The sequence below is a fragment of the Streptomyces sp. NPDC047706 genome (genome assembly GCF_043204795.1).
Lineage (GTDB): Bacteria > Actinomycetota > Actinomycetes > Streptomycetales > Streptomycetaceae > Streptomyces.
In genome coordinates this window covers 1-57671 of sequence record NZ_JBIDCW010000004.1, presented here as the reverse complement: position 1 = coordinate 57671, position 57671 = coordinate 1, and the positions used below count along the sequence as shown (strand labels likewise).

44 protein-coding genes, 2 rRNA genes, 1 other RNA gene and 1 pseudogene are annotated in these 57671 nt (G+C 71.6%); 21 read left to right on the top strand and 27 right to left on the bottom strand.

Annotation, left to right across the window (positions count from 1 at the left end):
• Positions 1-93: 93 nt before the first annotated feature.
• Positions 94-270 (bottom strand): hypothetical protein, encoded by a 177-nt coding sequence (locus ACGF8A_RS05750; RefSeq protein WP_393104600.1) that lies wholly within the window; start codon positions 268-270, stop codon positions 94-96.
• Positions 271-359: 89 nt separating this feature from the next.
• Entirely contained in the window at positions 360-1325 is a 966-nt protein-coding gene (locus tag ACGF8A_RS05745) for a LysR family transcriptional regulator (protein WP_393104598.1), read from the bottom strand.
• Between the two features lie 83 nt (positions 1326-1408).
• Between ACGF8A_RS05745 and ACGF8A_RS05740 the strand changes: the two genes are divergently transcribed.
• The gene (locus ACGF8A_RS05740; RefSeq protein ID WP_393104596.1) at positions 1409-2650 is read left to right on the top strand and encodes an MFS transporter; all 1242 of its coding nucleotides are present in this window, start codon (positions 1409-1411) and stop codon (positions 2648-2650) included.
• Here the strand turns inward: ACGF8A_RS05740 and ACGF8A_RS05735 are convergent.
• From ACGF8A_RS05735 to ftsE, 6 genes are all read right to left on the bottom strand, one after another.
• Entirely contained in the window at positions 2617-3600 is a 984-nt protein-coding gene (locus tag ACGF8A_RS05735; protein ID WP_393104594.1) for an alpha/beta hydrolase family esterase, read from the bottom strand. The two genes, ACGF8A_RS05740 and ACGF8A_RS05735, sit on opposite strands and share 34 nt — an antisense overlap.
• A 107-nt stretch (positions 3601-3707) precedes the next feature.
• Positions 3708-4076: a transfer-messenger RNA gene (gene ssrA / locus ACGF8A_RS05730) on the bottom strand.
• Between the two features lie 114 nt (positions 4077-4190).
• Positions 4191-4670 (bottom strand): SsrA-binding protein SmpB, encoded by a 480-nt coding sequence (gene smpB / locus ACGF8A_RS05725; protein ID WP_393104592.1) that lies wholly within the window; start codon positions 4668-4670, stop codon positions 4191-4193.
• A gap of 60 nt (positions 4671-4730) precedes the next feature.
• Entirely contained in the window at positions 4731-5894 is a 1164-nt protein-coding gene (locus tag ACGF8A_RS05720; RefSeq protein WP_393104590.1) for a S41 family peptidase, read from the bottom strand.
• A gap of 67 nt (positions 5895-5961) precedes the next feature.
• Positions 5962-6879, bottom strand: coding sequence for a permease-like cell division protein FtsX (gene ftsX, locus ACGF8A_RS05715; protein ID WP_393104588.1), 918 nt, complete (start codon positions 6877-6879; stop codon positions 5962-5964).
• A gap of 40 nt (positions 6880-6919) precedes the next feature.
• Positions 6920-7609 (bottom strand): cell division ATP-binding protein FtsE, encoded by a 690-nt coding sequence (gene ftsE, locus ACGF8A_RS05710; protein WP_189699163.1) that lies wholly within the window; start codon positions 7607-7609, stop codon positions 6920-6922.
• Positions 7610-7837: 228 nt separating this feature from the next.
• On the opposite strand from ftsE, the gene ACGF8A_RS05705 reads away from it, so the two are divergent.
• Entirely contained in the window at positions 7838-8029 is a 192-nt protein-coding gene (locus ACGF8A_RS05705; protein WP_393104585.1) for a hypothetical protein, read from the top strand.
• Positions 8030-8103: 74 nt separating this feature from the next.
• On the opposite strand, the gene ACGF8A_RS05700 is transcribed toward ACGF8A_RS05705, so the two are convergent.
• The 4 genes from ACGF8A_RS05700 to ACGF8A_RS05685 form a co-directional block, all read right to left on the bottom strand.
• Positions 8104-8697, bottom strand: a complete 594-nt coding sequence (locus ACGF8A_RS05700; protein WP_393104583.1) for an LPXTG cell wall anchor domain-containing protein — start codon at positions 8695-8697, stop codon at positions 8104-8106.
• 298 nt (positions 8698-8995) lie between these two features.
• Positions 8996-10102 (bottom strand): peptide chain release factor 2, encoded by a 1107-nt coding sequence (gene prfB, locus ACGF8A_RS05695; RefSeq protein WP_393104581.1) that lies wholly within the window; start codon positions 10100-10102, stop codon positions 8996-8998.
• A 121-nt stretch (positions 10103-10223) separates the two neighbouring features.
• Positions 10224-11459 carry a serine/threonine-protein kinase gene (locus ACGF8A_RS05690; protein WP_393104579.1) on the bottom strand — a complete coding sequence of 412 codons (1236 nt, stop codon included), beginning with the start codon at positions 11457-11459 and terminating at the stop codon, positions 10224-10226.
• A 101-nt stretch (positions 11460-11560) separates the two neighbouring features.
• On the bottom strand, positions 11561-13255 hold the full coding sequence (locus ACGF8A_RS05685) for a protein kinase (RefSeq protein WP_393104577.1): 1695 nt from the start codon (positions 13253-13255) through the stop codon (positions 11561-11563).
• Between the two features lie 376 nt (positions 13256-13631).
• On the opposite strand from ACGF8A_RS05685, the gene ACGF8A_RS05680 reads away from it, so the two are divergent.
• From ACGF8A_RS05680 to ACGF8A_RS05660, 5 genes and pseudogenes are all read left to right on the top strand, one after another.
• Entirely contained in the window at positions 13632-17327 is a 3696-nt protein-coding gene (locus ACGF8A_RS05680) for an FHA domain-containing protein (RefSeq protein ID WP_393105133.1), read from the top strand.
• A 151-nt stretch (positions 17328-17478) separates the two neighbouring features.
• Entirely contained in the window at positions 17479-18861 is a 1383-nt protein-coding gene (locus ACGF8A_RS05675) for an ABC transporter substrate-binding protein (protein WP_393104575.1), read from the top strand.
• A 7-nt stretch (positions 18862-18868) separates the two neighbouring features.
• The gene (locus tag ACGF8A_RS05670; protein ID WP_393104573.1) at positions 18869-20218 is read left to right on the top strand and encodes a carbohydrate ABC transporter permease; all 1350 of its coding nucleotides are present in this window, start codon (positions 18869-18871) and stop codon (positions 20216-20218) included.
• Positions 20215-21108 (top strand): carbohydrate ABC transporter permease, encoded by an 894-nt coding sequence (locus ACGF8A_RS05665; protein ID WP_393104571.1) that lies wholly within the window; start codon positions 20215-20217, stop codon positions 21106-21108. The genes ACGF8A_RS05670 and ACGF8A_RS05665 overlap by 4 nt, the downstream gene beginning before the upstream one ends.
• A gap of 597 nt (positions 21109-21705) precedes the next feature.
• Positions 21706-22752 (top strand): annotated as a pseudogene (locus ACGF8A_RS05660) (glycosyltransferase); the annotation flags it as partial.
• 33 nt (positions 22753-22785) lie between these two features.
• On the opposite strand, the gene ACGF8A_RS05655 reads toward ACGF8A_RS05660, so the two are convergent.
• A complete protein-coding gene (locus ACGF8A_RS05655) occupies positions 22786-23199 on the bottom strand; it encodes an organic hydroperoxide resistance protein (protein WP_393105131.1) in 414 nt (137 codons plus the stop codon).
• 121 nt (positions 23200-23320) lie between these two features.
• Here ACGF8A_RS05655 and ACGF8A_RS05650 point away from each other — a divergent pair, with 121 nt between their 5' ends.
• The 3 genes from ACGF8A_RS05650 to ACGF8A_RS05640 all read left to right on the top strand — a co-directional run bounded on the left by ACGF8A_RS05650 (position 23321) and on the right by ACGF8A_RS05640 (position 25860).
• Complete coding sequence (locus ACGF8A_RS05650) at positions 23321-23788, top strand: MarR family winged helix-turn-helix transcriptional regulator (protein WP_393104569.1); 468 nt, start codon at positions 23321-23323, stop codon at positions 23786-23788.
• Between the two features lie 147 nt (positions 23789-23935).
• Positions 23936-24928 carry a UDP-glucose 4-epimerase GalE gene (gene galE, locus ACGF8A_RS05645; RefSeq protein WP_393104567.1) on the top strand — a complete coding sequence of 331 codons (993 nt, stop codon included), beginning with the start codon at positions 23936-23938 and terminating at the stop codon, positions 24926-24928.
• Positions 24925-25860, top strand: coding sequence for an ADP-ribosylglycohydrolase family protein (locus ACGF8A_RS05640; protein ID WP_393104565.1), 936 nt, complete (start codon positions 24925-24927; stop codon positions 25858-25860). The genes galE and ACGF8A_RS05640 overlap by 4 nt, the downstream gene beginning before the upstream one ends.
• A 121-nt stretch (positions 25861-25981) precedes the next feature.
• Here the strand turns inward: ACGF8A_RS05640 and ACGF8A_RS05635 are convergent, their stop codons facing one another.
• Positions 25982-26608: a TetR/AcrR family transcriptional regulator gene (locus ACGF8A_RS05635; protein ID WP_393104563.1), complete on the bottom strand. Its 627-nt coding sequence runs from the start codon at positions 26606-26608 to the stop codon at positions 25982-25984.
• 187 nt (positions 26609-26795) lie between these two features.
• On the opposite strand from ACGF8A_RS05635, the gene ACGF8A_RS05630 reads away from it, so the two are divergent.
• Positions 26796-27725, top strand: a complete 930-nt coding sequence (locus ACGF8A_RS05630; RefSeq protein ID WP_393104561.1) for an ABC transporter permease — start codon at positions 26796-26798, stop codon at positions 27723-27725.
• Positions 27700-28575: an ABC transporter ATP-binding protein gene (locus ACGF8A_RS05625; protein WP_393105129.1), complete on the top strand. Its 876-nt coding sequence runs from the start codon at positions 27700-27702 to the stop codon at positions 28573-28575. The genes ACGF8A_RS05630 and ACGF8A_RS05625 overlap by 26 nt, the downstream gene beginning before the upstream one ends.
• Positions 28576-28644: 69 nt before the next feature.
• Here the strand turns inward: ACGF8A_RS05625 and ACGF8A_RS05620 are convergent, their stop codons facing one another.
• Complete coding sequence (locus ACGF8A_RS05620; RefSeq protein ID WP_393104559.1) at positions 28645-33570, bottom strand: NAD-glutamate dehydrogenase; 4926 nt, start codon at positions 33568-33570, stop codon at positions 28645-28647.
• Between the two features lie 618 nt (positions 33571-34188).
• Here ACGF8A_RS05620 and ACGF8A_RS05615 point away from each other — a divergent pair.
• Positions 34189-34755, top strand: coding sequence for a DJ-1/PfpI family protein (locus ACGF8A_RS05615; RefSeq protein ID WP_393104557.1), 567 nt, complete (start codon positions 34189-34191; stop codon positions 34753-34755).
• 117 nt (positions 34756-34872) lie between these two features.
• Here ACGF8A_RS05615 and ACGF8A_RS05610 read toward each other — a convergent pair whose 3' ends face one another.
• Both ACGF8A_RS05610 and ACGF8A_RS05605 read right to left on the bottom strand, forming a co-directional pair.
• Positions 34873-35538, bottom strand: coding sequence for an HAD family hydrolase (locus ACGF8A_RS05610; protein WP_393104554.1), 666 nt, complete (start codon positions 35536-35538; stop codon positions 34873-34875).
• Between the two features lie 175 nt (positions 35539-35713).
• Positions 35714-36229 (bottom strand): DUF6912 family protein, encoded by a 516-nt coding sequence (locus tag ACGF8A_RS05605; protein ID WP_393104552.1) that lies wholly within the window; start codon positions 36227-36229, stop codon positions 35714-35716.
• Positions 36230-36585: 356 nt separating this feature from the next.
• Between ACGF8A_RS05605 and ACGF8A_RS05600 the strand changes: the two genes are divergently transcribed.
• Positions 36586-37083, top strand: coding sequence for an Rv3235 family protein (locus ACGF8A_RS05600; protein WP_393104550.1), 498 nt, complete (start codon positions 36586-36588; stop codon positions 37081-37083).
• A 110-nt stretch (positions 37084-37193) separates the two neighbouring features.
• On the opposite strand, the gene secA is transcribed toward ACGF8A_RS05600, so the two are convergent.
• Entirely contained in the window at positions 37194-40004 is a 2811-nt protein-coding gene (secA, locus tag ACGF8A_RS05595; RefSeq protein ID WP_393104548.1) for a preprotein translocase subunit SecA, read from the bottom strand.
• 340 nt (positions 40005-40344) lie between these two features.
• Between secA and ACGF8A_RS05590 the strand changes: the two genes are divergently transcribed.
• Together ACGF8A_RS05590 and ACGF8A_RS05585 are read left to right on the top strand one after the other, a co-directional pair.
• A complete protein-coding gene (locus ACGF8A_RS05590; protein WP_393104545.1) occupies positions 40345-40923 on the top strand; it encodes a GNAT family N-acetyltransferase in 579 nt (192 codons plus the stop codon).
• 74 nt (positions 40924-40997) lie between these two features.
• The gene (locus ACGF8A_RS05585; RefSeq protein WP_393104543.1) at positions 40998-42194 is read left to right on the top strand and encodes a winged helix-turn-helix domain-containing protein; all 1197 of its coding nucleotides are present in this window, start codon (positions 40998-41000) and stop codon (positions 42192-42194) included.
• A 45-nt stretch (positions 42195-42239) separates the two neighbouring features.
• On the opposite strand, the gene ACGF8A_RS05580 is transcribed toward ACGF8A_RS05585, so the two are convergent.
• The 7 genes from ACGF8A_RS05580 to mtnA form a co-directional block, all read right to left on the bottom strand.
• Positions 42240-42986 (bottom strand): response regulator, encoded by a 747-nt coding sequence (locus ACGF8A_RS05580; protein ID WP_393104541.1) that lies wholly within the window; start codon positions 42984-42986, stop codon positions 42240-42242.
• A gap of 208 nt (positions 42987-43194) precedes the next feature.
• Positions 43195-43887, bottom strand: a complete 693-nt coding sequence (gene hpf / locus ACGF8A_RS05575; RefSeq protein ID WP_393105127.1) for a ribosome hibernation-promoting factor, HPF/YfiA family — start codon at positions 43885-43887, stop codon at positions 43195-43197.
• A 311-nt stretch (positions 43888-44198) separates the two neighbouring features.
• Positions 44199-45068, bottom strand: coding sequence for a ComF family protein (locus tag ACGF8A_RS05570; protein WP_393104539.1), 870 nt, complete (start codon positions 45066-45068; stop codon positions 44199-44201).
• Between the two features lie 451 nt (positions 45069-45519).
• The gene (locus tag ACGF8A_RS05565) at positions 45520-47358 is read right to left on the bottom strand and encodes an LpqB family beta-propeller domain-containing protein (RefSeq protein WP_393104537.1); all 1839 of its coding nucleotides are present in this window, start codon (positions 47356-47358) and stop codon (positions 45520-45522) included.
• Positions 47348-49417, bottom strand: coding sequence for an MtrAB system histidine kinase MtrB (gene mtrB / locus ACGF8A_RS05560; protein ID WP_393104535.1), 2070 nt, complete (start codon positions 49415-49417; stop codon positions 47348-47350). Before mtrB ends, ACGF8A_RS05565 begins: the two co-directional genes overlap by 11 nt.
• A 1-nt stretch (position 49418) precedes the next feature.
• Complete coding sequence (gene mtrA, locus ACGF8A_RS05555; RefSeq protein WP_187281934.1) at positions 49419-50108, bottom strand: two-component system response regulator MtrA; 690 nt, start codon at positions 50106-50108, stop codon at positions 49419-49421.
• A gap of 246 nt (positions 50109-50354) precedes the next feature.
• Entirely contained in the window at positions 50355-51494 is a 1140-nt protein-coding gene (gene mtnA / locus ACGF8A_RS05550; protein ID WP_393104532.1) for an S-methyl-5-thioribose-1-phosphate isomerase, read from the bottom strand.
• A gap of 140 nt (positions 51495-51634) precedes the next feature.
• Between mtnA and ACGF8A_RS05545 the strand changes: the two genes are divergently transcribed.
• From ACGF8A_RS05545 to ACGF8A_RS05525, 5 genes are read left to right on the top strand one after another with little or no spacing between them, the layout of a single operon-like run.
• A complete protein-coding gene (locus tag ACGF8A_RS05545) occupies positions 51635-52990 on the top strand; it encodes a glycerophosphoryl diester phosphodiesterase membrane domain-containing protein (protein ID WP_393104530.1) in 1356 nt (451 codons plus the stop codon).
• A gap of 4 nt (positions 52991-52994) precedes the next feature.
• Positions 52995-53807, top strand: coding sequence for a DUF4129 domain-containing protein (locus ACGF8A_RS05540; RefSeq protein ID WP_393104528.1), 813 nt, complete (start codon positions 52995-52997; stop codon positions 53805-53807).
• Positions 53804-54994: a DUF4350 domain-containing protein gene (locus ACGF8A_RS05535; RefSeq protein ID WP_393104526.1), complete on the top strand. Its 1191-nt coding sequence runs from the start codon at positions 53804-53806 to the stop codon at positions 54992-54994. The genes ACGF8A_RS05540 and ACGF8A_RS05535 overlap by 4 nt, the downstream gene beginning before the upstream one ends.
• Positions 54994-55983: an AAA family ATPase gene (locus ACGF8A_RS05530; protein ID WP_393105125.1), complete on the top strand. Its 990-nt coding sequence runs from the start codon at positions 54994-54996 to the stop codon at positions 55981-55983. The genes ACGF8A_RS05535 and ACGF8A_RS05530 overlap by 1 nt, the downstream gene beginning before the upstream one ends.
• A complete protein-coding gene (locus ACGF8A_RS05525; RefSeq protein ID WP_393104524.1) occupies positions 55983-57293 on the top strand; it encodes a DUF58 domain-containing protein in 1311 nt (436 codons plus the stop codon). The genes ACGF8A_RS05530 and ACGF8A_RS05525 overlap by 1 nt, the downstream gene beginning before the upstream one ends.
• Positions 57294-57395: 102 nt before the next feature.
• Here ACGF8A_RS05525 and rrf read toward each other — a convergent pair.
• Both rrf and ACGF8A_RS05515 read right to left on the bottom strand, forming a co-directional pair.
• Positions 57396-57512 (bottom strand): 5S ribosomal RNA (gene rrf, locus ACGF8A_RS05520).
• Positions 57513-57597: 85 nt separating this feature from the next.
• Positions 57598-57671, bottom strand: a 23S ribosomal RNA gene (locus ACGF8A_RS05515); the annotation flags it as partial.

Genomic DNA, 57671 nt, shown 5'->3' with positions numbered 1-57671 from the left:
ACCCGGCCGCAGGTACCGGAGCCGGCCGGCCGGGTCCCGGTGCGAACCGGGCGGCCTGAAGGCGGGCGGCGCACTCGGCGTCGCGGCGGCGGTTCACGCGAAGGCGCCGGCGAGGAGCGCCATGCAGGCGGCCCACATGATCCCGCCGGCGAGGAAGGCGCTGTCGCCCCCGGTCTTCACGCCGACGACCAGGCTGCCGACGGTGACGGCGAGCGCGGCCTGCCCCAGCCGCTGCCGCGCGGAGTGCCGGCGGGTGTCAGCGGCCTTCACGGCAGCGCCATCGGGCGGTCTTCACGGCAGCGCCATCGGGCGGTCTTTCACCACAGCACGACGCGGGCCCCCCGGGCCGGCGTCGCGCCTCAGGGCGCGCAGGCCCACCGGTCCGCCTCCGGCAGCCAGGCCCCCTCCGGCACCCGCGACCACCCCTGCTCCTGGCCCACCTCGCCGGCCGCCCGCCGCAGCGCCCCCAGTCCCGGATGCGTCAGCCCCTTCCGCCACACCAGCGACACCGGCGACAGGGGAACGGGGTCCACCAGCGGCCGTCGTACCGTGCCGGGCATGGCCGGGAAGTCCACCACGGCGAGTACCGGGCACCGTGTCCTGGCCATCACCCGCTGGAACTCCTCGTCCCCCACCGCCAGCGGCAGGGGCGCCGCGACCTCGATACCCCGCCCCTCGAACAGCCGCCGGGCGAGGTCGGTCCACTCCGGTGTCCGCGGATTCCCGGCCCCGGCGTACACGGTCTCCCCGGCCAGCGAGGCCAGCGGCACCTGCGCGTGGGACGCCAGCCGATGGTCCTGCGGCAGCACGACCGCCATCGGCTCGTACCGGACGATCCGGTGTTCCAGTTGCCTGCGCAACCCGGGGTCCAGCCCCGCGAACCGCCCGAACGACACGTCGATCCGCCCCGCCAGCAGCTCCCCCACCGCGCCCGTGAGCCCACTCTCGTAGCGGGCCATCAGCTCGCAGTCCGGGGCGAGTTCGCGGGCCCGGTGCAGAACCCGGCGCGGCGTGCCGAGGCCGGGTGAGTTCAGGTCGACGAGCAGGGGCCTGACCTGCCCGAACGCCGCGAGCAACGCCTCCTGCGCCGCGAGCACCTGGCGCGCGTGGGGCACCAGCCGCTCCCCGTCCGCCGTCAGCGTCACCTGCCGCGTGGTCCGGACGAACAGCTCGGTGCCCAACTCCCGCTCCAGCCGCCGCACATCCCGGCTCAGCGCCTGCTGGGCGACGTACAGCCGGGCCGCGGCGCGGGTGAAGTGCAGTTCCTCGGCGACCGTGACGAAGGCGCGCAGGAGACGGGGGTCGAGGTGGGCGGGTGCGGGCATGGCGGAAACTTACAACAGCGGTGCGTGAATCGGTGCGGAGAAGGTGTTGGACCCCTTGATCGGCCACGGGCGACCGTTGCCCCATGCCGCAACCGACCCTCACCCGCCGGCCCGGTCCCTACCGCCGCCTGTTCGCCCACCCCGGCACCCGTGCCTTCACACTGGGCAACCTGGTCGCCCGGCTCCCCATGGGCATGTTCGGTGTGAGCGCCGTCGTGATGATCGCCGGTTCCCGCGGCTCGTACGCCCTCGCCGGTGCCGTCACCGCGACCGGCCTCGCCGCGACCGCGCTGGTCGCCCCCTGGATCGCCCGCCTCGTCGACCGGTACGGCCAGGCCCGCGTCGCCGTTCCCGCCACCCTCACGGCGGCCCTGGGCAGCCTGGCCCTCGTCCTCTGCCTGCACCACGACGCCCCGGACTGGACCCTGTTCGCCGCCTACGCCGCCACCGCGACCACGCCCAACACCGGCGGCATGTCCCGCGCCCGCTGGGCCCACCTCCTCAAGGGCGACTCCGAGGCCCTGCACACCGCCAACTCCTTCGAGCAGGCCGCCGACGAGCTGTGCTTCATGCTGGGCCCGGTGCTCGCGGCCTTCCTCTGCGGGACGTTCTTCCCGGAGGCGGGCACGCTGACCGGGAGCGTCCTGCTGCTCACCGGCATGCTCCTGTTCACCGCCCAGCGCGCCACGGAACCGCCTGTCGCACCGCGCTCGAAGGCCCGCTCACCGCTGCGCTCCCCCGGCATGCCGGCGCTGCTCGCCGCCTTCCTGGCCACGGGCGCGGTGTTCGGCGCGACGGAGGTGGTGACGATCGCGTTCGCGGACGGCCAGGGCCATCGCACGGCGGCGGGTGTCCTGCTCGGACTCCAGGCGGCGGGCTCCTGCGCGGCGGGCCTGCTCTTCGGCACGCTGAAGCTCAAGGCACCGGCCGACCGCCGTCTCCCCTGGTGCATGGCCGCGATGGCGGCCCTGCTGGTCCTCCCGCTGCTGGCCGCCACCCTCGCCTCCTCCCTCCTCGTCCTCGCCCCCGCCCTGCTCGTCGCCGGGATGGCGACCGCACCGACGATGGTCACCGGCATGGCGCTCGTCCAGCAGCGCACCCCCGCCGACCGCCTCAACGAGGGCATGACCCTCGCCGTGACCGCCCTCCTCGCAGGCATCGCGGGCGGCAGCGCGCTCGGCGGCTGGACGGTGGAGCGGGCGTCGGCGGCCACCGGCTTCGGCATACCGGTCGCCGCCGCGGCTCTAGCCCTCCTCATCACGCTGCTCTCCCGCGTGGCGCGCGGTGTGTCTCAGCCGAGCCCCCAGGCGTGCCCCAGCCGGTAGGCGGCGCACAGGTTCACGTCGAGCATGTAGGCCCCAGCGGCCCCGCACTGCTCATCGCCGCTGCCGGGGTCGACGGGCTGCCCGTGCCCCATCCCCGTCAGCGCGTACGTCTCGACGACCGTGCGCCCGCCGGCGTCCCGGAAGACCTGGTGCGGATGGCCGGAGACCGAGTCGGTCACGTCGGCGGTCTGGTCGGTGCCGTGCACATCGGTCCACTGCTTCACGAGATCGGTCATGTTGACGGGCTTGACGGTGTAGTCGGCCGTGCCGTGCAGAACGGTGAGCACCGGCCAGGGCCCGCCGTACCCGGGCCGTGCGGCCCGCACCCGGTCGCCCCACTGCTTCGGGGTCTGCGTGGCTCCGACGTACATGCACACGTACGGCGACCCGGCGGCCTGCGCGCAACCGTGGGGCAGTCCCGCGACGACGCCGCCCGCGGCGAACTTCTCCGGGTAGGCGGCCATCATCACGGCGGTCATCGCCCCGCCCGCGGACAATCCGGTGACGTACACCCGCGCGCGGTCGCCGGAGACGTCGGCGAGCTGCCGGTCCACCATCTGGGCGAGGGAGGCGGCCTCGCCCTGGCCGCGGGCGATGTCGCCGGTCTGGAACCAGTTGAAGCAGGACGAGAGGTTGTTGGCGCTCTGCTGCTGCGGCAGCACGACGGAGAAGCCCCACCGGTCCGCGAGCTGCGTCCAGCCGCTCTGGGTGCCGTATCCGGAGGCGTTCTGCGTGCAGCCGTGCAGCGCGACGACGACGGGCCGCCCGGCGGGCAGTCCGTCGGGCACGTACCGGTACATCTTCAGCGCCCCGGGGTTGCTTCCGAACCCGGTGACCTCCTGGAGCGAGGCGGCCACCGCCCGCCCCGGCGTGAGGACGGCGGCGATCAGGGCGACCAGCAGGGTCACCAGGACTGCGATGCGAGGCTGTGCGGCTCTGGTCTGTGTCATGGGGAGGGACCGTAGAACCGTGAACGACCCCTCGATATGGAGCCGGACACCACAAAAACGACAAGGGCCCGGTGGTCGGACACCACCGGGCCCTTGTCACATGGAGATTGTGGAGATGGCGGGAATCGAACCCGCGTCCAACGGTGTGGAATCAGGGCTTCTCCGTGTGCAGTCCGCTGTGCTTTTCTCGGCCCCGGAGATCACGCGGACAAGTCTCCGACGGGCTCAGTCACTGTTTGGTTTCCCTCTTCACCCCGTGACCGGGATCAAGGTTTAGTCCCCTAGCTGATGCCAGGATCCGGGTCGGGAACAGCCCCGGGCTGACACTTCGCAAGTCGCTACTTAGGCAGCGAGGGCGAAGGAATCGCGCTTGGTGTTGGCGATTATTGGTTTCGGCCTGTGGTTTACGAGATCATGGCCGCTTCCTCGACACGCTTCCCCTGCTTCGACAGCCGCTGTCGAAACCGATCATCCCCATGTTGATTTTTCAACCCCTCCGCGGAGGGGGCGCGCACCCGCTGTGAGGTGCAGTGCCATCGTACGTGACCAACGCAGGTCGGTGCCAGCGGATTCCCGGGCCCCGGCGGGTCTCAGGCCCGCTGCCTGCGCCGCACCGCCGACATGGCGCGCTCGGCCTCACGGCGGTCCTGCTTCTCGCGCAGGGTCTGCCGCTTGTCGTACTCCTTCTTGCCCCTGGCCAGCGCGATCTCCACCTTGGCCCGGCCGTCCTTGAAGTACAGGGCGAGCGGCACGACGGTGTGACCCGTCTCTCCCGACTTGGACTCCAGCTTGTCGATCTCCTCGCGGTGCAGGAGCAGCTTGCGCTTGCGCCGGGCACTGTGGTTGGTCCAGGTGCCCTGGCTGTACTCCGGCACGTGCACGTTGTACAGCCACGCCTCGTTCCCGTCCATCTGGACGAAGCCGTCGACCAGCGAGGCGCGGCCCTGGCGCAGCGACTTCACCTCGGTGCCCGTGAGGACCAGACCGGCCTCGTAGGTGTCGAGGATGTGGTAGTCGTGCCGCGCCTTCTTGTTCTGCGCGATCAGCTTGCGCCCTTTTTCCTTAGCCATAGTGCCGACCATTTTCGCACCACGAAGGGGGTGTGAGGGAAGCCGATTATCGCCGGGAGGCTACCGGCCCAGCCCGGCGAGCACGGTCCGCGCCCGTTCCAGGGCCCGCTCGCCGGCCTCCAGGTCGGGGGTGATGCCGCGGCCGTCGACCCCGCGGCCGGAGGGGGTGCGGTAGTGGCCGACGGTCAGTTCGGCGACGGAGCCGTCCGGCAGCCGGCTGGGCATCTGGACCGAGCCCTTGCCGAAGGTGCGGGAGCCCACGACGACCGCGCGACCGCGGTCCTGCAGAGCGCCGGTGAGCAGCTCGGCCGCGCTCATCGTCGCGCCGTCGACGAGCGCGACCAGGGGTCTGGCGGTGTCGCCACCGGACTCGGCGTGCAGGGCGAGCTGCTCGCGGTCGATGTCGTAGGTGGCGACCAGGCCGCCGTCGAGGAAGGCGGAGGCCGCGGTGACGGCCTCGGCGACCAGGCCGCCCGTGTTGCCGCGCAGGTCGAGGACGACCCCGGAGGCGGCCGGGGCCCGCCGTACGGCCTCCCGGACCACCTTCCCGGAACCCTTGGTGAAGGCGGCGATCCTGATCACGGTGGTGCCGTCGCCGAGTGTGCGCACCGTCACTGAGTCGGTGGACAGCCGGGCCCGGCGCAGGGTCTCGGTCCACGCGCGTGTGCCGCGCTCCATCCCGAGCCGGACGGTCGTACCGGCGTCCGCGTCGGTGGCGTCGCCGCGCAGCAAGGAGACGACCTCGGTGACCGGACGCCCGTCGACCTTCCGTCCGTCGACGCTGCCCAGCCGGTCCCCGGCGCGGATCCCGGCCCGGGCCGCGGGCGAACCGGCGGCCACCGCCGTCACCTCGATACGTCCGTCCCGCTCACGGCGGGCGGACAGGCCGACACCGGTGTACTCGCCGTCGAGGGCCTCCTGGAACTCCTCGTACTCGCCCCGGGAGTAGACGGCGTCCCAGCGGTTGCCGCTGCGGCTCACGGCGCGTTGCGCCGCCTCGATGGGGGACTTGCCCTCGGCCATGGCCTCGGCGGCGGCGCGCGCGACCTCCTGCTGGCTGCCGACGGGGGCCGCGGAGGGCGTCGTACCGGATGCGGCACCGGGCTCGTCGCCCGGCAGCGAGCCGGTGGCGGCACCGGCGACGAGCACGCTCGCGAACACCAACGTCAGGGCGGCCCCGCGGCCGTAGCGGCGGGGCTGACAGAACAGGCCACGACCTGACATGCCGGTGAGTCTAGGACAACGCGAAGGGCCGTACGGTCGGTTGACCGTACGGCCCTCTTGGCATGCGTCACACCTTCAGGTACTTGCGCAACGCGAAGAAGGCGGCCAACGCGGGCATCAGCAGGCTGGTCGCGAGGATGAGCGGCAGCTTCGTCAGAACGGCGTCCCAGCCGATGAAGTTGATCAGGTTCAGCTTCTCGGACAGGGCCAGGCCGTGGTCGATGATGAAGTACCGCCCGAGCAACAGGAAGCCGCACGCGAGCGTGCCGCCGATGAGTCCGGCGACCGCGGCCTCCATGATGAACGGCGCCTGGATGTAGAAGCCCGAGGCGCCGACCAGGCGCATGATGCCGGTCTCGCGCCGCCGGCTGAACGCCGAGACGCGAACGGTGTTGACGATCAGCATCAGCGCCACCACCAGCATCAGTGCCATCACCGCGCGCGCGGCCCAGTTCATGCCGTTCAGCAGCTCGAAGAGGTTGTCCAGGATGCCCTTCTGGTCCTGCACGGACTGCACGCCGTCGCGCCCGTTGAAGGCGGTCGCGATGACCTGGTACTTCTCCGGGTCGGCCAGCTTGATGCGGTACGACTCCTGCATCTGGTCCGGCGTGAGCGAGCTGGCCAGCGGGGAGTCGCCGAACTGCTCCTTGTAGTGCTTGTACGCCTGGTCCTGCGACTCGTACGTCACCGTGTCGACGACCGACATCTTCTTGAGATCGGTGAGGACCTGCTCCTTCTGGTCCTCGGTGACCGCGCCCTTGGCGCAGTTGGGGTCCGACTCTGCGTCGCTCTTGTTGCAGAGGAAGATCGAGACGTTGACCTTGTCGTACCAGTAGCCCTTCATGGTGTTCACCTGGTCGCTCATCAGCAGCGAACCGCCGAACAGGGCCAGGGACAGGGCGACCGAGACGATGACCGCGAAGGTCATCGTCAGATTGCGGCGGAGACCGACACCGATCTCCGACAGAACGAACTGGGCGCGCATGGCGTCTGCTTCAAGCCTTTCCGTGGATCTCGCTGCTGTCTCAGTGCTGGTAGCCGTAGACGCCGCGGGCCTGGTCGCGGACGAGGCGGCCCTTCTCCAGCTCGATGACGCGCTTGCGCATCTGGTCCACGATGTTCTGGTCGTGCGTGGCCATCACCACGGTGGTGCCCGTCCGGTTGATCCGGTCGAGCAGCTTCATGATGCCGACGGAGGTCTGCGGGTCGAGGTTGCCGGTGGGCTCGTCGGCGATCAGCAGCTTGGGCCGGTTGACGAAGGCCCGCGCGATGGCGACGCGCTGCTGCTCACCGCCGGACAGCTCGCCCGGCATCCGGTCCTCCTTGCCGCCGAGCCCGACCAGTTCGAGCACCTGCGGCACGGACTTGCGGATCTCGCCGCGCGACTTGCCGATGACCTCCTGCGCGAAGGCGACGTTCTCACCGACGGTCTTGTTCGGCAGCAGCCGGAAGTCCTGGAAGACCGTCCCCAACTGGCGCCGCATCTGCGGCACCTTCCAGTTGGAGAGGCGCGCGAGGTCCTTGCCCAGAACGTGCACCTGACCGTGGCTGCACCGCTCCTCGCGGAGGATCAGCCGCAGGAAGGTGGACTTTCCGGAGCCGGAGGACCCCACAAGAAAGACGAACTCACCCTTTTCCACCTCAAGGGAGACATCCCTGAGGGCGGGACGGGTCTGCTTGGGGTAGACCTTGGACACGTTGTCGAATCGGATCACGGATGCACCACGGGTCGCCGGGGGTAGATGTGCGTGACCATACGCGAAGCGGGTACGCAAGCGCAGGCACAGGTTGCGATTGAGCAAGGCTTGTGCACTTTTGTCCACCCCGACGTTCTGAGAGCGCCCGCGCCCTTTCCGGAGGAACCTGGCACAGTGGAGGGGGAACGTTTGCGTTCCCCCGGGCGTTGTAGGCATGAACCGGTACCGGTGCAAGGAGGCGAGCACATGACGTACGACCGACTGGTGTGCGCGAACTGTGCCGCGCCCGTGAACGAGGGCCGCTGCCCCGTGTGCCGGGCCAACCGCCAGCGGCTGCAGCAGGAGAACCCCTTCGCGGCCCTCAACCCCATGACCCTGATCGCCCTGCTGGTCATGCTGATCGCGGCGGTCGCGCTCCTCGCGCACCAGACCGCGTAGCGCGCGCGGAGAGTACGCCGAAGGGCCCGGAGCGGTTGCTCCGGGCCCTTCGGCGATCACGCTCGGCCACCGCGTCAGGCGGCGGCACCGCCACGGCCGCCCACCAGACGCGGCAGCACACGGAAGCCGACACCGCCGGCGATCATCGTCGCGGCGCCGATCAGCAGGAACGTGGTCTGCGCGGCACCCGTCTCGGCGAGCTCGTCGCCGCCGCCCTGGGCGGAGGTGTCGGCCGCCGGGATCTCCGAGCCGGTGTCCGTCAGGGACGAGGAACCCTCGTCCTGCGGGGAGGTGCCACCGTCGGTGTCGGTGTTGTCCTCGTCACCGGTGCCGGGGGCGGTGGTCTCGTCGTCCGAGGGGTCCTCGGTGGGCCCCTCGGGCTCGGTGGGCTCCTCCGGCTCCGTGGGCTCCTGGGTCGGGTCGGTCGGCTCACCCGTCGGAACGGTCGGCTCACCCGTCGGAAGGGTGGGCTCACCGGTCGGGATCGTCGGTTCACCGGTCGGGATGGTGGGCTCCGGGCTCGGCGAGCGCTCCTCGCACAGGAGGCCCACGAAGCAGCCGTCGCCCTCGGTGGCGGAAGCGGCACCCGCTGCGGTCAGCGAGGCACCGGCCGCGATCACGGCGCCGGCCGCGAGGCGCGCGACACGTATGCGCGTCTTGTTGGTCATGTGTTTGCTACCCCCAGTAGCTGATCGTCATTAGGCGGCGCTCGGGGCCGTGATCGACGGGGGTGGCTGATGCGATGAAGCCCCCCGGTTCACATGCGCCCCAGAGATACGCATGCCACGCTTCACCCTTCCCATTTTTCAAAGCAACGTCAAGGTCGTTGCGTACGCGATGTCCAGGTACGGGTTCTTTGCCAGGCGTTGAAGCGTGTGAGTGTGATGTAAAACCCAGACATCCAGGCATGGAAAAGGCAACTGCCGCCTCTGCGGCGGCAGTTGCCTTGTCGACAAAACGCTTCTCTTACTTCTCCTGCTGCTTGCGCCAGCGAATTCCGGCCTCCAGGAACCCGTCGATCTCACCGTTGAACACGGCCTCCGGGTTGCCGACTTCGTGCTCGGTGCGCAGGTCCTTGACCATCTGGTACGGGTGCAGGACGTACGAACGCATCTGGTTGCCCCAGGAGTTGCCGCCGTCGCCCTTGAGGGCGTCCATCCTGGCCTGCTCCTCCTGGCGGCGCCGCTCCAGCAGCTTGGCCTGGAGGACGTTCATGGCGGTGGCCTTGTTCTGGATCTGCGAGCGCTCGTTCTGGCAGGAGACGACGATGCCGGTCGGGATGTGCGTGATACGCACGGCGGAGTCGGTCGTGTTGACGCCCTGGCCGCCGGGGCCGGAGGACCGGTAGACGTCGATGCGCAGCTCCGACTCGTCGATCTCGACGTGGTCGGACTGCTCGACGACGGGGAGCACCTCGACACCGGCGAAGGAGGTCTGCCGGCGCCCCTGGTTGTCGAAGGGCGAGATGCGCACCAGGCGGTGCGTGCCCTGTTCGACGGAGAGGGTGCCGTAGGCGTACGGCACCTGCACCGCGAAGGTGGTGGACTTGATGCCCGCCTCCTCCGCGTACGAGGTCTCGTAGACCTCGGTCTTGTAGCCGTGCTGCTCGGCCCAGCGCAGGTACATCCGCTGGAGGCGCTCGGCGAAGTCGGCGGCGTCGACGCCACCGGCCTCGGCGCGGATGTTCACGAGCGCTTCCCGGGAGTCGTACTCACCGCTGAGAAGCGTCCGCACCTCCATCTCGTCCAGTGCCTTGCGGACGGCGGCGAGCTCGGACTCCGCCTCGGAGCGGGTGTCCGGGTCGTCCTCCTCCTCGGCCATCTCGAACAGCACCGCGAGATCGTCGATCCGCCCGCGCAGCGCCTCCGCCTTCCTGACCTCGGCCTGGAGGTGGGAGAGCTTGCTGGTGATCTTCTGCGCCTCGTCCGGGTTGTCCCAGAGGGACGGCGCGGCCGCCTGCTCCTCGAGCACGGCGATGTCTGCCCTCATCCTGTCGAGGTCCAGGACGGCCTCGATCGACTCCATGGTCGAGGAGAGGGACTTGAGCTCTTCGGATACATCGACGACTGCCACGCTCCCAGCGTAACGGCTCCGCCGGGAAGCCAGTGCCGGTGGCGCAGGGCCCCGGCGCACCGGGCGCCGGCGCGTGCCTCGCGCGGGGCTCCGCCCCCGGGCCCCCGCTTCGGCGCTCGCCTCAGGGAGACGCCGGGGCCGTGTTGTTCAGGTCGGGCGGGGTCGTGCCGGCCTCCTCCTGCGACGTCGCGAGCCACGCGCCGGTGCCCGCGGCCGCGGCCAGGGCGACCGCCGCACCGGCCAGGATCAGGCGGCGGCGCCGGGTGGTGGAGCGGTGCCGGGCCGAGCCGGGGCGGGGGGCGCCCGCGGTGCGGGGGGCACGGGCGGTGCCGCGCGCGCCGCCTGCCAGCTCGTCGGGGGCCGGGACCCTCATCGACGTATGGGTGTCACGGTTGGAGTCGGTTTTCGCGCCGGGGACCAGCGGGACCGCGCCCCTGCGGACCCCTGCCGAAGGCTGCGGCTGCCCCCACGACGGCGGCTCGGCGGGCTCCTCGGGCTCCGTGTCCGGTTCGTCCACGTCGAGCGGCGGCATCCCGCGCAGTAGCGGGAGCTGCTCCCGCAGCCGTGCGGCCAGCTCGGACGCCCGCAGCCGCGACGCCGGCGCCTTCGCCAGGCACTGCACCAGCAGCTGCCACAGCTCCTCAGGAATGCCGGGCAGGGGTACGACGGTCTCGGTGACATGGCGGCGCAGGACCGCGCCCGGGTGGCCGCCGCCGAAGGGGGTGAAGCCGGCCAGCAGCTCGTAGAGCACGGTCGCGAGCGCGTAGATGTCCACCGAGGCCCGGGGCGGGAGGCCCTCCACGATCTCCGGCGCCAGATAGTCCGGCGTGCCGATGATCTTCGTGGCCCTGGTCCGGCGCGGGGAGTCGATCAGTTTGGCGATGCCGAAGTCCGTCAGCAGCGCGCGGTGCGAACCGCCGGGGCCGAGCGGGCCCTGCATGTCCAGCAGGACGTTCTCCGGCTTCACGTCCCGGTGCACGACCCCCGCCGCGTGTGCCGCCGCCAGCCCCTCCGCGACGTCCGCCGCGATCGCGACCGCCGCCTCGGGCGCCAGCCGCCGCTCCCGGTCCAGCCGGGTGCGCAGGTCCGTGCCCCGGACCAGGTCCATGACGAGCGCGAGATCGTTGCCGTCCACGACCAGGTCGCGGACGGAGACGACGTTCGGGTGCTCGAGGCCGAGCAGGGCGGTCCGCTCCTGGACGAAGCGCCCGACGAGCTCCTGGTCGGAGGCGAGATCCTCACGCAGCAGCTTGACGGCGACGGGCCCCTCGGGTCCCTCGCCCAGCCACACCGTGCCGGCGCTGCCCCGCCCCAGGATCTGGTGTGCGGTGTACCGGCTGCCGATCTTCCGTGCCAAGGCTGCTCCTACAGACGCGTGTTGTCGCTAAAACTACGCGTCCGGGGAGGCAACCTTCACCGCGGAGGCGGAAATCACCCGCCAGGTGTCGACAAAACAACTCACCCGCTACTGGGTGGACGTACCGGAGCCTCCGGTGCCCCGGAGCCACCGAGGTCCCCGATCCACTCGGTGACCGTGCTGAACCAGTCCGTGAGCTGGTCCCAGTAGCTCTTGCCGGTGCCGATCCACTCCTGCAGCGGGCTCAGTTCCCAGATCAGCCAGCCGGCCACGAACAGGATGAGAATGGTGAACAGACATCCCTTCAGGCAGCCGAGTCCCGGGATCCGCATCGGATTGGCGCTGCGCTGCCGCGGCTGCCTCGGCTCGCGCACCGGCCTCTGGGGCTCGGGCGTGGGCGGCGGGGCGTACCGCTGCGGCTGCGGGCGCTGCGGGGCGTACTGCTGCGGCTGCTGTTGCTGTTGCTGTTGCTGCGGGTAGCCGTAGCCCGGCGGCGGCCCCTGCGGGGGGCGCTGCTGCTGGCGCTGCTGAGCCCGCGGCTGCTGCTGCGGGCGGGCGACCTGCCGCTGCGGGCGGCGGCGCAGCGGGTCCTCGTCGGGGTCGAGGTACTGGACCTGCGTCTGCTCGTTGCGGTCGCGCGCGGCGCGCAGCTGGCTCTGCCAGGGGTGCGGCTGCTCGGGCTGCTGCCCGTGCGGCAGCACCTGGGTCGGGTCGGCACCTGCGGGACCGGTGTTCGGCAGGACGGCGGTGGGGTCGGCGGCGCCCGCCGGGCCCCCGGTGTGCGGCAGCACACTGGTCGCCGCGTTCGGGTCGTACCCGGGCGTGCCGTGCGGCAGCACCTGCGTCGGGTCGGCCGCTCCGGGCGTACCGGGTACGGTCGCCGGAGCCGGGTCGGGCGCGAGGAGCGCGGCGACGCCCTCGGCGGCGGCGATCTGCGCGGAGTTCGCGTGCACGCCGACGCCCTCGGCGACGACCCTCAGCCCGCGCGCGAGGTTCTCGGCGCTGGGCCGCTCCGCGGGGTTCTTGCGCAGACAGCGCTCGATGACCGTCCACAGCGGTTCGGGAACGGTGGAGGGGCGGCGGGGCTCGGCGCTCAGGTGCTGGTGCAGGACCTCCAGGGCCGAGCTGCCGGAGAACGGCGGCCGGCCGGTGACCAGCTCGTACAGCAGGATGCCGGCGCCGTAGATGTCGACGGCGGAGGTCTGCGGGCGGCCCTCGGCGGACTCCGGCGCGACGTACGCGGGCGTGCCCACGAACTCGTGGGTGCGGGTCAGGCCGGGCGAGTCCGCGAGGCGGGCGATGCCGAAGTCGGTCAGCATCGGGTGCATCTGGCCGCCGTCCTGCTTGAGCAGCACGTTCGCCGGCTTGAGGTCGCGGTGCACGACGCCGTCGGCGTGGCTGGCGGCCAGCGCGTCGGCGATCTGCGCCGTGAGCAGCGCGGCGGCGACGGGCGTGAGGGGGCCGTTCTCGCGCAGGTAGCGGTGCAGGTCGGGACCGTTGACGAGGTCCATGACCAGGGCCAGCAGATCGCCCTCCACGACCAGGTCACGGACCCGCACGATGTTCGGATGCGTCAGGCGGAGCAGCACGGACCGCTCGCGCAGGAACCGCATCACGATGTCGGGGTCGCTCGCGAGCTCCTCCTTGAGGACCTTGATCGCGACGGTCTCACCGGGCTGCCCGGGCACGGCCGCCTCGGCCCCTGCCGTCTCCCGCTGGCGGGCTCGCCAGACGGTGCCCGTGGCGCCGCGCCCCAGCGGCTCCTCAAGGAGGTACTTGCTCCCTACCGGCCGCACGTCATGGCTCCCTGCTGCTTGCTTGCATGGTCCGACCCACTGTAGTGCCGCGATGGGCGGGGGCGGGCGGTCGTCCGCTGTGCTTACCGCCTACTTGTTACTGCACGCGTTCGGTACTGGTTCCCGCACGCGTTCGAAGGAAGGACGCTCGCCTGTGTCCTGTGGTTGCCGGAAGCGGACGTGACCGATCTCAACCGATCGCCGGTGCCGCCCTGGGCAGGCACTTTTACGGGCAGAGCCGACCAATCAAGATCACCTTTTCCGGAGCGGCGGGCGCGTTGTCAGTGGCAGGTGCGAGGATGCGTGCAGTACTGGCCGACGTGCTCGTGTGGGGTGGGGGACCTCCGCGCCCGTGCAGAAGGGACCGCTGACGGCGATGCAGATCCGGCTGACCGTCGTAGACCCGCTGGGCCCGCCCGCCCCCGAGCTCTCGGCCTCGCCGGAGCAGGGGGGACCACCGGCGCCGCGCGGCCGGGGAACGGCCCGCGACGTGCTGGTCACGGCGCCCGCCGGCACGGCCCTGTCCGCGGTGGCCTCGGGGCTCGCCGCGGCGGCCTGCGGCGACGTCCCGTCGGGGCCCGTGGTGCTGTACGCCGGTGCGGAGCGCCTCGATGCGCAGCGCTGCACCCTGGGCGAGCCCCCGCTGCTCGACGGCGCGGTGCTGTCCGTGGGCGGCCCGGCGGCCCCGGAGCCCCATCCCGAGCTGGAGGACGCCCCGGCCCGCCTCGACGTGATCGCCGGGCCGGACGCCGGCGGCGTCCATCTGCTGCACGGCGGCGAGATCCGCGTCGGCCGCTCCGCGGAGGCCGACGTCCCGCTCGACGACCCCGATGTCTCCCGCGTCCACTGCGCGGTGACCCTGAGCGCGGACGGCCGGGTCTCGGTCACCGACCTCGAATCCACCAACGGCACGACGCTCGACGGCACCCGGGTGGGCAGCCGTCCGGTGCGCTTCACACCCGGGGCGCTCCTGCGGATCGGGGAGTCCACGCTGCGGCTGGCACCGCCCGGAGGGCCGGGCCGGCGGGTGGGGACCACGCCCGACGGGGAGGGATGCGTGCGGGTCGGGACGAGCGACGGGCCGTCCCCGGCCGGAGCCGCCGGGGTGCCGGCAGGCGGGCCGTCCGCGAGCACCGGGCATGCCTACGGGGCTGCCGGGGGCTGGGGCGTCCCGGGGGGCGGCCCGGCCGGCGTGCGGGGCGCCGCACCGCAGGACCGAGGGGCCGGTGCACCGGGCACGGCTCACGACCTGACTCCCGCGGACCGGGACGCACAACCGGCAGGGACCCCGTCCCCCCACGAACCGCGCCCCGGGGCGCCCGGCCCCGAGCCCCGGGCCAGGGAGCACTCGCCCGTGGCGGCGCCCCTCGTGCCCGAGCAGGGCAAGGCGCCCCGCGTCGAGAGCCGCGACGCCGGTCCGCAGCACCCGGGCCCCGGCCCCGCCGCACCCTGCGGTGACGGGACGCACGGCGGACGGCTCGGCGCCGACCTGCCCGACGCCCCCGCCGGCACCGGTGGCACGGGCCACCGCAAAGGCACGCCGCTGCGCGGCACCGACGTACCGCAGGGGGTGCGCAGGCGCGGTGGGCTCACGGCGTGGGCGCGGCGGCTGGCCGGCGGGCGCGGCGCCGAGCAGGAGCCGGCCGGGCAGGAGGCGTACGGCGACGAGCAGGCCGGCGGCGCCGTGCACTCACCCGTGCGTGCCGACGCCAAGGAGATCTGGCCGGACCCGGCCGCCCTGCTGCTGACAGCGCTGGGTCCCGGTCCCCGGCTGTGGGAGCGCGGGCCGGGTCACCCCGAGGCGCTCACCGTGCGGCTCGGTACGGCCGACCGGGCGGCGCCGGACGGTTCGGGGCTGCTGCCCGCCGTGCCGGTCACCGCCGATCTGCGTGAGGCCGGTGCCCTGGGTCTGGCCGGTCCGCGGCCCCGCCTGGCCGGTCTCGCGCGCGCGGTGGTGGCACAACTCGCCGCGCTGCACTCCCCCGACGTCCTGGAAATCGTCCTGATCAGCACGGACCGCGCCCGCCCTCTGGAGGAGCGCACCGCCGAGTGGTCCTGGCTCGGCTGGCTCCCGCATCTGCGCCCGGCCCACGGCCAGGACTGCCGCCTGCTCCTCGCCCACGACCGCGAACAGGCCGCGGCCCGCACCGACGAGCTCCTGCGCCGCCTGGACGACCACCTCATGGAGCGGGGCGGCGCCACCGCGAAGGCCGGCGCGTCCATGGGCGCACGGCACCCCGAAGACGGCGGGATGCCGGACCCCGCCCCGGCCGCCGCGCCCCGCCGCCCGTCCTGGGCCCGCCCCGACGACTCGCCGGCCGGCTCCGCGGACCCGGCCGGCTTCCCCGGCCCCTTCACCGTCCTCGTCGTCGACGGCGACCCCGGTGGCGCCGGTCTCCGCGAGGCGGTGGCACGGCTGGCCCTGGACGGCCCGCGCGCCGGCATCCATGTCGTCTGCCTCGCCGAGACCGCCTCCGCTTCCCCTGCCTCCCCGGTCGCCGAGACCTTCGAGGCCGCCTGCGCCTCGGCCCCGGCGTTCCGTGAGTGCGGGGCCGTCGCCCTGCTCAGCGGCGATGTGGCGACCGCGCTCCGCCTGCTCCGCATCGCCCGAGCGGGAACCGGAACCGGAGCAGGGACCGGAACCGGAGCAAGAACTGGAACCGAAACAGGGACCGGGACCGGGACCGGGGCCGGGGCCGGAACCCCAGCCGGGTCGCGGTCCGGGTCCGGAAGCAGGACCACCGGTTCCGCGCCCGGATCCGCACCAGGTGCCGTCACCTCCCGCCCCGCCCCCGTCGGCCACGGCACGGTCGGCGCCGTGGACGCCGTGTCCCCCGCCTGGGCCGAGCGGTTCGCCCGCGCCCTCGCCCCGCTGCGCACCGAGGCGTCCGGCACCGGCACCCGGCTCGCGCGCGTCAGCGCCCCCCTCCCCCAAGCCTCCCGCCTGCTCGACGAGTTGGGCCTGGCGCGGGCCACCCCCGCCTCCCTCATGGCTCGTTGGGCGGACGCCGCGGACGACACCGACGCCCTCGGCGGCCGGGCGCACGCCGTCCTCGGCGCCGGCCCCCGCGGTCCGGTCGCCGCCGACCTCGTGGGCGAGGGACCGCACCTGCTGATCGAGGGCCCGCCCGGCAGCGGGCGTACGGAACTGCTGCGGGCCGTCGTCGCCTCGCTCGCCGCCGCCGAGCGGCCCGACCGCCTGAGCCTGGTGCTGATGGACGGCCGGGACAGCGTGGGCGCGGGCAGCGGGCACGGCGACGGGCTGCACCCGTGCATGGACATCCCGCACGTCACGACGCACCTGCTCGCCAACGACCCGGTCCGCATGCGGGAGTTCGCCCAGTCCCTGTCGGCGGAGCTGAAGCGCCGTGCCGAGCTGCTCGGCCGTTCGCACTTCGCCGAGTGGCACACCGGGCGCGAGGTGTCGGGCCGGATGGTCAGCCAGCGCACGGCGCACACCGCCGGTGGCGACGTCGGGGCCGGTGACCTGGACACCCCGCCCAGCGCCACCCTGCGGCTGCGCCCGGCCGCTCCCCGTCGCCCGACGGACGGCGTGCCCCCGTTGCCCCGCCTCGTCGTGGTCGTCGACGACCTCGACGCCCTCGTCTCGCCCCCGCTGGGCTCCCCGGGCCGGCCCGCCGCCGGGTCCGTGACGCGTGCGCTGGACGCGGTGGCCCGCGAGGGTGACCGGCTGGGCGTGCACCTGGTGGCCGCCGCGGGACAGGGGGGCCGTACGGCGCAGACCGAGCCCGTCCGGCGGGCCTCGCTGCGCGTCACCCTCGACGCGCCCACGCCCGGACCCGACGAACCGGCGCCCGGCCGGGGCCGGCTGACGCATCCCGACGGACGGATCACGCCGTTCCAGGGCGGCCGGGTCACCGGTCGGATCCCGCGTACGGCGACCCTGCGGCCCACCGTCGTCCCGCTGGAATGGCACCGCATGGGCGACCCGCCCGCCCGCCGCCAGGTCCGCGAACTGGGCAACGGGCCCACGGACCTGGCCCTCCTGGCGAGCGCGCTGGAGCGGGCGGCCCGGGAGGTGTCCGCCTCTCAGGTGCCGTCGCTGCTGTAGGCGCCGCCCGCAGCGCCCGCCGACAGTCACGACGCGGTCACGATCACCGTCTTGACACGGCAGGCGCTCTTGCCGACCCCACGGACCCGGCGTAGACCAGTCCCACGGGACAGCGCTCGAACGTTCGACGAGGACGAAGAACGGGGCCGTAATGCACAGGAGCATCACCACCAGCCGCACCCGGACACGCAGGACCGCCCGCGCCGCCGCGGCCGCGCTGGCGGGAGCGCTCGCGCTCTCGCTCAGCGCCTGCGGAGGCGACGACGACAGCGGAAACGAAGGCAGCGGCGGTACGGACGAGACCGCCACCACCGTCACACTCCCCAAGCTCGACGGCGAGACCCTGGAGGTCGCCGCCGTCTGGACCGGCCCGGAGCAGGCCAACTTCAAGAAGGTGCTTCAGGAGTTCGAGAAGCGGACCGGCGCCAAGGTGACCTTCGTGCCCGCGCAGGACCCGATCATCAACTTCCTCGGCTCGAAGATCGCGGGCGGCGCGCCGCCGGACATCGCGATGCTCCCGCAGGTCGGCGCCATCCAGCAGGCCGTGGACAAGGGCTGGGCCAAGCCGGTCGGGACCGAGGCCCAGGAGCAGCTCGGCAAGAACTACTCGCAGGGCTGGCAGGACCTCGGCAAGGTCGACGGCAAGCAGTACGGCGTCTACTACAAGGCCGCCAACAAGTCGCTGATCTGGTACAACACCCAGGTCTTCGAGAACGCCGGTGCCGAGGAGCCCAAGACCTGGGAGGACCTGCTCACCACCGCCCAGACGATCTACGACTCCGGTGTCACGCCGTTCTCGGTCGGCGGCGCCGACGGCTGGACGCTGACCGACTGGTTCGAGAACGTCTACCTCTCGCAGGCCGGCCCCGAGAAGTACGACCAGCTGGCCAAGCACGAGATCAAGTGGACGGACCCGTCCGTCACCGAGGCCCTGACGACGCTGGCGCAGATCTGGGGCAAGGCCGACTACATCGCGGGCGGCGCGAACGGCGCGCTCCAGACGGAGTTCCCGGCCTCCGTCACACAGACCTTCACCGGCGGCGACCAGCCGAAGGCCGCCATGGTCTACGAGGGCGACTTCGTCCAGGTCAACATCGCCGAGACGGAAGCGGAAGTGGGCACCGACGCCAAGGTGTTCGCGTTCCCGAGGGTGGGCGACACCGAGCCGGTCGTCTCCGGTGGTGACGCGGCGGTGATCCTGGAGGACTCGAAGGCCGCGCAGGCCCTGGCCACGTTCCTCGCCTCGCCGGACGCGGCGACCATCCAGGCCAGGCTCGGCGGCTATCTGTCGCCGAACAAGAACGTGGACCCGAAGGCGTATCCGAACGCGGTGCAGCAGGAGATGGCGAAGGCACTGGTCGCGGCCGGTGACGACTTCCGCTTCGACATGTCCGACCAGGCCCCGCAGGCCTTCGGCGGCACGCCCGGCAAGGGTGAGTGGAAGGCGTTGCAGGACTTCCTGAAGAACCCGAAGGACATCAAGGGCACCCAGGAACAGCTGGAGGCCGACGCGGCCGCGGCGTACGGAGACTGAGCCGGCCATGGCTCCGGCATCCGCGGGAGGGGTCCCGCCCACCAAGGCCGGGACCCCTCCCCGTAGTCGCAAGAGCGTGACCGGCACCCGCAGGACCGTGGCAGCGCTGTTCCTGCTGCCCGCTCTGGTGCTGCTCGGCGCGCTCGTGGTCTACCCGATCGGGTACTCGGTCGTCCGCAGCTTCTACGACCAGTCCGGCGACGGCTTCGCCGCATTCGACAACTACCAGGCCCTGTTCACCGACGACGGCATCCGTACGGCGCTGAAGAACAACATCATCTGGGTGGTGTTCGCGCCGACGGTGGCGACCGCGCTCGGGCTGATCTTCGCGGTCCTGACCGAACGGGTGCGCTGGGGCACGGCGTTCAAGCTGGTCGTCTTCATGCCGATGGCGATCTCGATGCTCGCGGCGGGCATCATCTTCCGTCTCGTCTACGACCAGGACCCGGACAAGGGCGTCGCGAACGCGGTGTGGGTGGGCGTGCACGACACGTTCGCCCAGTCGTCGGCGTTCCCGAAGGCGCACCCCGGCCGGGATTCGCCGCTGACGGCGGACGACGGCGGTTTCGTCACCAAGGAGCCGGTCCGCCTCGGCGAGCCGGTGGTCCTGCCCCTGGTGGGTGTCGCCCCCGACCAGATGCCCGACGACGCCGCGAAGGCGGTGCCGGCACAGGCCGATCCGGGCAAGGTCACCGGCACCACCTGGCAGGACTTCACGCGCGGTGAGGGCGTCGGCACCCTCGGCGCCCCCGACCCCTCCGAACTGGGCTATCCCGGCATGCGGATCGAGGCGGTCAAGGACGGCGAGGTGGTCGCCACGGCCACCGCGGCCGGCGACGGCACCTTCACGCTTTCGGCCGCCGCCGACGGAGCCCGGCTGCGGCTGCCCGCCGACAACTTCGAGGAGCCGTACAACGGCCTGGACTGGCTCGGCCCGTCGCTGGTCACACCCGCCATCATCGGGTCGTACATCTGGATGTGGGCGGGCTTCGCGATGGTGCTGATCGCCGCCGGGCTGGCGGGGATGCCACGTGAGCTGCTGGAGGCGGCGCGGGTCGACGGGGCCAACGAGTGGCAGGTGTTCCGGCGGGTCACCGTGCCGCTGCTCGCGCCCGTCCTCGCGGTCGTCGCCGTCACCTTGATGATCAATGTGCTGAAGGTCTTCGACCTGGTCTTCATCATCGCTCCGGGCTCCTCCCAGGACGACGCGAACGTCCTCGCGCTGGAGCTCTACCGCAAGGGCTTCTCCGAGGACCAGCCGGGTGTCGCGAGCGCCATCGCGGTCTTCCTGCTGCTCCTGGTGATTCCGGTGATGTGGTTCAACATCCGCAGGCTCAGGCGGGAGGTGCGGCGATGACCACACACCTCGGCAAGCGCACGGAACCGGGGCCGCGCAAGGCGTCCCTCGGCGCGCGCCTGGCGGAGGGCGTCGGCGGCGGTCTGATGCGGGTCTTCCTGATCGTCGTCGGCCTGTTCTGGCTGGTGCCGACCATCGGTCTGCTGCTCTCGTCCCTGCGCACCCCTGCGGACATGAACGAGAGCGGCTGGTGGACGGTGTTCACCGCGCCGGCCCAGCTCACCTTCGAGAGCTACGACAAGCTGCTGAGCAACGGCGACATCACCGACTCGCTGCTGAACACGGTCCTGATCACGGTCCCGGCGACCGTGCTGGTGGTGGTCATCGGCTCGCTCGCCGGGTACGCCTTCGCGTGGATGGAGTTCCCGGGCCGGGACTGGTGGTTCCTTGGCGTGGTCGGCCTGCTGGTCGTCCCGGTGCAGGTGGCGCTGATCCCGATCGCCGAACTCTTCGGGAACATCGGGCTGTTCGGCTCGATGCTCGGCGTGATCCTGTTCCACGTCGGCTTCGGACTGCCCTTCGCGGTGTTCCTGCTGCGGAACTTCTTCGCGGAGATCCCGCGCGAGCTGCTGGAGGCGGCGCGGCTGGACGGCGCCGGTGAACTGCGGCTGTTCGCCCGGGTGGTGATGCCGCTCGGCGGGCCGGCGATCGCGAGCCTGGGCATCTTCCAGTTCCTGTGGGTGTGGAACGACATGCTGGTGGCGCTGGTGTTCACCGACTCCGGCAGCCAGCCGATCACGGTGGCGCTGCAGACGCAGGTACGGCAGTTCGGGAACAACATCGACGTGCTCGCGCCCGGTGCGTTCATCTCGATGGTGATTCCGCTGGCCGTCTTCTTCGCGTTCCAGCGGCAGTTCGTGTCCGGCGTGATGGCGGGCGCGGTGAAGTAGCGGCACATTCATCGATCTTGGGGCGGGCCGGACAACGGCCCGCCCCACCGCGTTCCCGGCGAAATCGCCCGGATGCTGTACACAAAGTAACCAATTCGGCTCATCGGCCGTTCCCGGGCAGAACGCCCGCGCAGACCCGCCGCCCCATGGACGCCCCCTTGCCCAGGTCCAGTGCTGTCGACCCGCGTACCAGGTGCGGGCGCACCGCGTACGACGACGGGCACGCCGCCGGGCGCGTCGTACGCCGTGTCGGGCGCGGGGAGGCCGAGGCGGACCCGCCGCCGGTGGTGCCGCTGGAGGCGCGGCGGCCCGTGCAGTCCGCCGCCGCATCTCGGACCCATCGCCCGGCAGCCACCGTTCCGCAACCTTCTGGCCACCTGGCCGTCACTGAAAGCCACTGACGGCCGTTTCACCTACCGGGAGTCCCTGTGCCCAGCAGTTCGTCGCGACCCACCCCGTCGCGGCCGTCCACCCGGCCGCCGTCGGGGCGGCCCGGACGTTTCGCGCCCGGTCCGCGGCGGGCCGCCCGACGGGACCTCCACGGCCCGAGGCGCGCGCCTCCCGCCGAGCAAGGATGACGAAAACGGAAAGAGTTGCATGCCCCGTTTCAGCATCATCGTTCCCTCGCACGGAGTCGGGAGCCTGCTGGCCCGGGCCCTGGAGTCGGTTCTGGACCAGTCCTTCGGCGACTTCGAACTGATCACGGTGTGCGACGAGCCGGAGGCTCCCGCGGCGGACATGACCGCCGGGTACGCCGCGCGGGACCGCCGGCTGAGACCGGCGTACTCACCGCCCTCGGCCGGTCTGGGCGCGGCCCGCACGACCGGACTGCGGGCGGCGTCGGGCTCCTATGTGCTGTTCCTCGACGGCGACGACGTCCTCGTCCCGGGGGCGCTCGCGGCGCTGGACGCCCGGCTGCGGCAGACGGGGCCGGTGGACGTACTGCACTTCGCGCACGAGCGGGTGACCGGGCGGGCGGTGCGGGAACGGATGACCGGGCGGACCGCACAGGAACCGCCTGCCGCCGCCACTCAAGCGGGGCGGGCGGTGCGGGAACAGTGGGCCGGGCGGGCCGGGCGGGAACGGTGGGCCGTCCGGCTCGTCGCCCTGCCGCCCGCCCCCGCAGGAACCTTCCACCCCGACGCGGCGCCCTGGCTCACGGTGGTGAACCGGCCGGTGTGGAGCGCCGCCTATCGGCGCGGGTTCCTGGCCGTGCACCAACTCGCCTTCCCCTACGGCCACTTCACCGACCTCGGCTGGGGCGGCGTGGTGACGGTACTGGCGGAGCGGGTGGCCGTGCTGCCGTCGGTGGTCGTGCGGCATCTGGTGCGGGCGCGCGGGAGCCTGCTCGACACCCCTGGCGAGCGCCGGCTCGATCTGCTGGACCAGATCGAGCCGGCGCTGTTCCAGGCGGGCGCAGCGCGGGTGTCGGCGGCGCGGTCCCGGGCGCTTTTCGACCAGCTCTTCGCCGTGGTGGTGGAGGTGGCCGCCGATGCGCGGCGGCTGCCTCCGCGCCGGCGGCGGGCCTTCTTCCGGCAGGCGGGTGTGCTGTACCGGCGGTACCGGCCCGCCGGGCACCGGCCTCCTGGGCTGCGGATGCGGCTGCTGGGGGCCGGCGCCTACACGGCGTTCCTCGCGGTGCGGGCGCTGCCCGCCCCGACGCTCCGCGGCCGGCCACTACTCGACGACGAGCTCGACCGGGATGTTGCCGCGGGTGGCGTTGGAGTAGGGGCAGACCTGGTGGGCCTGCTCGACGAGCTTGCGGCCGGTCGCGGCGTCCACGGCGTCGGGCAGCTCGACGCGGAGGGTGACGGCGAGCCCGAAGCCCTCGCCCTGCTTGCCGATGCCGACCTCGGCGGTGACGGCGGCGTCGCTCAGGTCGACCTTGGCCATCCGGCCGACCACGCCGAGGGCGCCGGCGAAACAGGCGGAGTACCCGGCCGCGAAGAGCTGCTCGGGGTTGGTGCCCTGGCCGTTGCCCCCCATCTCCGTCGGTACGGCCATCTGGAGGTCGAGCCTGCCGTCGGAGGAGACGGAACGCCCCTCGCGGCCGTGGGTGGAGGTGGCGACAGCGGTGTACAGCACGTCCATGGAAAGGACCATCCCTGTTAGGTGATGTACCGGCGATCCGTCCTGCCGGTCCGACACCAGGAAGTAGAGCACACAATTCAATTGCCCACAACTAAGTGACGGGCCGGGCTACCCTGGAAGCATGACCACCACGTCCGCTGCGGAGTGGCTCCGCCTCGACCGACAGATCTGCTTCACCCTGAACGCGGCCTCGCGCGCCTTCGGCGGCATGTACCGCGTGGTCCTGAAGGACCTCGGACTCACCTATCCGCAGTACCTGGTGATGCTGGTGCTCTGGGAGGACGGAGAGGTGCCGGTGAAGAGGCTGGGCGAGCGCCTGCGCCTCGACTCCGGCACCCTGTCGCCGCTGCTCAAGCGACTGGAGGCGGCCGGCCTGGTACGGCGCGAGCGCAGCGTGCGTGACGAGCGCTCGGTCCAGGTGCGGCTGACCGGGGAGGGGGACGCGCTGCGGGAGCGGGCACTTCAGGTGCCGCAGCGGATCGCGGCGGCGACCGGGTTCGATGTGGACGAGATCCGCGACCTGGGGGCCCGCCTGGACCGGCTGACAGCGGCGCTCGACGCGGCGGCGGAGGCCGAGTCGGACGCGTAGGCCACGCAGTCCCGCCACGCCGGCCGGATGCCCGTGCCGGCTGTGTCACCTTCGCGCGAAAGGTGACACGCGTGCGGCGGACGTCGGGTCACCTGCTTCACTGTGGGGCGGACGGACACGGGGCAACGGACGAGGGGACGGCCGCGGATGACCTGGCTGATCACCGGCGGCGCCGGTTACATCGGTGCACACGTGGTACGGGCGATGACGGAGGCGGGCGAGCGGGCGGTCGTGTACGACGACCTGTCCACCGGCATCGCGGAACGCGTCCCGGACGACGTCCCCCTGGTGACCGGCTCCACCCTGGACGGTGCGCTGCTGAGCCGCGTCCTGGCGGACCACCAGATCACCGGGGTCGTCCACCTGGCGGCGAAGAAGCAGGTGGGGGAGTCGGTGGAGCGGCCCCTGCACTACTACCGGGAGAACGTCGAGGGCCTGCGCGTCCTGCTGGAAGCGGTCACCGCGGCGGGCGTCGCCTCCTTCGTCTTCTCCTCCTCGGCGGCGGTCTACGGCATGCCGGACGTGGACCTCGTCACGGAGGAGACACCGTGCCTGCCGATGAGCCCGTACGGCGAGACGAAGCTGGCCGGTGAGTGGCTGGTGAGGGCCACGGGCCGGGCGACGGGCCTTGCCACGGCTTCCCTGCGCTACTTCAACGTGGCGGGCACGGCGAGCCCGGAACTCGCGGACGTGGGCGTCTTCAACCTCGTGCCCATGGTCTTCGAGAAGCTCACCGAGGGCGCGGCCCCGCGCGTCTTCGGCGACGACTACCCGACCCCCGACGGCACCTGCGTCCGTGACTACATCCACGTGGCCGACCTGGCGGAGGCCCATGTGACCGTCGCCCGCGCCCTCCAGGCCGCCCCCGGCCGCGAACTCACCCTCAACATCGGCCGCGGCGAGGGCGTCTCGGTCCGCGACATGATCACCCGCATCAACGAGACCACCGGCCACCACCGCCCCCCGACGATCGCCCCCCGCCGCCCCGGCGACCCCGCCCGCGTCGTCGCCTCCGCCGACCGCATCACCACGGAGCTGGGCTGGAAGGCCCGCCACGACGTCCAGGACATGATCACGACGGCCTGGGAGGGCTGGCTGCACCGCCATCCGGAGGCGGCGCAGGGCAGCCCGCGGGGATGAACGACGCTCGTCGCCTGAACCGTGCACTGGGCGCCGTCGTCGGCTCGGCCGTCGGCGACGCCCTGGGCGCGCCCTTCGAGTTCGGCCCCGAAGGCGCCTTCTCCGCCCGCTTCCCGGCGCCCGGGCAGGGCGAGATGTGCGGGGGCGGCGGCTGGGATCCGGGCGAGGCGACCGACGACACACAGATGGCCGTGCTCACCGGCGAGTCCCTGCTGCTACGCGGCGGACTGGACCTGCCGGACGTCTACAACCGGTTCCAGCGGTGGGCCGCCGCCGGGCCGAAGGACATCGGCCTGCAGACCGAGGCCGTGCTGACCAGCGGCGACCCCTGGGACACGGCCGCCGCGCTGCACTTCCAGGTGAACCAGCGGGCCGCGGGCAACGGCGCGCTGATGCGGGCCGCCACGTCCGCGGTGTACTTCGCGCCCCACGGCAGGGAAACCACCATGGACGCCGCCCGCCGGCTGGCCGCCCTGACGCACGGAGACCGGGCGGCATGGGAGGGCACGGCGGTCTTCCACGAGCTGGTGCGGATCGCGCTCAATGGCGGCGACCCGCTGAAGGCCGTACCTGAGGCTCTCGCGCACGTCCGTCCCGGGCATCGCGAGCGGTTCGCGGTCGTGTGCGACTGCGACTGGCATCCCGGCCTGGCGACCGAGTTCAACGGAGCCGTGTGGCCCTGCCTCGGCTCCGCCCTGTGGGCCGTGCGGACCACGGCGTCGTACGAGGACGCCGTGCGCGCGGCGATCGACCTCGGCGGCGACACGGACACGGTCGCGGCCGTCACGGGTGGGCTCGCCGGGGCGGTGTACGGCGCCGACACGATCCCCGGCCGCTGGACCGATGGCCTGCACGTGCCGCTGCCCGGCTTCGGCGAGCGGGTGCTACGGGCGCCGGAGCTGACGGAACTGGCTCGGCGGCTGGCGAGCTGAGTCGTGGCGCGCGGGGCGTGGGGGCACAGGGCGTGGGGCATGGGGCGTAGAGCGTGGGCGCAGGGCGTTGGCGTGGGGCGCAGGGCGTGGGCGTAGGGCGTAGGGCGTGGGGCCCTCGCGGTCACAGTGCCTTGAGCGCCGCCGCCGTCGAGCGGGCCAGGGAAGCCAGGTAGCCCTTGGGGAGTCTGGGGCTGCGGATGACCACCGAGCGCCAGTACAGCGGGCCGGAGATCAGGTCGAGGGCGAGGTTCGGGTCGTAGCCCGCGCCCACCTCGCCGCGCTTCTCCGCCGCGGCCACGATCTTGCTGGCGACGCCCTCCTGCCCCTCGCGCAAGGCCTTCTGGAGGGCTTCGGCGATCTCGGGGTTGCGGGCCGCCTCCGCCTGGAGGTCGGGGATGATCTGCGAGGCCACGGGGTGCCGCAGCGCCCGGGACGTCACCTCGTACAGCAGCCGGAGGTCCGCCTCCAGGGAGCCGGTGTCCGGGACGGGCAGCCCCTGCACGGCGATCGCCGAGACGACGTCCAGCACGAGGTGCAGTTTGGAGCGCCAGCGCCGGTACACCGCGGTCTTGCCGACTCCGGCCCGGCGGGCGATGCCCTCGATCGACATCCGCGCGTAGCCGGCGGCCGCGAGTTCCTCGAAGACCGCCGCCCGGATGGCTTCCGTGACGTCCGCCCGGAGCACGGCCGCCCCGGCCGGCGTCCGGCGGCGCGTTCGCGGCTGGGGCCCGTCGGCGTTCGTCGTCATGCGGACAGCATAGGGGCGTCACGACGAAACGGTTGCGTTCCGACGCACGAAAGGCCTACGCTCGCGTTGCGACGATACGGTCCCGTCCCGACGTAAGAGAACGTCATGGGACGCGCAGGCAAACGCCGGGGGGCGCTTGCCCGGATCGCCCGTCGCACCCCCACCCTCTCCACCGAAAGCAGCGGATGTGAGCCAGGTCCTCGACGCACCGCCCCCGGCGACGGCCCGCACCACGGCCCCGGCCGACGACGACTTCGCGGCCCTCGCCGCCCGCCACGGCCTCACGGTCAGCGGCGCCCGCCCCTCCCTGCCCCAGTACGTCCGCCGGCTGTGGGCCCGCCGCCACTTCATCGCGGCGTTCTCGACGGCCAAGCTCACCGCCCAGTACAGCCAGGCGAAGCTCGGCCAGGTCTGGCAGGTCATGACCCCGCTGCTGAACGCGGCCGTCTACTACCTGATCTTCGGTGTGCTGCTGCAGACCAAGGAGGGCGTGCCGGACTACGTCCCGTTCCTGGTCACGGGCGTGTTCATCTGGACCTTCTCGCAGAGCTCGATCCTGGCCGGCACCCGTGCCATCTCCGGCAACCTCGGCCTGGTGCGCGCCCTGCACTTCCCGCGCGCGGCCCTGCCGATCTCCTTCTGCCTCCAGCAGCTCCAGCAGCTGCTGTTCTCGATGGCCGCCCTGGTCGTCATCCTCCTCGTCTTCGGCGTCCCGGTCGCCGTCTCCTGGGTGCTGGCGATCCCTGCCCTGATCCTGCAGTTCACGTTCAACGCGGGCGTCTCGATGATCATGGCCCGGCTGGGCGCCAGGACACCGGACATCGCCCAGCTGATGCCGTTCGTGCTGCGCACCTGGATGTACGTGTCCGGCGTGATGTGGAGCATCGACCACCTGCTCAGCCGGCACGACGACCTCCCGGGCTGGGTCGGCCCGGTGCTCCAGGCCAACCCCGCTGCCATCTACATCGACCTGATGCGCTTCGCGCTGATCGACAGCTTCCAGGCGAGCCAGCTGCCCGACCATGTCTGGATGCTCGCCACGGGCTGGGCCCTGCTCGCCGGCATCGGCGGCTTCATCTACTTCTGGAAGGCTGAGGAGACCTACGGCCGTGGCTGAGAACCCCACCGGGACCGCTCCCGACCAGATCCCCACCGTCATCGCCGACCATGTCGACATCGTCTACCGGGTCAACGGCACCGGAGGCGGCCGGGGCTCCGCCACCGCCGCCCTCAACCGCATGCTGCGCCGTCAGAAGGCCGAGAAGGCGGCCGGCGTCCGCACCGTGCACGCGGTCCGAGACGTCTCCTTCGTCGCGTACCGCGGCGAGGCCATCGGCCTGATCGGCACCAACGGCTCCGGCAAGTCGACCCTGCTCAAGGCCGTCGCCGGCCTGCTCCCCGTGGAGAGGGGCCGGATCTACACGGGCGGCCAGCCCTCCCTCCTCGGCGTCAACGCCGCCCTGATGAACGACCTCACCGGCGAGCGCAACGTCCACCTCGGCGGCCTCGCGATGGGCATGACACGCGAGCAGGTCAAGGAGCGCTACCAGGAGATCGTCGACTTCTCCGGCATCAACGAGAAGGGCGACTTCATCACCCTGCCCATGCGGACGTACTCCTCCGGCATGGCCGCCCGCCTGCGGTTCTCCATCGCCGCCGCCAAGGACCACGACGTCCTGCTCATCGACGAGGCCCTCGCCACCGGCGACCGCTCCTTCCAGAAGCGCTCCGAGGCCCGTATCCGCGAGCTGCGCAAGCACGCGGGCACGGTCTTCCTGGTCAGCCACAACAACAAGTCCATCCGCGACACCTGCGAGCGGGTGCTGTGGCTGGAACGCGGTGAACTGCGCAGGGACGGACCCACGGAGGAGGTCATGAAGGAGTACGAGGCCTTCACCGGGGACAAGAAGCCCAGGCCCAAGCCGAAGCCCAAGGCGCCGGCACCACAGGTGCCCCAGCCGTCCTGACACCCGACCCGAGCGAGGGCGCCCCGAGCCGTTCCCGGCCCGGGGCGCCCTCACCTGTCGTACCGAGACCTACGAGTGCGTCCGCAGCAGCGTCCGCATCGTCCGCATCGCCACCGACAGGTTCGCCAGGTCGAACGAGTCGGAGCCCTGGATCTCCTCCAGCGTGGTGCGCGCCCGGCTCAGGATCGCCGCGTTCTTCTGCTCCCACACCTTGAACCGCTGCTCCGGCGTCGCCGCGCCGTCGCCCACCGCCAAAACGTCCGCCGTGACCGCCGCGTGGGCCGCGTACAGGTCCTCGCGGATGGCCGCACGGGCCATGGACTGCCAGCGGTCGGCGCGGGGCAGCTCGATGATGCGGTCCATGAGCTGGGTGATGCCCAGCCGGTCGGCGAGGTCGTAGTAGACCTCGGCGACGTCCAGCGGCTCCTTGCCCGTACGGTCGGCCACCGAGACGATGTCGAGCGTCGGGAAGGCGGAGGAGAAACCGGCCACCGGGGTGGCGAGTTCGTCCGGCACACCGGCGGCGGTCAGCTCGTCGTAGATCTTCTGCCACCACTCCAGGTCCGCGCCGCGCATCAGCTTGGGCAGCTGCGACCAGACCTGCTCGACGCGCTCGGCGAAGAAGTCGACCGTCTCGGCGAGCTGGAGCGGCTGCGGCCGGTTGTTCAGCAGCCAGCGCGTGCCACGCTCCACCAGACGGCGGGAGTGCAGCCGGATCCGGGTCTGGACGGTCGCGTCGACCTTGTTGTCGAGGGCCTCGACCCCGTCCCACACCGGCGACGAACGGAAGATCGCGCGGGCCGCGGTCTGCGCCCGGACGATCTCCTCCAGCGACGCACCGGTCTCCTCGCGCAGCCGGTGCAGATACGTCGTGCCACCGGTGTTGACCGTGTCGTTGACCAGCACGGTCGTGGTGATCTCGCGGCGCAGCGGGTGGCTCTCGATGTGCTCCGGGAACTGGTCGCGCAGCGCGCTCGGGAAGTACGCGTAGAGCAGGCCGTGCAAGTACGCGTCGTCGGGCAGCGAGGTGTGCAGCAGCTCCTCGGCGACCGTGATCTTCGTGTACGCCAGCAGGACGGCCGTCTCCGGGCTGGTCAGGCCCTGTCCCTGGGCGAGCCGCTCGCGGATCTGGCGGTCGGTGGGCAGGAACTCCAGCGCCCGGTCGAGGTGGCCCTCGCGCGCCAGGTGGCGCATGAAGCGCTGCTGGGCGTGGAGCATGTCCTTGGACTGGGCGAGGGCGTTCGCGATCGCCGTGTTCTGCGCGTAGTTGTTGCGCAGGACCAGGTGGCCGACCTCGCCGGTCATCTCGGCGAGCAGCCGGTTGCGCTGCTTGACGGTCATGTCGCCGTCGGTGACCAGGCTGTTCAGCAGGATCTTGATGTTCACCTCGTGGTCCGAGGTGTCCACGCCCGCGCTGTTGTCGATGGCGTCGGTGTTGATCCGCCCGCCGTGCAGCGCGAACTCGATCCGGCCCAGCTGGGTCAGGCCCAGGTTGCCGCCCTCGCCGACGACCTTGACCCGCAGGTCCGCGCCGTCGACGCGGATGGCGTCGTTGGCCTTGTCGCCGACGTCCGCGTGCGTCTCGGTGGAGGCCTTGACGTACGTACCGATGCCGCCGTTCCACAGCAGGTCCACCGGCGCCTTGAGGATCGCCCGCATCAGGTCGGCCGGGGTCAGCTTGGTGACCTTCTCCTCGATGCCGAGGGCCGCGCGGATGTGCGCGTTGACCGGGATGGCCTTGGCGCTGCGCGGGAAGATGCCACCGCCCGCCGACAGCAGGCCGGTGTTGTAGTCCTCCCAGGACGAGCGCGGCAGCTCGAACAGACGGCGGCGCTCCGCGTACGAGGTCGCCGCGTCCGGGTCCGGGTCGAGGAAGATGTGCCGGTGGTCGAAGGCGGCGACCAGGCGGATGTGCTCGCTCAGCAGCATGCCGTTGCCGAAGACGTCACCCGACATGTCGCCGATGCCGACGACCGTGAAGTCCTCGGTCTGCGTGTCGACGCCGAGTTCCCGGAAGTGCCGCTTGACGGACTCCCAGGCGCCGCGGGCGGTGATGCCCATGCCCTTGTGGTCGTAGCCCGCGCTGCCGCCGGAGGCGAAGGCGTCGCCGAGCCAGAAGTTGTACTGCTGGGCGACCTCGTTGGCGATGTCCGAGAACGTCGCGGTGCCCTTGTCGGCGGCGACCACGAGGTACGTGTCGTCCTCGTCGTGCCGGACGACGTCGGCGGGCGGGACGACCTCGCCGGCCACCATGTTGTCGGTGATGTCGAGCAGCGCCGAGATGAACGTCCGGTAGCTGGCGATGCCCTCCGCCATCCACGCGTCGCGGTCCACCGACGGGTCCGGCAGCTGCTTGGCGACGAAGCCGCCCTTGGCGCCCACCGGCACGATGACGGTGTTCTTCACCATCTGCGCCTTGACCAGGCCGAGGATCTCGGTGCGGAAGTCCTCACGGCGGTCCGACCAGCGCAGGCCACCGCGCGCGACCTTGCCGAAGCGCAGGTGCACGCCCTCGACGCGCGGCGAGTACACCCAGATCTCGAACGCCGGGCGCGGCGCCGGCAGGTCCGGGATGACCTGCGGGTCGAACTTCATCGACACGTACTCGTGCGGCCGGCCGCCCCACGCCTCCTGGAAGAAGTTCGTGCGCAGGGTCGCCTTGATCACGGTGAGGAAGGACCGCAGGATCCGGTCCTCGTCCAGGCTCGCGACCTGGTCGAGGGCGGCCTCCAGCTCCTCCAGCAGGGCGTCCACGATCTCGTGCCCGGCGCGCTGCCGCTCCGGCGACATCCGCGCCTCGAACAGGGAGACGAGCAGCCGGGTGGTGTGGACGTTGTTGCGGAGGGTGTCCTCCATGTAGTCCTGGCTGAACGTCGAGCCCGCCTGGCGCAGGTACTTCGCGTACGCCCGCAGCACCATCGCCTGCCGCCAGGTCAGCCCGGCGCTCAGCACGAGGGCGTTGAAGCCGTCGTTCTCCGCCTTGCCGGTCCAGCTGGCGGCGAACGCCTCCTGGAACCGCTCGCGCGCGTCGTCGCCGTGGTAGTCCGCGCCGGTCTGCGCCTTGGGCATGCGCAGACCGAAGTCGTAGATCCAGGCGACGCTGCGGTCCGCGCAGCGCAGCTCGTAGGGCCGCTCGTCCATCACCTCGACGCCGAGCCGGTTGAGCACCGGCAGGACGCGGGACAGGGAGACGGCGTCGCCCTTGCGGTAGATCTTGAAACGACGCTCGTCGGGGCCGGCGCCCACCGGCTCGTACAGGCTGAGCGCGAAGTTGTTCTCCTCGTCCAGCCGGTCGAGATGGCCCAGGTCGGCGACCGCGGCGCGCGGGCTGTGGTCGGCCTTGTAGCCCTCGGGGAAGGCGTTGTGGTAGCTGCGCAGCATCTCGGCCGCGCGCTCCTCGCCGACCTCGGCGTTCAGCGCCTCCGAGAAGCCGTCCAGCCAGGAGCGGGCGGCCTCGACCAGGCGGGCCTCGATGCGCTCCTTGTCGGCGTCGGACAGCTGCGGCAGCTCGGTGCCCTGCGGGACACGGATGACGAAGTGCAGCCGGGAGAGGATCGACTCGGTGTTCCAGGCGGTGAAGTCGACACTGGTGCCGCCGAGCTCCTCCTTCAGGATGTCGATGATCCGCAGCCGGACGCCGGTGGTGTAGCGGTCGCGGGGGAGGTAGACGAGGGCCGAGTAGTAGCGGCCGTACTCGTCCTGGCGCAGGTACAGCCGCAGCCGGCGCCGCTCCTGGAGATACAGCACCGAGGTGACGATGGCCTGCAGCTCGTCGACCGGGGTCTGGAACAGCTCGTCGCGCGGGTACGTCTCCAGGATCTGCAGCAGGTCGCGTCCGTCGTGGCTGTTGGGCGAGAACCCGGCCCGGCTCAGGACCTCTTCGACCTTGCGGCGGATGACCGGCACCCGGCGGACGGACTCGGTGTAGGCGGCGGAGGAGAACAGGCCCAGGAAGCGCCGCTCACCGACGACGTTGCCCCGCTCGTCGAACTTCTTGACGCCGATGTAGTCCAGGTACGACGGCCGGTGCACGGTCGCCCGGCTGTTCGCCTTGGTCAGGACGAGCAGCTTGTGCTCCCGGGCCTTGGCGCGGGCGTCGGCGGGCAGCCGCTCGAAGGACGGGCTGACCGGGTGGCTCTCGCCTGCCTCGTGGTGCGGGTCCGCACGCAGTATGCCGAGGCCCGTGCCGGGGACGGCGCCGAGCGAGTCGTCGCGCAGCTCGTACTCGCGGTAGCCGAGGAACGTGAAGTGATCGGCGGCCAGCCAGCGCAGCAGCTCGCGGGCCTCCTCGATCTCCTGCGGCGGCAGATCACCGGCGACGGGCTCGTCGGGCAGCCCCTCGGCGATCCGCAGCGCGCCGTCCCGCATCTTGCCCCAGTCCTCGACGGCCTCACGGACGTCGGACAGGACGCGCACCAGGTCGGTGGTGATCTGCTTCAGGTCCGAGCGGTCGGTCTCGCGGTCGATCTCGACGTGGATCCAGGACTCGACGTGCGCGTCGTGCGGGAGGTCACCGGTGGGCGTGGTGGTGAGCACCTCGATGAGCCGGCCGGTGACATCGCGGCGCACCACCATCTGCGGGTGGATCACCACGTGGATGCCTCGGCCCTGCCGGGTCAGCTCGTTGGTGACGGAGTCGACCAGGAACGGCATGTCGTCGGTGACGACCTCGACCACGGAGTGGCTGCACGTCCAGCCGTTCTCCTCGACCGTCGGGGTGTGCACCCGGACGTTCGCCGTGCCCTGAGGGCGGTTCTCGGCCAGTCGGTAGTGCGAGTAGGCGCCTCCGAAGACGTCGACCGGGTCGCGGTCGGAAAGGTCCTCCGGGGCGGTGTGCAGGTAGTAGCGCTGGAGGAACGCGAGTACGGCGGCCCGGTCCGGGGTGCCGTGCTCCGTCGTCCCAGTCGGTAGGTGCCCCCCGACCGGGCTGTTCTCAGCTACCCGGGCGGCCCGATCGAGCAGCTCGGCCTTGGCTTCGTCCAGCTTGGTCTGCATTGTCCTCTGGCTCCTGTCGCGCGCCGTTGCGTGACGTAGAAGGAAGTACGGTCTCCGGCCCTCCGACGCGACGTCGTGACGCGGGGTGTCCGGTCCGTTCCGACGCTATGCCGCAAGGTGAGATGAGCGGGGGGATATCAGCCATTTCCCACGCGCCCGGGGCATGTGGTGCCGCTGTCGACGGCAGCCGCTCCCGGTGTGTGCGCGAAACCGCGGGGCCCTCGAAAGCCCCGCCCCGCCCGCGAGGACCAGCGACCGCCGCCCGGACACGGATGTCTTCCATGCTCTCCGGGCGCAGGGCAGGGACACGGAGGCCCCCGCGAACTATCGCGCTGATCACGCCACAAGGCTATCGCTCCTTACCCGGGGTCCGTCATGAGCCGTATGTGTACAAAACCGGGGGTGGAACTTTGACAGTCTGCACAGGGGCGGGGCGCGGGGAGTCGTCGTATCCGGCGCAATTCCTCCACTCCGGCGTACTCCACTGCGCTCCGGCACCGCCGCCGCAGCGGGACGGACGGGACCGGAAACCGGCGCGTCCCCTAGGCAAGCCGCCGCATGCGAGGCACGTTGGCAGTGAGTCCGCACGCACAGCCACCTCACAGGGGAGCAACCCCCATGACCGCCAAGATCCTCATCCTCACGGGCGACGCTGCAGAGTCCCTCGAAGTCCTCTACCCCTATCAGCGCCTCCGCGAAGAAGGCTACGAGGTCCACATCGCCGCCCCCACCCGCAAGAAGCTCCAGTTCGTCGTCCACGACTTCGCACCCGGCTTCGACACCTACACCGAGAAGCCCGGCTACACCTGGGACGCCGATCTCGCCTTCTCCGAGGTCGACCCCGGCCAGTACGCCGCCGTGGTCATCCCCGGCGGCCGCGCCCCGGAGTACCTCCGCAACGACCCCGAACTCCGCAAGATCCTCAAGTCCTTCTTCGACGCCGACAAGCCCGTGGCGCAGATCTGCCACGGCCCCCTCCTCACCGCCGCGGTCGACAGTCTCCGCGGCCGACGCGTCACCGCGTACCCCGCGCTGGAACTCGACATGCAGGCGGCGGGCGCCACCTTCCAGGACGCCGAGGCCGTCGTCGACGGCACGCTCGTGTCGTCCCGTGCGTGGCCGGACCACCCGGCCTGGATGCGCGAGTTCCTCACGGTGCTCCGCGCCAAGGCGCCGGTGACCTGACGCGGGGGCCGCCGGGTACCCCGCCGTCGGGGACTCCGCGCCGTCGGAGCGGGCGGCGCCACGCCGGACGCCGTACCGCTCCGTCCGTCCTCGCTCCGGCTGCCGTCGCCTGCCCGGCTAGGCGGCTATCTCCTGTGCCAGCGCGACGGCCTCCACCAGCGAATCCACCACCGGCACCCCCGCCCCCTCAAGGCTGGCCCGGCCATGGGAGCCCCCGGTGTAGAGCACGGCCTTCGCCCCCACATGCAGCGCCGCCACCGCGTCGTCCGCGGCGTCCCCGATCACGACGGTGCGGGATGGGTCCACTCCCGCCAGCGCGGCCAGATGCCGCACCATGTGCTCGGCCTTGCTGCCCCCGGACGGACCGGTCCGTCCGTCGACCCGTACGAAGTGGGCCTCGATACCGAACCCCCGGACCAACGGCACGAGTTCCTCGTGCCCGTACATGCTCAGGATCGACTGGCTGCGACCGCCCGCCACCCACTCCACGAGCAGTCGCTCGGCTCCCTCGGTGAGCGCGCACCGCACCCGGTGCTCGGCGTAGTACCGGTGGAAGGTCTCGTCCATCACCAGCCACTCGGCGTCGTTCGGCAGGCGCCCTATCAGGCGCTCGTAGAACTTCGGAACCGGCACGCAGTAAAGCGACCGGTACTGCTCCATCGTGATCGGTTCCAGCCCCAGCTCGGCGAACGCCGCGTTCGTCGCCCCGATGATCGCGTCATTGTCGTGGAACAGCGTGCCGTTCCAGTCCCACACAATGTGCGAAGCTCCCTGCATCCCCATGCCCGAAAACGTTACCCGCCCCCACTGACAATCGGGAGATCCGCAGGTCAGGGGCGGCGAGAGGGGGATGTTCGGCAGGGGAGGGAGATCCACAGGCCCGCGCCGGCAGGACGGACACCCCCGGCAAGGGGCGGCGGGGCCGGCCGGTGAGCGTGAGCGTGCGGCGTACGGCTCCTCAGTCCCCCGGCCCCACCAGATTCGGGATCTCCTGCGTCGCGTACCACAGCAGTTCGTGGTCCTCGGCCCCGTCCACGACGAACTGAGCGTCGTCGTCCCCGCCGTCCGCCGCCTGCAACGCCCCTGCCGCCGCGGCCACGTCCTGCTCCGCGTCGGCCGAGTCGACGTGCACCGACGCGACCTTGGCCAGCGCCACGGCCCCGGCGACCCGCACCTCACCCGGCGTCCCCGGACCGGGCATCCGCCCTGCACCGCCGCTCACCTGCCCGTCGGGCACGTCGACGGCGACCACGACCCGCCGTCGCGGCGCGCCCGGGTCCCGCGCGAGCAATCGCAGCGAGGCCAGCGACGCCCGGCCCAGCGCCGCGTACTCCAGCTCCTCCACGTCCTCGGAGAGGTACCACTCGCGCAGCGCGGGCGTGACGGCGTACGCGACGAGCGGCCCGGCCCCCACCTCGCCCGCCTTGTACGCCTCGGCGAGACCGGGGAGGGTCAGGGGGACGTAGACGCGCATGGCTGGCCGCTTTCTGTTCGAAGGGGCGTCTCAAGGAGGCGGAGGGGCGTCTCGAAGAGGCGGAGAGGCTCCGCAAGCCCGCGTAAAGGGCCTTCAGGATACGTGCGGGGTCCCCTTTCGAGTCCCTTCCCGCACCTCGGAGGGCGTCCACCCCGCGCCGGAAATTCACCCGGCCCACCCCCGTACCGACGGGCTTCCGCCCCCTTTCATCACCCGGATAAGTGAAGCTCCCGGGCCTCCGAGGCCCCGCCCCCACCGGCTTGCCGCCCCTCGAACCAGCGCCGTACAAGATCCTCGACAGAAAAGTTACCGCCTGGTACGAACAGTTCCGCCGGGCCGACCGAACAGGGATCCCCATGAACAAGGTCATGACCAGGACCGTCCAGCGCCACCCCGCCTCCCGTCCCCCCATCCGGCGCGACACACGCCGTCCGGGTGGCAGCCCACCCCGCTCCCCGGCCGCCGGCCCGACCCGCACCGCGCCCTCCCCCACGCGGCATCCGGCCGTCCCGCAACCCCGCCCCACCGACCTCTTCGCCGACCGCCTGCTGCTCGTCCTCAGCGGCCGGCGCCCCGTCCACGCCATGCTCCGCCACACCGTGGGCCCCGCCTACGACGAACTGGCCCACCTCGCCGAACACGGCCCCTTGCGCGCCCGCGGCCTGCGGCCCGTCATCCGCGACATCGGCTACTGCGAGCCCCGCCCCGGCGCCATCGAGGCCTTCGTCCGCATCGCCACCGGCGACCGCCTGCGCGCCATGGCCTTCCGACTGGAACTGGGCCGCGACCACCGCTGGCGCTGCACGGCTGTGGAACTCGGCGGCGCCCGCACCCGGCCCTCACGCCAGGACTAGGCCGCCTGCCTGACAGCTCCGCCCATGCCGAAGGGCCGGGCACCCCTCCCGGATGCTCCGGCCCTTCTCCCGACTGCGAGACCACGAAGGCTACGAGGCCCCGCGCGCCGTCACTTCTTCCGGCGCCGCCCGGCCTTGGCCTGCTTGCGGCGCTCCGCGCGCGTCAGGCCGTCGGCCTCCGAGCGCACGGGCTCACCGTCCTCGCTGAAGTCACCCTCGATGGTGCCGCCCTCGCCGTCCACGGTCGGCGCGGTGAAGTGCAGGTTCCGTCGCTGCGGGGCCTCCAGGCCCTTGGCGCGGATCTCGGGGCGGGGCCCGGCCTGCGCGGGCACCGCGTCCTGCTTCTCCAGGGTCGGCTTGGCGTCCTCGACGGGGACCTCCTCGACCTGCTGCTCGACCTGGACCTCCAGGTTGAACAGGTAGCCGACGGACTCCTCCTTGATGCCCTCCATCATGGCGGTGAACATGTCGAAGCCCTCGCGCTGGTACTCGACCAGCGGGTCCTTCTGCGCCATGGCGCGCAGGCCGATGCCCTCCTGGAGGTAGTCCATCTCGTAGAGGTGCTCGCGCCACTTGCGGTCGAGGACCGACAGCACGACCCGGCGCTCCAGCTCACGCATGATCTCGGAGCCGAGCTGCGTCTCCCGCGCCTCGTACTGCTCGTGGATGTCGTCCTTGATGGACTCCGAGATGAAGTCGGCGGTGAGTCCGGCGCGGTCGCCGGCCGCCTCCTCCAGCTCCTCGATGGTGATCTTCACCGGGTAGAGCTGCTTGAAGGCGCCCCACAGCCGGTCCAGGTCCCACTCCTCGGCGAAGCCCTCGGCGGTCTCCGCGGCGATGTAGGCGTCGATCGTGTCGTCCATGAAGTGCTGGACCTGCTCGTGCAGGTCCTCGCCCTCCAGGACGCGGCGCCGCTCGCCGTAGATGACCTCGCGCTGCCGGTTGAGGACCTCGTCGTACTTCAGGACGTTCTTACGGGTCTCGAAGTTCTGCTGCTCGACCTGCGACTGGGCGGACGCGATCGCGCGCGTGACCATCTTGTTCTCGATCGGCACGTCGTCCGGGACGTTCGCCATCGACATCACGCGCTCGACCATCTGCGCCTTGAACAGCCGCATCAGGTCGTCACCGAGGGACAGGTAGAAGCGGGACTCGCCCGGGTCGCCCTGACGGCCGGAACGACCGCGCAACTGGTTGTCGATACGGCGGGACTCGTGCCGCTCGGTGCCCAGCACGTACAGCCCGCCGAGGTCCTTGACCTCCTCGAACTCGGTCCGCACCGCCTTCTCCGCCCGCTCCAGCGCGGCGGGCAGCGCGGCGGCCCACTCCTCGATGTGCTCCTCGGGGTCGAGACCGCGCTGGCGAAGCTCGGCCTCGGCGAGGTCGTCGGGGTTGCCACCGAGCTTGATGTCCGTACCACGGCCGGCCATGTTGGTCGCCACGGTCACGGCGCCCTTGCGGCCGGCCTGGGCGACGATCTGCGCCTCCCGGTCGTGCTGCTTGGCGTTGAGCACTTCGTGCTGGATGCCGCGCTTGCTGAGCTGCTGCGAGAGGTACTCGGACTTCTCGACCGAGGTGGTGCCGACCAGGATCGGCTGCCCCTTCTCGTGCTTCTCGGCGATGTCGTCGACGACCGCGTCGAACTTGGCGACCTCGGTGCGGTAGATCAGGTCCGACTGGTCCTTGCGGACCATCGGCCTGTTGGTCGGGATCGGGACCACGCCGAGCTTGTAGATCTGGTGGAACTCGGCGGCCTCGGTCATCGCCGTACCGGTCATGCCGGAGAGCTTGCCGTAGAGGCGGAAGAAGTTCTGGAGGGTGATCGTGGCGAGCGTCTGGTTCTCGTCCTTGATCGGCACCCCTTCCTTCGCCTCGATCGCCTGGTGCATGCCCTCGTTGTAACGGCGGCCGGCGAGGATACGGCCGGTGTGCTCGTCGACGATCATGACTTCGCCGTCGATGACGACGTAGTCCTTGTCCTTCTTGAAGAGCTCCTTCGCCTTGATGGCGTTGTTCAGGTAGCCCACCAGCGGCGTGTTCACCGACTCGTAGAGGTTGTCGATGCCCAGCCAGTCCTCGACCTTGGAGACACCGGCCTCGTGGATGGCGACCGTGCGCTTCTTCTCGTCGACGTCGTAGTCGCCGGTCTCCTCGATGCCCTTGAGCGGCTGGCCGGCCTCACCGCGCTTGAGGCGCACGACGAGCTTGGCGAAGTCGCCGTACCACTTGGTGGCCTGGTCGGCCGGGCCGGAGATGATCAGCGGCGTCCGGGCCTCGTCGATGAGGATGGAGTCGACCTCGTCGACGATGGCGAAGTTGTGGCCGCGCTGAACGAGCTCCTCCTTCGACCACGCCATGTTGTCGCGCAGGTAGTCGAAGCCGAACTCGTTGTTCGTGCCGTAGGTGATGTCGCAGCCGTACTGCTCGCGGCGCTGGGCCGGCGTCATGTTGGCCAGGATGCAGCCGACGGACAGACCCAGGAACTTGTGGACGCGCCCCATCATCTCGGAGTCGCGCTCGGCCAGGTAGTCGTTGACCGTGATCAGGTGGACGCCGTCGCCGGACAGCGCGTTCAGATAGGCGGGGAGCGTGCCCACCAGGGTCTTGCCCTCACCGGTCTTCATCTCGGCGACATAACCGAGGTGCAGGGCGGCACCGCCCATGATCTGCACGTCGTAGTGCCGCTGGCCGAGGACGCGCTTGGCGGCCTCACGCACCGTGGCGAACGCTTCGGGCAGCAGGTCGTCCAGGCTCTCACCATCGGCGTACCGCTGCTTGTACTCATCGGTGAGGGCCCGCAGCTCGGCGTCGGAGAGGTCGACGAAGTCCTCTTCGATGGAGTTGACCTGGTCCGCGATGCGGTGCAGCTTGCGCAGGATCTTGCCTTCGCCTGCACGCATGATCTTCGAGAGGACGGACACGGGGGTTGGTCTCCTTGCCGGTCGGGCCTGGGACGGTCGGTTTTCCTTCTACGTACTGAGCAACGGCCATCGTATGCGAGGACCCGCCCACGCCGGGAGGCCTGCCGGACCAAGACGGTCCGCCGTCGCGCATCGGTGGCGAGTCCGCCGTCGGACTCCTACGAAAAGATGCCTTCGGTCTGTCTTCGGATCCCGCTTCGAATCTGCCTTCATCCGGGACAACGGACGGGGGTCCCGGATGGTGCCGCGGCAGACCGACGAATTGTGCGAATCGTGATCGCACGCTCACGAAGGGCGAAAGCCTTGGCGTTCCGCCCGCTCCCACGAGCAGAATCGGCCGATGGAGCCCGTCACGATTCCCACCGCCCGCCTCCGGCTGCGCGCCGTCGGTCCGGACGACACCGACGCCGTGTACGCCGCGTGCCAGGACCCCGACATCCAGCGCTGGACGACGATCCCCACGCCGTACCTCCCCGAGCACGCCCGGAACTTCACCGAGCACGACGTCCCCGAGGGCTGGGCGAACGGCTCGATGTTCACCTTCGGCCTCTTCCTGCCCGGCAGGGAACTGACCGGCATGCTCGGCATCAGCATGCGCTCCCTCGGCGTCGGCGAGATCGGCTTCTGGACGACCCCGCGCCATCGCGGCAACGGCTACATGACGGAGGCCACCCGCGCGGCCGCCCGCTGGGCGTTCCACCACCAGTGCATCGACCGCCTGGAATGGCGCGCCGAGGTGGGCAACACCGCCTCCCGCGCGGTGGCCGAGGGCGCCGGCTTCACGCTGGAGGGCACCCTGAGAGCGGCCCTGAACAACAACGGTGTACGCCGCGACTGCTGGGTGGGCTCCCTGCTGCCCTCGGACCTCGGACTGCCTTCGACGGCGCCGTACCTGCCGGCCCGGGCGCCGTCCACCTGAGCCCACCCGGCGCTCCCGCCACAAATCCCCAGCTCAGCCCGGACTGTCAGTGCCACCCCCTATCGTTCGAAGACATGACGACCCCGCGCCCCGCGGAACTCTCCGCAGCCGAAGCCCGCCGCATCGCCCTTCGCGCCCAGGGCTTCCTCGGCACGCCCGACCGCAAGGCCGGCGTCCGCGGCATACTCCGCCACCTGGGCGCGGTCCAGCTCGACACCATCTCGGTCCTCGCCCGCTCCCACGAGCTCGTCCCGTACGCACGTCTGGGCGCGGTCGGCCGCAGGACCGTGGAGGACGCCTACTGGAAGCCCGCGGCCTCAGGCCCGGCTCCGGCACAGCCCCACGCCTTCGAGTACTGGTCGCACGCCGCGTGCATCCTCCCCATCGAGGAGTGGCCCCACTTCGCCTTCCGCCGCCGCGCCTACCGCGGCCGCCCTCACTGGAACCACGAACTCCCCGACGGCGCCTACGACCAGGTCATCAAGCAGCTCCGCGCCGAGGGCCCGCTCACCGCCACGGAACTGGGCGGCGCCAAGCACACCAGCGAGTGGTGGGACTGGTCGGGCACGAAGGTCGCCGTCGAACGCGCCCTGATGTACGGCGAGGTGGTCTGTGTGGAGCGCCGCGGCTGGAAGCGCGTCTACGACCTCGCCGAGCGCGCGGTTCCCGAGGACCTGCTGCACGACGAACTCGACGACACCGAGTGCCTGCGCCGCCTGGTCCGGCTGGCCGGCCAGTCGCTCGGCGTCGGCACGCGCGCCGACATCGCCGACTACCACCGCCTCAAGGGCGAGCAGGTCGACTCGGTGATCGCCGACTCGGGCCTCGTCCCGGTCACCGTCGAGGGCTGGGGCAAGCCGGCCTGGGCGGACCCGGCAGCCCTTCAGACGCCCCCGCGCGGCCGTCACCGCACCACACTGCTCTCCCCTTTCGACTCCTTGATCTGGGAGCGGGCCCGCACCGAGCGCCTCTTCGGCTTCACCCACCGTCTGGAGGCCTACGTCCCCAAGCCGAAGCGGGTGCACGGCTATTTCGCGATGCCCGTCCTCGCCGGTGGCCGCCTCGTGGGCCGCGTCGATCCGGCCCGCGAGGGCCGCACGCTCGTGGCCAGGCAGGTCACCCTGGACGGCCCGAAGGCGGTCCCGGCGGTGGCGCAGGCACTGATCGAGGCGGCCGGCTGGGTGGACTGCACGAACGTGCGCGTCGAACGCGTCGACGCGCCCGGCCTGCGCGAGCCCCTCGCCATGGAACTCACCCGCGCACTGGCCTGAACCGCTCAGCGCGTAAGCGCGCGTACACGTATACGGGTCAGCGGGTCAGCGGATCTCGAGGATCTTCTCCCGCATCGCGTAGACCACCGCCTCCATCCTGGAGTGCAGTTGCAGCTTCTCCAGGATGTTGCGTACGTGGTTCTTCACGGTGTTCTCGGAGATGAACAACTCCTTGGCGATGTCCCGGTTGTTCATCCCCGTGGCGACAAGCTTGAGCACCTCCAGCTCACGGTCGGTCAGCCGCGGCGCGGGCACCAGGCGCCGTTCGTCCGTGCGCTGGATCATCGACTTGAACTCGGTGAGCAGCTTCGACGCCATGGACGGACTGATCTGCGACTGCCCGTCGGCCACCGCGCGAATCGCCGTGGCCACCTCGTCCGTGGAGATCTCCTTGAGGAGATATCCGGTCGCGCCGGCCTTGATGGCGTCGTAGAGGTCCGCTTCCTCGTCGCTGATCGTCAGCATGATGATCTTGGCGCTGGGGGCCACCTCCTTGATGGAGGTGCAGGCTTCGATCCCGCCCCGCTTCGGCATCCGCACGTCCATCAGGATGATGTCGGGCAGCAGATCGGCGGCCTTCTCCACGGCCTCGGCCCCGTCGCCCGCCTCACCCACGACCTGGATGTCCTCCTCGGCCGCGAGCACGATCTCCAGGCCACGACGGAAGAGGGCGTGGTCGTCCACCACCAGGACACGAATCGGTTCTTGGCGTGAGGAGCCCTCGTCCGGGCCCATGCCGACGACGCCGTCGTCGGCGTCCTCGTCCTGCATCGGTCCGAAGCTGTGCGCCATCGTTCCTCCCCCTGAAGGCTGTGGCCTGGATCCTGTGCCATCGCCAACCCAAGGCAACGGTCCACCGGTTGGGCCGTTGCGGCCATGATTCCATGCCCGGACGACACTCCGGTGACGAAGCGGTGGGTCAAGTGGTCGCACACAGGTGCCCCTGGGAGCGCACACGCGCGCTCCAGGGGCACCCGGATCAGCTGTCGTCCGGATCAGGTCAGCCGCCCAGCGGACCTCCCGCGTCGGGAGAGGGCGTCTGGGTGACCATGGTGTCCGTGCTGAGGTGGATCACGCCGTAGTCGTATGCGTGCCGCCGGTAGACGACACTGGGTTCCTTCGTCTCGGAGTCGACGAACAGATAGAAGTCGTGCCCGACCAGTTCCATCTCGTAGAGCGCCTGGTCGAGGGTCATGGGTGCTGCGACGTGAGTCTTCTCGCGGACCACGAGGGGGCCGTCGCCCTGTACTTCCAGCGAGCCGATCTTCTTGGTGGGCACCGAGTCCGGCTCGTCCGCCTCGAAGGCGCTGCCGTTGCCGTTGAGCGTCGCCGCGCCCGGAACGTGATCCGCGACCTCGGCCGCCGTCAGCCGGCGTACGCCCCGGCGCGTGTGACGCTTGTCGTGCTGCCTGCGCAGCCGGGCGTCCAGCTTCTCCGCGGCGAGGTCGAGTGCCGCGTACGGGTCGCTGGCCGCCGCCTCCGCCCGGATCACCGGACCGCGGGAGCGAAGAGTGATCTCCACCCGGTCACAGCGGTCGGCCTGTCGGGGGTTGGGCTCCTTGGACACCTCGACGTCGAGGCTGATCACCTTGCCGTCGAGCTTCTGGATCTTGTCCAGCTTCAGCTTCTCGGCCACGTGCTTTCGGAACCGCTCGGGCACCTCGGTCTTGCGGCCCTTGACGACGATGTCCACGCAGAACTCCGTTCCCGGATCGCTCCGCTTCACTGGCGGAGCATCTCCCTTGTGCACCAGGTCCCGGTGAGCCCCGGGACCGCGGACTCGGTGACGTCCACCTCCTCCCCCATGGCAGATCTCCACCCGGCCGGCCCGGGTGATTGCGGAAAACCCGTGGCACGGCATTCGGATAACCGAGGTGTGGCCTGCGGCCTTTCCCTCACAACCGAACATATCTCGCCCGGACGGATGCCGTCACCCTCTACTGCCGCGTACCTCCATTCCGGTGAATTGACCCTCTCACTACCTGCAACGATGCAACTTCGCAGTCAGTTCCGGCTTATTTCGAAAGAATCCGGCGGCGCAGCGACCACCGCGGCGCAGATCGTTTCCTGGACGCTCTTCGTCTTTCCCTGCACGGCCCCCTCACGGTCCGTGCTCCCTTCCATTGATCCCGTCATCCGTTCTCCACTCCTTTCCCCGATCACTCCCCCGTACACGGCCATCGCCACATCCGCACGCGTCGCCGATGCCGCACCCCTGTCACCTGCCGTTTCCCCCGCCAACGCCACCCGGACGGCCCGAGCGGCCTCGGACAGTGAGGCGCCCGTCGTCATCACGTCGTCCACCACCACCACCCGTCCCTCCCGCAGCAGCCCGGCGCCACCGGCGGCCACCGACAGCGCCCCGGCGAGGTTCTCCAGGCGCTGCTGGCCGTCGAGCCCCGCCTGGTCGGCGACCGGCCGCCGCTGCCGCAGTACGGCTAGCACGCGCACGGGCGTCCCGGTGCTGCGCAGCTCGGCCGCCGCCGCGAGAGCGATCCGCCGGGCCGGATCATGCCCCCGCGCCCGCACGGTACCGCGCCCGGACGGCACCGGAACGAGCAGCGCCGCCCTGTCGAGCGCCCCCGGCAACGCCGCGCGCACGGCCCCGGCGAGAGCCGCGCCCAGCGGCCGGGCGAGTGGCAGCGCGCCCCGCTCCTTGTGGGCCAGGAGCGCGGCCCGCACCGCGTCCGCGTACGGTGCCGCCGCGTGTACGGACGGCAGCCCCGGCGGCTCCGGCACGGGGCGAACCCGGCTTGGCACGGCCCCGCCCAGGGCGGCACGGCACTCCGCGCAGAGCACCGTGCGAGGCCTGCCGCAGCCCCCGCACTCGGCCGGCAGCACCAGGTCGGTGAGGTCCTGCCACCACCCCCGCATGCCCACTACTGTGCCCACGCCGCCCCGGCCTCACCACCCCTGTGGACAACCGCCTGTGGACAACTCCATGCAGGCCCATGACAAGCAGAAACGGCCTCCCCGCCAAGACTTACGCCGGGCGAATGCGGCCCGTCCGAAGCGGCCGTCCGAAGCGACCGTCCGGACAGCAGCGGCCCACAGAGAGGCGGCAGTTGCCCGTCGGGGGCTCAGGAGCGGTCGGCCGCAGGGGAGCGCCGGTCGAGGGCCGTCTGCCTGGACCGCGAGGTCACAGCGGTTGCCGTACGGCGTAGGGCCGGCGGCGAACAGCCGTGCCGCAAGCCCACATTTTCGCCACGCGGCGGCACGCGGCAAACACCCCCAGCCTCAGGCGGCACGCGGCGAACAGCCGTCCCCCAGCCCACGGTGAACCCCGTCCCTCACCGCTCCACGAGGCCGAGGGCCCTGCCCTCACTCACCCCGGATAGACCGGCGCAGACCCGTCCTTCACGACCGTCTGCCACTGCGCCCCGTCCGGCAGCCGCACGATCCCGTCCACCGAGTACGCCACCAGCGGCAACCCGGCGTCCTCCGAGGCGGCGATCTCCTTCACGCCGGTCAGCGCGTCGGGCGCCGGCACCTCCGGCATGGAGCCGTCGACCTGGACGAACCGCATCTGCTGCACGCCCCCCTCCTCGCGCCCGACCACCACGAGCCGGCCGTCACCGGCCCAGGACATCGTGGTGACCTCCTCCAACTGCGGCGCGGCGGCGCGCAGTTCCAGAACCGAGGTCCCCGTCGCGCCGGTCACCTGGTCCCTGTCGCCCCGCTCGATGCGCCCGACCTGCAAGGACTGCTTGCCGTCCTTCTCCACGACCAGCGCGATCCGGACGCCGTCCGCCGCGACCCGCACGGACTGGATCCGCCCGTCCAGCCGCGGCACCTCCACCTCCACCGGCTCCCCCTTGCCCTCCGGGAACACGAGCAGCCGCGAGTCGTCCGGGTTGCGGTCGGCCACCCACAGATCGCCTCGCGCGTCCCAACTGGGCGTGGTCAACCGGTCCTTCTCGGTCCGGCCCGTACTGCGCACCAGCGGCTCCCCGAGCGAACCACCCGACGCGAGCGAACCGACGTACAGCGCCTTGCCGTCCAGGGCGACACCGGCCGCGGTGTCCTCCTCGCGCGACACCGCCGCCGAGCGCAGTGCCCGCACGCCCTCGCCCAGCTCTCCCGGTACCGGTTCGGCACTGGCGCTCCGGCTGCCGGCCGGGATCCGGACGAGCCGGTGCTCGGCATCGACGAAGTACAGATAATCGGTGCGCCCGGCGGACCCGCGCGCGGCGACGGTGGCGGCCCCGTCCTCGTTGAGCACGCACAACTGTGTGTCACCCGCCTGCAGCTCGATCTCGTCCACCGCGGGTGTGAGGTTCTGCAGCGTGAACAGCAACTGGGCGGCCATCTCGTTGCACTTGGCAGGCCCGACCCGGGCCGCCTTGTCGTTGAGCGGCACGGTCAGCCGGTTCTGGTCGTCGGGCGTCAGCGCGCCGACGCCCTTACGCAACGTCGTACCGGTGGGAAAACTCGATCTGACGACCGGACCCAGCCAGGTCGTCGGTCCGTTGAGCAGGGAGCGCACGACCTGCGTCATGGGGTCCACGCGCCGGCGCACGTAGACGGGGTCGGCGACCGCCGCGGGCTGGGAGGCCGCGCCCACCGCCGCGTCCGAGGAGAAGTAGTACTTGTTGACGGACATGTAGTTGCGCTGGAAGTCCGACTGGCCCATGACGACGCCCTGCGGGAGCCCGTCGATGCGCCACTGCCCGCTCTTCTTGTCCCGCGTGAGGTGCACCGGCCTGCTGTAGGAGCCCTCGGTCGGCGTGTACGACTGCTGCGCGTCCACCAGGGCGACCTTGGCGCCGGTCAGCCTGAACGAGAAGTCGACCCCGTCGTCCCGGGTTCCCGCGGAGTTCGCCTCGGTGTCCGGCCCGCCCGCGAGCACCGTGGTGGACAGCTCGGGCTGCCACGTCTTGGCGGCCGCCGCCGTCAGGTACTGCTTCGCCGTCGCATAGTGCGGATCATCGCTGGTCAGCGCCTCCAGAAAACCCTGCACGATCTCCGAGGGCGTCGCGTCCTCGCGCGGCGGCATCGGGAAGACCCGCACCTGCGTCTCCTGGCGCGGAGTCGACTCCACCCCCCTCAGATCCCCGCCGTCGGGCATCGAGGCGCACCCCGTCAGCAGTACGGCGCCGCACGCGACGTACGCCACCGCGCGTCCCGGCGTGCGCCGGGAGGCCCCCTCGCGGTCAGCGCCCACGAAATGCCTCCCCTTGATCGTTCAACTCCTCCGGACCGACGTCCACGCCACCGGTCGGGGCCGTACTGCGTGCCGTCTCCACGACCGGCTGTTCGCCCGGCCCCCGCGCCCCTCCCGAGGGCCGGGGCACGACGCGCGCGCCGCTGCCGGGCAGCGCCGTCGGATCAGCCGTCGGGGCCACGGCGGCGAGCCGGGCTGCGATCGGGTCGCGCGCGGTCATCTGGCCGCTGCCCGTGGGCTGGGCCGGCACGGTGGCGGTCTTCTCCCCGCCGCGCGGCAGCCCGGCATCGTCGAGGCCCCGGTTTCGCCGGGAGTCCTTGGGCTCCAGCGGTATGGGCGAGCCTCTGAGCGGCTCGTCCGCGGTGCGCGGCAACGTCAGCCGGAACTGCGAGCCGCCCCCAGGCTCACCCCACGCCTGCAGCCAGCCCCCGTGCAGGCGGGCGTCCTCCAGAGCGATGGACAACCCCAGGCCGGTACCGCCGGTGGTACGCGCGCGTGCCGGGTCCGCGCGCCAGAAACGGCTGAAGACACGGGTCGCCTCACCGGGCTTGAGCCCGACACCGTAGTCACGCACCGCGACCGCGACCGCCCCGCCCGCCGCGGCGAGCTTGACGACGACGTCCTTGCCCTCGCCGTGCTCCACCGCGTTGACGACGAGATTGCGCAGCACCCGTTCCAACCGCCGGGCGTCGGCCTCGGCGACGACGGGCTGCTGATCACCCACCACGCGTATGTGCGTGCCCTTGCGCTCGGCGAGCGGCTCGGCCCCGCTGACCACCCGCCGGACGACCTCCCTGAGATCTATCGGCTCGGCCTCCAGCGCCGCCGCACCCGCGTCGAAGCGGCTGATCTCCAGCAGATCCGCCAGCAGTGACTCGAACCGGTCGAGCTGGTCGGCGAGCAGCTCCGCCGAGCGCGCGGTCACCGGGTCGAAGTCCTCACGCGCCTCATGGATGACGTCGGCGGCCATCCGGACGGTCGTCAGCGGCGTCCGCAGTTCGTGCGACACGTCGGACACGAACCGCCGCTGCATCCGCGACAGGTCCTCCAGCTGCTGGATCTTCAGCTGAAGGTTCTGCGCCATCTTGTTGAAGGCCTCGCCGAGCCGCGCGATGTCGTCCTCGCCGGTGACCTTCATCCGCTCCTGCAGCCGCCCGGCGGACAGCCGCTCGGCGATTCCGGCCGCCATCCGCACCGGCGTCACGACCTGCCGCACCACCAGCCAGGCGATGGCCCCGAGGAGTACGACGACGAAGAGGCCGGCCGTCGCGAGGGTGCCCTTGACCAGGCTCAGCGACTTCTCCTCCTGCGTGAGCGGGAAGAGGTAGTACAGCTGGTAGGGGTCACCGTTGGGGTCGTTGACCTCCTTGCCGATGACCAGTGCGGGCTGGGAGCCCTTGTCGCCGCTGTAGACGATGCGGGTGTAGCTCTGCGCGGCCGTCGTACTGCTGTCGACCCTCTCGCGCAGGTCCTCCGGCACGCTCGTGTTGGGGTCGACGCCGCCGGAGGCACGCGGACCGCGCCCACTGCCGCTGTTGTCGCCCGCGGGCAGCGTCACCACGTCGAACGCGCCCTGACCACCGCTGGAGAGCGAGGAGACGAGGTCGCTCATCCACTGGATGACGTTCTGCGAGGACCCGTCCACCGTGGACGGGTCCTCGCCGGTGCCGCTCGCGGCCTCGTCGGCCCGCTGCTTGGCCACCGCGAACCCGCCCGTGGCCTGGCTCTGCGACGCCTTCACCTTGGCGTCCAGCAGTCCGTTGCGCACCTGGCCGATCACGACGAAGCCGAGCAGCAGCACGACACCCAGCGACATCAGCAGGGTCGTGACCACGACCTTGAGCTGGATGTTGCGCCGCCAAAGCCGCATGACGGGCAGCAGCGGACGCCGCACCCAGCGTATGAACAGTCGAAGGACGGGGCTGCCCTGGACTCCGCCCTGGAGCAGCCCGCTCTCCAGAAACCGTCCCCAGCGGGAGCCCGCCGCCTTCCGGCCGACAGGCCGCCCCGCGCGGGCCCCGGACCTGCCGGGCGCCGAAGCGGCACTGTCCCTGGACATGTCAGCTCGGCCCGGCCTTGTAACCGACGCCGCGGACGGTCACCACGATCTCCGGCCGCTCCGGATCCTTCTCGACCTTGGAGCGCAGCCGCTGCACATGGACGTTGACCAGGCGCGTGTCCGCCGCGTGCCGGTAACCCCACACCTGCTCCAGGAGCACCTCGCGGGTGAACACCTGCCACGGCTTGCGGGCCAGCGCGACCAGCAGGTCGAACTCCAGCGGCGTCAGCGCGATCGACTGCCCCTCGCGCTTCACCGAGTGCCCCGCCACATCGATGACCAGGTCACCGATGGCGAGCTGCTCGGGCGCGGGCTCCTCCGACCGGCGAAGCCGTGCCCGGATCCGGGCCACGAGCTCCTTCGGCTTGAACGGCTTGACGATGTAGTCGTCGGCTCCGGACTCGAGCCCCACGACGACGTCGACCGTGTCGCTCTTCGCGGTGAGCATCACGATCGGCACTCCGGACTCCGCCCGGATCAGCCTGCAGACCTCGATGCCGTCCCGTCCGGGCAGCATCAGATCGAGCAGCACCAGGTCGGGTTTGGCCTCCCGGAACGCGGCCAGCGCCTTGTCGCCGTCGGCTACGAAAGACGGCTCAAAACCTTCACCACGCAGCACAATGCCGAGCATCTCGGCCAGTGCGGTGTCGTCGTCGACGACAAGGACTCGTCCCTTCATAAACGACATCATCCCATTCTCATAACGGTGAAGGAGGCGCAGGTGAGCAGGCTCACTGGCCTGTGACGATAGTCGTACGGGGTCACTACTGTCTGCCCTCGGTCAGATGTCACCGGCCCCTCCGGCCCCGGAGCGCCGGAACGAGGGGGCCGAGCCCGCAGCCCGGGCGAGATCAAGCCGACCGCATCGCCCGGGACCACGCAGACCTCGCCGTCCGAGATCCGACAGGCCACCATCGCCCACCCATCCCCCATCCCCTCAACCGACGGCCGCGCCCCGCGACCTCTCACACATCTCCTCCAGCGCCTCAGCAGTCACAGGCGACACCACACCCTCCTCCGTCACAATCGCCGTGATCAGCTCCGGCGGCGTCACGTCGAACGCCGGGTTGTACGCCTGCGTCCCCAGGGGCGCCACCGGCACGCCACCGCCCGCGCCCGTCACCGGCACATTGGGTGCCGCGACCTCCGTCACCTCGTACCCCGGCCGCTGCTCGACCTCGATGGACGCCCCGTCCGGGGTCTCCGGGTCCACCGTCGTCACCGGAGCCACCACGATGAACGGCACATGGTGATAGCGCGCCAGAACGGCGAGCGGATAGCTCCCCACCTTGTTCGCCACCGAGCCGTCGGCCGCGATGCGGTCCGCCCCGATCAGCACCGCGTCCACCTCCCCCGCCGCGAACAGCGAACCCGCCGCGCTGTCCGTGAGCAGCGTGTACGCCATGCCGCTGCGGGCCGCCTCGTACGCCGTGAGCCGGGCCCCCTGCAACAGAGGGCGCGTCTCGTCCACCCACAGCCGCCGCAGCCGTCCCACCCGATGAGCGGCGAGCGCCACGGCGAACGCCGTGCCCTCCCCGCCCGACACCAGCGACCCGCTGTTGCAGTGGGTGAGAATGCGGTGCCCACCGCCCGGGAGCAGCTCGTCCAGCAGTGCCAGCCCGTGCTCGGCCATCCGCGCACTGGCCTCGGCGTCCTCCCGGTGCAGCTGCCGGGCAGCCGCCAGCGCGGCCGCGGCGGCCTGCTCGGTGCCGGCCCCGCGGGCGAGCGCGGCGTCGTACGCGGCCCGTGCCCGGCGTACCCCCGCGGAGAGGTTCACCGCGGTGGGCCGGGCGCCGGCCAGCGCGACCGCGGCCTCCTCCACGTCGAAGCCGCGCGCGGCGGCGAGCGCGACGCCGTACGCGCCCGCGATGCCGAGCAGCGGCGCTCCCCGCACGGCGAGCGAATTGATCGCCTCCACCAGGGCGGGGGCGTCCGTACAGACCAGTTCGACCTCCTCTGCGGGCAACCGCGTCTGATCGAGCAGGACCACGACAGGTCCCTCGGGGGGTTCGTCCCAGCGGATCGCCGGACTACCGGTGGACTTGTCCTCGCCGGATTGCGCGTACTGATCAGCCATGCGGTCAGTCTGCCCGCTCCACGACGGACAATTGAAGGTGTGCCACCCATACCTCGGCCGGTCCCTGGGTGAACGCCCCATGGCACGATGTCTGCCAACCTGCCGCCGCGACAGCGGTCGGGCACCGTGAAGGAGCCACGATGAACGACACTCCGGGCTGGGCCTCGCCCGGATCCGCCCCGTCCGACGGGCAGGAGCCCGGCACGTCCGGCCCTGCCGAGCCGGCCGACCGGCCCCGCACCGCGCAGCCCTCGCAGCCGTCGCAGCCCGAGGACCAGCCAGGCCTCCAAACGCCTGACTCCGGTGCGAAATGGTCCAAGGAGCAGCCGCCACCCGCCCAGTGGTCCGCCCCCACCGGCTCGCCGCCCCCCGGCCAGGCTCCCCCGCCCCCACCGCCCGGCCCGGGCTGGGGCGGCAACCAGCCCCCCGGCGGCCACGGCGGCGGATACGGCAACTGGCAAGGCCCCGGCGGCGGTTGGGGCGGCCAGTGGGGCGGCCCGCCGCCCGCGGCCAAGCCCGGCGTGATCCCGCTCCGCCCGCTCGGCGTCGGCGAGATCCTCGACGGTGCCGTCTCCACGATGCGCACCTACTGGCGCACCGTGCTCGGCATCGCCCTCACCGTCGCGATCGCCACGGAGGTCGTCGTCATCCTGCTCCAGGGCCTCGTCCTGGAGCAGCAGGCCGGCACCGACGCCCTCGAAGACCCCGACGCCACCCTTGACGAACTCACCCGCGCCCTCGGCAACGCACTGCTCAGCTCCGGGGTCCTCTTCCTGATCTCGCTGATCGGCACCGTCGTGGCGACCGCGCTGCTCACCACCGTCACCAGCCGCGCCGTCCTCGGCAAGTCCGTCACCACCGGTGAGGCCTGGCACGACGCCCGTCCGCGCGTGCTGAAGCTGTTCGGCCTGATCTTCCTGCTGCTCCTGATCGCCCTGGGCGTCGCCTTCGCGGGCGCCGTGCCCGGCATCCTGGTGACCCTGGCGGGCGGTGGCGCCGCCGGCGCCGCACTCATCGTCCTGGGCAGCCTGTGCACCGCCGTCGTCGCCCTGTGGCTGATGGTCCGATTCTCCCTGGCCTCCCCGGCGCTGATGCTGGAGAAGCAGGGCATCCGCAAGTCGATGAGCCGCTCCGCCAAACTCGTCCGCGGCTCCTGGTGGCGCGTCTTCGGTATCCAGCTGCTCGCCACGATCATCGCGAACATCGTCGCGGCGATCGTCGTCATCCCCTTCACCTTCCTCGCCGCGGCCTTCGGCGGGGACGGCATCAGCGGATTCCTCAACGGCACCGGCGACTTCGGCTGGACCTTCCTGATCATCAGCGGTGTCGGCTCCGTGATCGGATCCATGATCACGTTCCCCATCTCGGCCGGTGTCACCGTGCTCCTCTACGTCGACCAGCGCATCCGCCGCGAGGCCCTCGACCTCGACCTGGCCCGCGCCGCCGGCGTCCAGGGCTGCGGTCCCGGCACCTCCAACCCCTCGCCCGGGAGCTGATGCGGTGAGCCTGGCCGGGGGAGTCCTCACAGCCGTGCCACTGCCGCGCGCCCACGAAACCGTCGTACGCGCCTGGTCGCGCGCCGGCGACCTCACCGCACGACCGCCGCACCGCACCGGCGGCACCTCCGTGCTGTCGCTGCCCGGCTCCGACGACGAGCCGCCGCTGACGATCCCCCGCGACCCGGCGAGGGAGGCGGCCCGCCGCGAGCTGTCCAAGCGCATGTACCACGAGGACGACCCCGGCCTCTTCCAGCGCCTCCTCGACACCTTCTGGGAGTGGCTCGGCAAGCTGCTCCGCCTCGCGTCCGACGCGACCCCCGGCGGCACGCTCGGCCTCCTGGTCGTCATCATCGCCGTCCTCGCGGTCCTGGGCGCCCTGTGGTGGCGCCTGGGCACCCCGCGACGCCGCCCCACCTCCGCCGCCGCCCTGTTCGACGACCGCCCCCGCAGCGCCGCCGAACACCGCGCGGCCGCCGAGGCCCACGCAGCCCAGGGCCACTGGAGCCAAGCCCTCCAGGAACGCATGCGCGCCATCGTCCGCTCGCTGGAAGAACGCGCGCTCCTCGACGTCCGCCCCGGCCGCACCGCCGACGAGGCCGCAGCCGAAGCCGGCCGCACCCTTCCCTCCCACGCGGACCGACTGCGCGCCGCCGCCCGGGACTTCGACGACATCACGTACGGCGGACGCGCCGCCGCCGAGCCGTCGTACCGCCGCATCGCCGAACTCGACCACGACCTGGAACGCGCCAAACCACAGCTCACCAGCAGCGCCCACAGCGCGGACCACATCAGCCGCCAGGGAGCCGCCGGATGACCACGGAGGCCACGCTCCCCACCACCTCGGCCTCGCCCACCCCCCGCCAGGTGTGGACCCGCACGCGAGGCATCGCGCTCGCCCTCGTCCTCCTCCTGGCCGGGGCCGTCCTGATCGCCCTGGTCCGCTCCGACGCGCACCGCGGCAGCCTCGACCCGCGCTCCACCACTCCCGAAGGCAGCCGCGCCGTCGCCGAGCTGCTCGCCGACCGCGGCGTGTCCACCCGCGTGGTCACCACCCTGGCGGCAGCGCGCGCCGCAGCCGCCCCCGACACCACACTCCTGGTCGCCGTCCCCGACCTGCTGACGGGACCTCAGAAGACGCAGTTGCGCTCCACGATGGCCGAATCCGGCGGCCGCACCATCCTCGTCGCCGCCGGCAGCGCCTCCGTCGAGCAGCTCGCCCCCGGCGTCACCGCGGCCCCCGCAACCAGCCTCCGGTCCACGCTCGAACCGGACTGCGACTTCCTCCCCGCCCGCCGCGCCGGCGCCGCCGACATGGGCGGCCTGCGCTACACCGCCCTGCACCCGGAAGCCGACGAGTGCTACCCGAGCCAGCGCCTGGCCAGCCTGATCCGCCTTCCCGAGGCTCCCGGAGGCGGCGACACCGTCGTCCTCGGCGCACCCGACATCCTCTTCAACGACCGCCTTGGCGAGCAGGGCAACGCCTCGCTCGCCCTCCAACTGCTCGGCTCCCGCCCCCATCTGGTCTGGTACCTCCCCTCGCTGGCCGACACCTCCGCCCCGGACGAGGAACGCAGCTTCCTCGACCTGCTCCCCTCGGGCTGGCTCTGGGGCACCCTGCAGCTCTTCGTCGCCGCAGCCCTCGCCGCCCTGTGGAGGGCACGCCGACTGGGCCCCCTCGTGCCCGAAGAGCTCCCCGTGGCGATCCGCGCCTCCGAAACCGTCGAAGGACGTGCACGCCTCTACCGCAAGGCCAACGCCCGCGACCGCGCGGCCGCCGCTCTTCGCTCCACCACCCGCACCCGCCTCGCCCCCCTCGTAGGCGTCCCCGTCGCCCAGGCACACGCGCCCGAAGCCCTGCTCCCCGCGCTGTCCGCCCACCTCCACGGCGACGGACAGTCCCTGCGACCTCTCCTCTTCGGCCCGCCGCCAGGCGACGACGCAGCCCTCATCTCCCTCGCCGACCAACTCGACGCCCTCGAAAGAGAGGTACGCCGTCCATGATGGACCCGACCACTGACAACGCCGGGCAGACCGGGGACCCGGGCACCGCCCGAGCCGCCCTGGAGGCCCTGCGCGCCGAGATCGCCAAGGCCGTGGTCGGCCAGGATCCCGCCGTGACCGGCCTCGTCGTCGCCCTGCTCTGCCGCGGACACGTCCTCCTCGAAGGAGTCCCCGGAGTCGCCAAGACGCTGCTCGTCCGCGCCCTCGCCTCCGCACTCGAGCTCGACACCAAGCGCGTCCAGTTCACCCCCGACCTCATGCCGAGCGACGTCACCGGCTCCCTGGTCTACGACGCCCGCACCGCCGAGTTCTCCTTCCAGCCCGGCCCGGTCTTCACGAACCTCCTCCTCGCGGACGAGATCAACCGCACGCCCCCGAAGACCCAGTCGTCCCTCCTGGAAGCAATGGAGGAACGCCAGGTCACGGTGGACGGCACCCCCCGCCCGCTCCCGGAGCCGTTCCTGGTCGCCGCGACCCAGAACCCGGTCGAGTACGAAGGCACCTACCCCCTCCCCGAAGCCCAGCTGGACCGTTTCCTCCTCAAGCTCACCATCCCTCTCCCCTCCCGCGAGGACGAGATCAACGTCCTCACCCGCCACGCCGAAGGGTTCAATCCCCGCGACCTGCGCGCCGCCGGCGTACGCCCCGTAGCGGGCGCCGCCGTCCTGGAGGCCGCCCGCACGGCCGTCGCCGAGACCACGGTCTCCCCCGAGATCACTGCCTACGTCGTCGACATCTGCCGGGCCACCCGCGAATCGCCGTCCCTCACCCTGGGCGTGTCCCCGCGCGGCGCCACCGCCCTGCTCGCCACCTCCCGAGCCTGGGCATGGCTCACCGGCCGCGACTACGTCACTCCCGACGACGTCAAGGCCCTGGCCCTGCCAACCCTCCGCCACCGGGTCCAGCTCCGCCCGGAGGCCGAAATGGAGGGCGTGACGGCCGACTCCGTCATCAACGCCGTCCTCACCCACGTCTCCGTCCCCCGCTGATGGCACTCACCGGACGCGCCGCACTCCTCGCGGCCCTCGGAGCACTCCCCGTAGGACTGTGGGAGCCCAGCTGGACAGGAATCCTGGCCGTCAACGGTCCCCTGGCCCTCGCCTGCGCCTGCGACTACGCCCTCGCGGCGCCCGTGCGGCACCTGGGCCTGACCCGTTCCGGCGACACCTCCGCACGTCTGGGCGAAACAGCGGACGTCACGCTCACCGTCACCAACCCCTCCCGTCGCACCCTCCGCGCCCAGCTGCGCGACGCGTGGCCCCCCAGCGCCTGGCAGCCGGGCACCGAGGTCATGGCCTCCCGTCACCGCCTGACGGTCCCCGCCGGCGAACGCCGCCGCCTCACCACCCGTCTGCGCCCCACCCGCCGCGGCGACCGTCAAGCCGACCGCGTGTCGATTCGCTCATACGGCCCACTGGGCCTCCTCACCCGCCAAGGCACCCACAAGGTGCCCTGGACGGTACGCGTCCTGCCCCCCTTCACCAGCCGCAGGCACCTCCCCTCGAAACTCGCCCGCCTCCGCGAACTCGACGGGCGCACTAGCGTGCTGCAGCGAGGCGAGGGCACCGAATTCGACAGCCTGCGCGAGTACGTCCCCGGCGACGACATCCGCTCGATCGACTGGCGCGCCACAGCCCGCCAGACCACGGTCGCCGTGCGGACCTGGCGCCCCGAACGCGACCGTCACATCCTGCTGGTGCTCGACACCGGCCGCACCTCCGCCGGCCGTGTGGGGGACGTACCCCGCCTCGACGCCTCCATGGACGCCGCCCTGCTCCTGGCCGCCCTGGCCTCCCGCGCCGGCGACCGCGTCGATCTCATCGCCTACGACCGCCGAGTACGCACGTCGGTCCAGGGCCGCACAGCGGGCGACGTACTGCCCGCCCTGGTGAACGCAATGGCGACTCTCGAACCGGAACTCATCGAGACGGATGCCCGCGGACTCGCTGCCACAGCGCTCCGAACGGCTCCGCGCCGCTCCCTGATCGTCCTGCTCACGAGCCTCGACGCGGCCCCGGTGGAAGAGGGCCTGCTCCCGGTCCTCCCCCAGCTCACGCAACGCCACTCCGTCCTGGTGGCCTCGGTGGCTGACCCGCACATCGCCGGCATGGCAACCTCCCGCGGAGACGCGGAGGCGGTGTACGACGCCGCAGCCGCGGCTCAGGCCCAGTCCGAACGCCACCGCACCGCCGAACAACTGCGCCGACACGGCGTTACGGTGGTGGACGCTACGCCGGACGAATTGGCGCCGGCGCTGGCAGACGCGTATCTGGCGCTCAAGACAACGGGCCGCCTCTGATCTGCCGGAGCCTTCAGGTGATGCCACTGAAGGCCTTTCCCTTTCCAACCCCTGAACGCAGAAAACCCCGCATCCGAAGATGCGGGGTTTCCCTCAATAATTGTTCGGCGGCGTCCTACTCTCCCACAGGGTCCCCCCTGCAGTACCATCGGCGCTGTAAGGCTTAGCTTCCGGGTTCGAAATGTAACCGGGCGTTTCCCTCACGCTATGACCACCGAAACACTATGAAACACAACCGGAACCGCAGCAACGGCTACGACGATTGTTCGTGGTTTCAGAACCAACACAGTGGACGCGAGCAACTGAGGACAAGCCCTCGGCCTATTAGTACCGGTCAACTCCACACGTTACCGTGCTTCCATATCCGGCCTATCAACC

Coding starts and splice junctions, on each gene's coding strand:
- ACGF8A_RS05745 (WP_393104598.1), bottom strand. CDS start 1,325: ATGCCCGCACCCGCCCACCTCGACCCCCGTCTCCTGCGCGCCTTCGTC.
- ACGF8A_RS05740 (WP_393104596.1), top strand. CDS start 1,409: ATGCCGCAACCGACCCTCACCCGCCGGCCCGGTCCCTACCGCCGCCTG.
- ACGF8A_RS05735 (WP_393104594.1), bottom strand. CDS start 3,600: ATGACACAGACCAGAGCCGCACAGCCTCGCATCGCAGTCCTGGTGACC.
- smpB (WP_393104592.1), bottom strand. CDS start 4,670: ATGGCTAAGGAAAAAGGGCGCAAGCTGATCGCGCAGAACAAGAAGGCG.
- ACGF8A_RS05720 (WP_393104590.1), bottom strand. CDS start 5,894: ATGTCAGGTCGTGGCCTGTTCTGTCAGCCCCGCCGCTACGGCCGCGGG.
- ftsX (WP_393104588.1), bottom strand. CDS start 6,879: ATGCGCGCCCAGTTCGTTCTGTCGGAGATCGGTGTCGGTCTCCGCCGC.
- ACGF8A_RS05705 (WP_393104585.1), top strand. CDS start 7,838: ATGACGTACGACCGACTGGTGTGCGCGAACTGTGCCGCGCCCGTGAAC.
- ACGF8A_RS05700 (WP_393104583.1), bottom strand. CDS start 8,697: ATGACCAACAAGACGCGCATACGTGTCGCGCGCCTCGCGGCCGGCGCC.
- ACGF8A_RS05680 (WP_393105133.1), top strand. CDS start 13,632: ATGCAGATCCGGCTGACCGTCGTAGACCCGCTGGGCCCGCCCGCCCCC.
- ACGF8A_RS05675 (WP_393104575.1), top strand. CDS start 17,479: ATGCACAGGAGCATCACCACCAGCCGCACCCGGACACGCAGGACCGCC.
- ACGF8A_RS05670 (WP_393104573.1), top strand. CDS start 18,869: ATGGCTCCGGCATCCGCGGGAGGGGTCCCGCCCACCAAGGCCGGGACC.
- ACGF8A_RS05665 (WP_393104571.1), top strand. CDS start 20,215: ATGACCACACACCTCGGCAAGCGCACGGAACCGGGGCCGCGCAAGGCG.
- ACGF8A_RS05655 (WP_393105131.1), bottom strand. CDS start 23,199: ATGGACGTGCTGTACACCGCTGTCGCCACCTCCACCCACGGCCGCGAG.
- ACGF8A_RS05650 (WP_393104569.1), top strand. CDS start 23,321: ATGACCACCACGTCCGCTGCGGAGTGGCTCCGCCTCGACCGACAGATC.
- galE (WP_393104567.1), top strand. CDS start 23,936: ATGACCTGGCTGATCACCGGCGGCGCCGGTTACATCGGTGCACACGTG.
- ACGF8A_RS05640 (WP_393104565.1), top strand. CDS start 24,925: ATGAACGACGCTCGTCGCCTGAACCGTGCACTGGGCGCCGTCGTCGGC.
- ACGF8A_RS05635 (WP_393104563.1), bottom strand. CDS start 26,608: ATGACGACGAACGCCGACGGGCCCCAGCCGCGAACGCGCCGCCGGACG.
- ACGF8A_RS05620 (WP_393104559.1), bottom strand. CDS start 33,570: ATGCAGACCAAGCTGGACGAAGCCAAGGCCGAGCTGCTCGATCGGGCC.
- ACGF8A_RS05615 (WP_393104557.1), top strand. CDS start 34,189: ATGACCGCCAAGATCCTCATCCTCACGGGCGACGCTGCAGAGTCCCTC.
- ACGF8A_RS05610 (WP_393104554.1), bottom strand. CDS start 35,538: ATGGGGATGCAGGGAGCTTCGCACATTGTGTGGGACTGGAACGGCACG.
- ACGF8A_RS05605 (WP_393104552.1), bottom strand. CDS start 36,229: ATGCGCGTCTACGTCCCCCTGACCCTCCCCGGTCTCGCCGAGGCGTAC.
- ACGF8A_RS05600 (WP_393104550.1), top strand. CDS start 36,586: ATGAACAAGGTCATGACCAGGACCGTCCAGCGCCACCCCGCCTCCCGT.
- ACGF8A_RS05590 (WP_393104545.1), top strand. CDS start 40,345: ATGGAGCCCGTCACGATTCCCACCGCCCGCCTCCGGCTGCGCGCCGTC.
- ACGF8A_RS05585 (WP_393104543.1), top strand. CDS start 40,998: ATGACGACCCCGCGCCCCGCGGAACTCTCCGCAGCCGAAGCCCGCCGC.
- ACGF8A_RS05580 (WP_393104541.1), bottom strand. CDS start 42,986: ATGGCGCACAGCTTCGGACCGATGCAGGACGAGGACGCCGACGACGGC.
- ACGF8A_RS05570 (WP_393104539.1), bottom strand. CDS start 45,068: ATGCGGGGGTGGTGGCAGGACCTCACCGACCTGGTGCTGCCGGCCGAG.
- mtrB (WP_393104535.1), bottom strand. CDS start 49,417: ATGTCCAGGGACAGTGCCGCTTCGGCGCCCGGCAGGTCCGGGGCCCGC.
- mtrA (WP_187281934.1), bottom strand. CDS start 50,108: ATGATGTCGTTTATGAAGGGACGAGTCCTTGTCGTCGACGACGACACC.
- mtnA (WP_393104532.1), bottom strand. CDS start 51,494: ATGGCTGATCAGTACGCGCAATCCGGCGAGGACAAGTCCACCGGTAGT.
- ACGF8A_RS05545 (WP_393104530.1), top strand. CDS start 51,635: ATGAACGACACTCCGGGCTGGGCCTCGCCCGGATCCGCCCCGTCCGAC.
- ACGF8A_RS05535 (WP_393104526.1), top strand. CDS start 53,804: ATGACCACGGAGGCCACGCTCCCCACCACCTCGGCCTCGCCCACCCCC.
- ACGF8A_RS05530 (WP_393105125.1), top strand. CDS start 54,994: ATGGACCCGACCACTGACAACGCCGGGCAGACCGGGGACCCGGGCACC.
- ACGF8A_RS05525 (WP_393104524.1), top strand. CDS start 55,983: ATGGCACTCACCGGACGCGCCGCACTCCTCGCGGCCCTCGGAGCACTC.